Here is a 57671-nt window from a genome sequence, read left to right on the forward strand (position 1 = left end):
ACCATGCGCGTCCTGTTCGCATGCATCCCCTGGCGCACCCACTTCCAGCAGACAGTGCCGCTGGCCTGGGCGCTGCAGGCGGCGGGGCACGAGGTGCGGGTCGCCAGCGGCCCCGAGCTGGCCGACGCCATGGCCGCATCGGGCCTGACGGCGGTGTGCGTCGGTTCCGACGAACCAGTGGTGGACAAGCTCGATGCGCTGCTGGACGAAGAGGTGCTCAAGAAGGTCGAGGAGCTCCAGGAGCGCGGCGATCTGCTGGTCGACCTGTCCGAGAACCGGGAGGAGGAACTCACCTGGGAACGCCTGCGCTGGGGATACCGGATGACCCGCAGGACCCAGGCGGCCATGAACGACGCGATGGTCGAGGAGCTGGTCGAGTACGGCCGCTGGTGGCAGCCGGATCTGGTGGTCTGGGACTGGATGAGCTCGGCGGGCGCGATCGCGGCCACCGCGCTCGGTGTTCCGCATGCGCGCATCGGGACCGAGCTCGACGTGGTGGGCCGGATGCGGCGGCACTATCTGCGGGTGCGGGCGCAGCAGCCGGCGGCGGACCGTGAGGATCCGCTGGGGGACTGGCTGCGCGAGTGGGCGGACAAGTACGGCGCGGAGTTCGGCGAGGAGATGGTGACGGGGCAGGTGCAGATCGAGCAGATGCTGGGCTCGATGCGGCTGGAGTCGGACGTCCCCCACCTTCCGATGCGCTTCCTGCCCTACCACGGCCCGTCGAGCGTCCCACGATGGGCCCGCCAGGACCCGTCCAAGCCCCGCGTCCTGACCACCTTCGGGCTGAGTCTGGAGCAGTCGGACCGCCACCAGGCGCTGCCCATGGAGCAGGTGCAGGGCATGCTGGATGCGGTGGCCGACCTGGACATCGAGCTGGTGGTGACGCTGCCCGAGCGCTTCCGCAAGGAGCTGGTGCGGGTTTCCGGCCATACCCGGCTGGTGGAGTTCGTGCCGTTGAACGCGGTGATCGGCTCGTGTGCGGCGGTGATCCATCACGGAGGTGTGCCGGCGTTCATGGAGGCGGTCGCCCACGGCGTGCCGCAACTGATCCTCGGCCGCGCCGTCCCCGACATGGGCGAGCGCGGTCCGCGGCTGGAGCGCGCCGGGGCGGGTCTGTGGATTCCGGGAGATACGCCGCAGGAATTCGACGGGGACCGGATCCGGGCCGCGCTGGTGCGGCTGCTGGACGAGCCGGGCTTCAGGGAGGGCGCCGGGCGGCTGCGCGAGGAGTTCCTCGCCCAGCCCTCACCCAGCGACGTCGTCCGGGAACTGGAACGCCTCGCCGACCCGAAGCCGCGCGCGCAGTAGCGTCAGGAGAGCGCGAAATTCCCGTTGTCCCGCAGGATCTCTCGCTGCATGCCCTGCAGCGCCGCGCCGGGCTCGATACCCAGCTGCTCCCGCAGAGTCCGGCGGGCCCGTTGGTAGACGAGCAGGGCGTCACCCCGGCATTCACTGCGGTGCAGCGCCAGCATGAGCTGCCGGTGGAACGCCTCCCGCAGGGGGTGTTCCGTACTGAGCAGATAGAGATCCCCGACGAGTTCGCGATGCTGCCCCAGGGCGATGCGCGCCTCCATCAGGCCTTCCCTGCACTCCAGTTGGGCCTCCTCCAGCCAGGTGTCGAGCCCCTGAAGGATCGGGCCGCGTGCCATGTCGGTGGGCAACGGCCCCCGGCACAGGGCGAGTGCCGCCTCGAAGCTGCGCACCGAGGTCTCGTGGTCGCCGTTCCTGAGCCGGGCCCGGCCCTCCTTCATCAGACGGGTGAAGTCGTGGAGGTCGAGCTGGTCCGCCCCCGGCACCAGCACATACCCCGACGGCCTGGTCTGGACGGGGCTGTGCTGTGCTCCGGGGTGCCTGAGCAGCTTGCGGATCTGGGAGACATAGACGTACAGGCTCGAGGTGGCACTGCGCGGCGGCTCGTCCCCCCAGATCTCGGTGATCAGCTGGTCCGTGCTGACGACCTGATCGCAGCGGACGGCGAGAGTTGCCAGCAGAACCTGCATCTTCGGCGCCGAGATGATCTCGATGCTCTTCCCGCGGGTGAGGCGGACCGGTCCCAGTATCTCGTACCGCATGCTGTGAACTCCCTTTTGATGGAATGATGTTTGCCCGTTCCGCCGGCGCTTGGGGATGGAATGGCAGCCGGCACATCACTTCGAGACCGGGGTGCGCGGAGTTGTAAGGTGGGCCGCAGTTTGGATTTGCCCGAACGTACCTCAGATTGGTGACAGGGGAATCGGCTTCTATCCTTGGCCGGCGTCCTGTTGACGGGACAGCTGATTGCTGTCGCGACGCAGTTCTCGTCTCTTTCTGAGAGCAAGGGCGAACGGCGTTCCTGAGATGTCCACAGATTTGTGACCAGCCGCCGATTATCACGCTCCCAGCTCCCACCCGCACCAGCGGTGAGCTGTCGCGTCCGCGCAAGATGAACAGGAGTGCCAGATCATGATCCCTTTGTCTTTCGCTCAGCGGCGTCTGTGGTTCATCGACAAGTTCGAGGGCCCATCCGCGACCTACAACGTGCCCGTTCTCGTCGAACTCACGGGCGAGTTGGACGTCGAGGCGCTGAGGGCGGCAGTGGCCGCCGTGGTGATGCGCCACGAGAGCTTGCGGACCCTGATCGTGGAGGACTCCGAAGGCGTTCCCGCCCAGCAGGTGGTGCCCGCCGATGAGGTCCGCCTGGACATCCCGCTGGTCGAGATCGCACCGGAACGGGTGGACGAGGCGATCCGGAGCGCCGCGCTCGCCACGTTCGTCCTGTCCCAGGACATCCCCGTGCGGGCCACCCTGTTCCGCACGGGTGCCAGGGAGCACCGGCTGCTGCTGCTGATCCACCACATCGCCGGCGACGGCGAGTCGATCCCCCCGCTCACCCGCGACCTGGGCGCCGCCTATACGGCGCAGCTGCACGGCGAGGACCCACGCTGGCCCGAACTCCCCGTCCAGTACGCCGACTACACGATGTGGCAGCGCGAACTGCTCGGTGACGAACGCGACCCCGACAGCGTGGTCTCCACCCAGCTCGACTACTGGCGCCGGGAGCTGCAGGGGGCACCACAGCCCCTGCGCCTGCCCACGGACCGGCCGCGCCCGCAGGCAGCCAGCCACCGTGGTGATGTCGTCGAGGGCACGGTCGACGAGACGGTGCTTGCCGAGGCCGAGGACCTGGCCAAACGCACCGGGTCGTCGGTCGCGATGGTGTTCCAGGCGGCCCTTGCCGTCCTGTTGCACCAGCACGGCGCGGGCGAGGACATTGCGATGGGCTCCACCGTCGCCGGCCGCCGGGACGCGGACCTCGCGGAACTGGTGGGGTTCTTCGTCAACACCTGGGTGCTGCGCACGAATCTGACGGGCAGTCCGACCTTCGAAGACGTTCTCCTGCAGGTGCAGGACAAGGCGCTGGCGGCCTACGACAACCAGGACGCACCGTTCGAGCTCCTGGTGGAGGCGCTCAACCCGGAGCGGTCCAACGCCTACCACCCGCTGTTCCAGGTGATGTTCACCTGGTCCACCGGCGCTCGCCTCGAGATCGAGCACCTCGACGGGCTGCGGGGCAGGGTCGCTCCGCTGTGGACGTCGATGGCCAAGTTCGACCTGGAGTTCAGCTTCTTCAACGAGCCGGGCACGCCCGGACTGTCGATCTTCCTGGAGTATGCGACCGACCTCTTCGACCGGTCCACGGCCCAGGCTTTCGTGGACCGCCTCCTGCGCACCGTGGAGCACATGGTCCGTGCCCCCTCGCGCCCCGTCGCGACGGCACAGGTGCTCACGGCCGCGGAGCGCGAGCTGGTTCTCCGGGCGTTCAACGACACCGCCGCCCGGACCCCCGCACTGACCGCCGACGCACTGATCGAACGGCAGGCCGCCGCCACTCCCGGGGCAACCGCCTTGGTCGACGGCGACATCAGCCTCACCTACGCGGAACTGGACGCGCGGGCCGAGAAGGTGGCGCGGGAGCTGGCCGTGCGCGGGGTCGGCCCGGAGACGCTGGTGGGCCTGGCACTGCCGCGCTCCGCGACGCTGATCGTGTGCCTGCTGGGCATCTGGAAAGCCGGCGCCGCGTATCTGCCCATCGACCCCAGGTACCCCAGCACACGCCTGGAGTCGATCCTGTCCGAGGCGGACCCTCAGCTGCTGCTGACCGACACCGCCACCGACACCGTGCTCCCGGCATCGCGGCACCCCCGACTGCTCGTCGAGGACATCGACTTCACCGCGGCGACTCCGTCCGTCCCCAGCACTGCGACCCGGCCCGCCAACGTGGCGTACGTGATGTACACCTCGGGTTCGACCGGCAGGCCCAAGGGCGTGATGATCACCCATGAGGACGTGGTCAACGGGGTGCTGCGGCTGGCCGACGTGGTCGGCATCGACGCCGGCACCCGAGTCCTGGCGGGCACATCCATCAACTTCGACGTGTCCGTCTTCGAGACCGTCACCACGCTGGCCAGGGGCGGCGTCCTCGAGGTGGTGCGCGACGTGCTCGTCATCGGCGAGCGCGACGGCTGGTCCGGCGGCGTCATCAGCACCGTCCCCTCCGTATTCGCCGAGCTCCTGGACCGCCTGGGCGGCAAGATCCGAGCCGACGCGGTCGTCTTCGCCGGCGAGGCACTGCCGGCCTCTCTCGTGGCGCGGGTCCGGGAGGCGATCCCGGGCGTGCGTGTGGTCAACGCCTACGGTCAGACCGAGTCGTTCTACGCCACCGCCTTCACCGCCGGCGCCGAGGGGGTCGCCACAGCCAGCGCACCCATCGGCACCCCACTGGGCAATATGCGCACCTACGTCCTCGGGCCGGGCCTGGAGCCGGTGGCCCCGGGCGTGGTGGGAGAGCTCTACGTGGCGGGCCGGGTGGCGCGCGGCTACCTCGGCAGGGCCACCCTGACGGCGGAGCGCTTCGTGGCCGACCCCCACGGCCCAGCCGGCGCACGCATGTACCGCACCGGCGACCTGGCCCGCTGGGGCGCCGACGGCTGTCTGGAGTACGTCGGCCGGGACGACGCACAGGTCAAGCTGCACGGGGTCCGCATCGAGCCGGGTGAGGTGGAGGCGGCCCTGACCGCTCACCCAGGAGTGGCGCAGGCCCTGGTGGTCACCCGCCGGCACGAAGGGCGCACGGTGCTCGTCGGCTACGTGGTGCCGACGGACCGGTGGGACTCGGGGCACGCCGCGGTCAACAGCCTCGGTGACCTCGACATCGACCTGACCGCCACGGTCTCCTCCCGCGATCTGCGCAGGTTCGTCTCCGGCAGACTGCCGGAGTTCATGGTGCCGTCGGTGTTCGTGATCCTCGACCGGCTGCCGCTGGCCCTCAACGGCAAGGTGGACCACCGGGCCCTGCCACAACCGGAGTTCGCCGGCTCCGTCTACCGGGCCCCGAGCACCCCGGCGGAACTGGTGCTCGCCGGTGTCTTCGCCGAGGTGATCGGCCTCGACCAGGTCGGAGTGGACGACGACTTCTTCGCCGTCGGCGGCGACAGCATCCGCTCCATCCAGGTCGTCTCCCGGGCCAGGACCCAGGGCATCCAAGTGACGCCCCGTCAGATCTTTGAGTGCCGCACCGTTGCGGAACTCGCCCGCACAGCCGCCCGCGAACGGCAAACCGAGCCCGCGCTGAAGGAACTGCCCGGCGACGGCGTCGGATTCATCCCACTGATGCCCATCGGCCACTACCTGAAAGAACTCGGCGGAGACACCGACCGGTTCACCATGGCGATGACCGTCGACCTTCCGGCCGCAATCGACCGCACGGGTCTGATCGCGACCCTGTCGGCCGCCTTCGACCGCCACGACATCCTGCGCTCCCGGCTGATCACCGGCGAGCGCACCGGGCTCGAGGTGGCCGAACCGCACAGCGCCGACGTGGAAGCGCTCATCCACCGCGTGGTGACCGACGGCGCCTGGAACGACGCATGGCGAGCGCAGGCCTCCCACGAGCTCGAGGCCGCAGCGGCCCGACTGGATGCCGCGGGCGGCGTGATGGCCCAGTTCGTCTGGTTCGACACGGGCACCGACAACCCCGGACGCCTCAGCATCGTGCTGCACCACTTCGCCGTGGACGGCGTCTCCTGGCGCATCCTGCTGCCCGACCTCGCCGACGCCTGGCGGCAGATCCGCGAAGGCCACGCCCCGCAGCTGCCCGCAGTGGGTACCTCGATGCGCCGCTGGGCCCATGCGCTCACCGACACCGCACCCGCCACCCGCGCCAAGGAGCTCGACCTGTGGAGCCGGACCCTGTCCGGATCCGATCCCGAGCTGGGCGACAGGCCCTTCGACGCCACCGTCGACACCATGGCCACCGTCCAGCGCGTCCAACTGGAGCTCTCGCCCCAGGCCACCGAGAACCTGCTCACCGCGCTGCCCGCCGCCTTCCGCTGCGGAGTGAACGACGGACTGCTGACCGCCTTCACCCTCGCCGTCGCCGCCTGGCGCAGAAAGCGCCACAGCACAGAACCCTCGGTGCTGATCCGCCTGGAAGGCCACGGCCGCGAGCAGGACATCATTCCCGGCGCCGACCTCTCGCGCACCATGGGCTGGTTCACCAGCATGTACCCGGTGCGCCTGAACGTCTCGGGCATCGACCTGGACCAGGCCCTCACCGGCGGCGACGCCGCCGCAGCCGCCCTCAAGGCCGTCAAGGAACAACTCCTCGCCGTCCCGGACAAGGGCGTCGGCTACGGCATGCTGCGCTACCTCGACGCCGAGTCCGCGGCCATCCTCGAACGGCACCGGCCCGGGCAGATCACCTTCAACTACCTGGGCCACTACGCAGGCTCCCACAACATGCCCGACAACCTGCGCGGCCTGGGCTTCACCCAGGCCGAGGACACCACCATGCTGGTGCCCCGGCTCCCCGCGGACATGCCCGCTCTTGCGGCCCTGGCCGTCACCGCGTACGTCACCGACACCGCACAGGGCCCACGCCTCGAAGCACACCTGGACCACCCCGCCGGGCTGCTGGCAGCACAGGACGTCCAAGAGCTCGCCGCCTTGTGGCAGACCGCCCTGGAAAGCCTTGCCCAGCACGCCGCGCAGGACGGCGAGGGCCGCCTCACCCCCTCCGACGTACCCCTCGTCACGGTCAGCCAGAGCGAGCTGGACATCTGGCAGGAACGCTTCCCGGCGCTGGCCGACGTATGGCCGTCGACCGCCATGCAGGAGGGCCTGCTCTTCCACACCGAGCTCGCCGGCGCCTCCTTCGACGCCTACCAGATGCAGTTCGTCCTCCACCTCGCGGGCGAGGTCGTACCGCACCGGCTGAAGGCGGCCGGACAGGCACTGCTGGAGCGCCACGCCAACTTGCGGACATCCTTCGTGACCGACAGCGCCGGCAACCGGGTCCAGATCGTGCAGACCGGCGTCGAAATGCCCTGGTACGAGTGCGATCTGAGCACCCTGCTGGCCGACGAACAACACACCCGCCGCAAGCACTTCCTCACCACCGAGCACGCCACCTCTTTCGACCCGGCCAAGGCGCCGCTCCTGCGGCTCTCCCTGATCAAGCTGAGCGCCGACCGGTGGAATCTGGTCTTTACCGCCCACCACGTCCTGTTCGACGGCTGGTCGGTCCCCCTCCTGATGCAGGACCTGCTGCGCCTGTACGGCTCCGGCGGCGACGGCTCCGCACTGGGCACCGCACCCGCCTACCGCGACTTCGTGGCCTGGCTCGCCCGCCGGGACCGCGACGAGTCCGCCCGCGCCTGGGCCCGGGAACTGGACGCCGTCGACGAGCCGACGCTGCTGATGCCGGACGCCCCGGCCGCAGGAGGCGAGTCCTCCGGCGTCGGACAGGTCGACGTACCCCTCACCACGGAGCACTCCATCCGCCTCGCCCGCCGCGCCAGCGAGCTCGGCCTGACACTCAACACCCTGGTCCAGGGCACATGGGGAGTGCTCCTGGCCGGACTGACCGGACAGCGCGACGTGCTCTTCGGCGCCACCGTCTCCGGCCGCCCGCCGCAGATCGAGGGCGTCGGCGAGATGGTCGGCATGTTCGTCAACACCGTGCCGGTGCGCATGGACTGCGCACCCGGCGACACGCTGCACAGCCTCCTGTCCACACTGCAGGACCGCCAGAGCGCGCTCCTGGACCACCACCATCACGGCCTGTTGGAGATGCAGCAGACCACCGGACTGCGCACACTCTTCGACACCCTGGTCGTCTTCGAGTCCTACCCGATCGACGGCGTGGCGCTCAGCGACGCCTACGAGGCCGCCGGCATCCGGGTCACCGGCCTCAGCCCCCTCAGCAGCACCCACTACCCGATCGTCGTCATGGCCTCCGCCGAACCGCACCTCAAGGTCGGCCTGCAGTACCAGCACCACCTCCTGACACCCGACCAGGCCAACCTCCTGGCCCGCCGCCTCGGACTCGTCCTCGGGCAACTGGCCGAGAACCCCGAGCTGCCCGTCAGCCAAGTGGAACTACTCGAGCCCGCCGAACGCGACCGCTTCCTCGTCGACATCAACCACACACAGGCCCACACCCCCGAACTGACCGCCCCCGGCCTGTTCGCACAGCAAGTGGCACGGACACCCAACGCTACCGCCGTGACCTGCGACGACGTCAGCCTCACCTACGCGGCGCTCAACGAGCGCGCCGACCGTCTCGCCGCCGCACTGACAGCTCGGGGCGTCGGGCCGGAGGCCGTCGTCGGCCTGGCACTGCCGCGCACGGCGGACCTGATCACCGGCATGCTCGCGATCTGGAAGGCCGCCGGAGCCTATCTGCCCATCGACCCGCACTACCCCGGCTCCCGCCTCGAGCACATCCTGCGCAGCGCCCGGCCCGGACTGATCCTCACCGACGCCGCCACCAGGGACCGCCTCCCCGACCACGGAGTCGCCACGCTGCTGCTCGACGACATCGACCTCGAAGCCGGTGACACGCCACAGCAGCCGGCCGCGACACCGCAGCCGGGCCACGCCGCCTACGTGATGTACACCTCCGGCTCCACCGGCACCCCCAAGGGCGTGGTGGTCACCCACGCCAACGTGGTCAACGGCGTGACGCAGCTCGCCGAGCGGATCGGGGTGGACGCGCACACCCGGATGTTCGCGGGCGCCTCCATCAACTTCGACGTGTCCGTCTTCGAGACCATGACGACACTGGCCCGCGGCGGAAGCGTCGAGCTCGCCAGGGACTCCCTGGTGCTCGCCGAACGCGAGACGGTGTCGGCGAACGTGATCAGCACCGTGCCGTCGGTCTGCGCCGAACTCGTCGACCGCATGCCCGCGCTCCCCGACCCGGTCACCCTCGTCCTGGCGGGCGAGAGCCTGCCGACCGCGCTCGTACGCCGCATCCGCCAGGCACTGCCCGATGCCCGCATCGTCAACGCCTACGGGCAGACCGAGTCGTTCTACGCCACCACCTTCACCGCCCCGACCGGACAGCCCGGGCAGGCCACCCAGAGCACCCCGATCGGCACGCCGATCGGAAACATGCGCACCTACATCCTCGGCCCCGCGCTCACTCCCGTACCGCCGGGCCGGGCAGGCGAGCTGTACGTCGGCGGGAACATCGCCCGCGGCTACCTCGGCCGCGCGGACCTGACCGCGGAGCGCTTCGTGGCGGACCCCTTCGGCCCCGCGGGCGCGCGCATGTACCGCACCGGTGACCTGGCCCGTTGGACCCCGGACGGGCAGTTGGAGTACCTCGGCCGCGACGACAGCCAAGTCAAGATCCGCGGCATCCGCGTCGAACCCGCCGAGGTCGAGCGCGCCCTGGCCGAACACCCCGACGTCGCCCAGGCCGTGGTCGTCGCCCGGGACCTCGCCGACACCCGGAACAAACAGCTCGTCGCCTACGTGGTCGCCGCAGAGCACCGCAGCGGCGATCTGACCGACGCGGTGCGCGGCTACCTCCAGGAGCGGATGCCCGCGCACCTGGTGCCGGCCGCCGTCGTCGCCGTCGACGCCATGCCGCTGTCCGCCAACGGCAAGCTGGACCGACAGGCACTGCCCGCACCCCACTTCGCCGCGGGCACCACGGGCAGAGGCCCGCGCACCGCTCAGGAAGAGCTGCTGTGCGAGCTGTTCGCCGAGGTCCTGCACGTGGACCGGGTCGGTATCGACGACGACTTCTTCGCCCTGGGCGGCCACTCGATCATGGCCACAAAGCTCGTCAACCGCATCCGGGTCGCACTGCGCAGCGAGGTGGAACTGCGCACCCTGTTCACCCACCCCACCGTGGCCGGCCTCGTCCCGCACCTGGACGGCTCGTCCGGCTCCCGGCCGCCGCTGGCCCCCGCGACCGACCGGCCCGACCGGCTCCCGCTGTCCTTCCCCCAGCGCAGGCTGTGGTTCCTGCACAAACTCGAGGGCTCCGCGGCCACCTACAACCTGCCGGTGGTCCTCCGACTCGACGGTGACCTCGACGTACGAGCGCTGGAGGAGGCGGTCAACGACGTCGTGACCCGGCACGAGATCCTGCGCACGGTCTACCGGGAGGTCGACGGCAAGCCCTACCAGCAGGTCCTCGCGCCCGAACACGCCCGAATCGCCCTCCCCGTACGCCCCGTCGAGGGCGAGGACGGTGTGGCCGCAGCCGTCGACGCTGCCGCCCGCCACCCCTTCGACCTCGCCGACGAGATCCCCTTCAAGCCGGTCCTGCTCGGCGCGGGACCGACCACGTACGTCCTGGCCCTGGTGGTCCACCACATCGCGGCGGACGGCTGGTCCGCGACACCGCTGGCCAAGGACCTCGCCACGGCCTACGCCGCCCGCACCCAGGGCGCGGCCCCCAACTGGACGCCGCTGCCGCTCCAGTACGCGGACTACGCCCTGTGGCAGCGCACGCTCCTGGGCGACGACACCGACCCGGACAGCCTGTTCAGCAGGCAGTACCGCTACTGGTCCCGCCAGTTGGCCAGGCTCCCCGAGACCGTCACGGTGCCCGGCGACCGGCCGCGCCCCGCGGAACTGGACCGCAGCGGAGCCTTGCTGCAGTTCACCATGGACGCCACGCTGCACGACGGCCTCGGCGCACTGGCCCACTCCACCCGCACCACCCCCTTCATGGTGCTGCAGGCCACCATGGCCGCGCTGCTGAGCCGGCTGGGAGTGGGCACGGACATCGCGCTCGGCAGCGGCATCGCCGGCCGGGTCGACGAGAACCTCAACGACCTGATCGGACTCTTCGTCAACGTCCAGGTGATGCGCACCGACACCTCGGGCGACCCGACCTTCGCCGAACTGCTCGACCGGACCCGCAGGACGAGCCTGGCCGCCTACACCCACCAGGACATTCCCTTCGACGCCCTCGTCGAAAAGCTCAACCCCCAGCGCTCCGCATCGGTCAACCCGCTCTTCCAGGTGGCCCTGATCCTGCAGAACACCGAGGACATCGACTTCGAACTGCCCGGACTGCGGGTCGTCAGCGAGGACGTGGGCACCGGAACCTCCCGCTACGACCTGACACTGAGCCTGAGCGAAACCTTCCACGACCGCACCGCACCGGCCGGCATCCACATCGCGGCCGAGTACTCCACCGTGCTGTTCGACGCCGCCACGATCGAAACGCTCATCGCCCGCTGGGAACGGCTCATCGCCGCCGCCGTCCACGACCCCTCGCAGCGCATCGGCGACGTCGACATCCTCACCGCCGAGGAACGCAGCGCCCTGCTCGCCGCCGAGCAGCAGACCGAGCAAACGGTGGCGGCGGCCACCTTCCCACAGCTCTTCCACAACCGGCTGGTACGGGCTCCGCAGGCCACCGCTGTGGAATCCGCCGACGCGTCATGGTCGTACGAGGAGCTGAACGCGCGGGCGAACCGGATCGCACACTGGCTGATCGCCCGGGGCATCGGCCCCGAGCAGTCGGTCGGCGTCGCCATGGCACGCAGCGCCGACCAAGTCGCCATCGCCCTCGGCATCTTCAAGGCCGGCGCCGCGTATCTGCCCGTCGACCCCGACTACCCGGCCGACCGCATCCTGTTCATGCTCCGCGACGCGGCCCCCTCCGTCCTGCTGACCACCACCGACCACATCGGGTTGCTCCCGGACCCGCAGAGCACCGAGGTCGTGGCCGTCGACAGCCCGGCGGTCCGGGCGGCCTGGCAGGACAGCCCGGCGGTGGACCCCGAGGTCGCCCTGGTTCCCGACCACCCCGCCTATGTCATCTTCACCTCCGGCTCGACCGGCCTGCCCAAGGGCGTCACCGTCACCCACGCGGGCCTCGCGGCCTTGAGCCGCACCACACGGGACCGCCTCGCACTGACCCCCGACTCCCGCGTCCTCCAGGTCGCCGCGCCCAGCTTCGACGCCGCCCTCTGGGAGCTCGTACAGACCCTCACCGTCGGCGCCACCCTCGTGGTGCCCCGTGAACAGCGCCTGGTCGGTGACACTCTGCTGCAGAACCTGGACGACCACGGCATCACACACGTCATGCTGCCCCCCAGCGTGCTCGCCGCCCTCCCCGCCGACGCCGCACGCACCCTGCCGCAACTGCGCACCGTCACCGTCGGCGGAGAAGCCTGCCCGCCGTCCCTGGTCGCCGCCTGGGCGCCGGGGCGCCGCTTCGTCAACGCCTACGGCCCCACCGAAACCACGATCTGCGGCGCCGTCAGCGCCCCGCTGGACACCAGCCACACGCCCATCGGCACCGCAGTCGACGGCAACCGGCTCAGGGTCCTCGACGACCGGCTCGTGCCGGTGGCACCCGGTGTCGCAGGCGAGCTCTACGTGGCCGGGCCCAGCCTGGCCCGCGGATACCTCCACCGCCGCGGACTCACCGCCGAGCGATTCGTCGCCGACCCCTACGGACCCCCCGGAACGCGGATGTACCGCACCGGCGACCTCGTGCGCCAGGGTACGGACGGGCAACTGGTCTACGTCGGCCGCAGCGACGACCAGGTCAAGATCAACGGTCTGCGCATCGAGCCCGCAGAGATCTCCGCGGTCCTGGAGCAGCACCCGCACGTCGCCCAGGCCGTCGTCATCGTCCGCGAAGGCAAGGACGGCGGACCACGCCTGGTGGGCTACGCGGTCCCCACACCTGCTGCCGACGGGCGGACAACGGACGCCGACGAACTGCGCACGCACCTGGCCGACCGGCTCCCGCAGTTCATGGTGCCCGCACAGCTCATACTGCTCGACAGCCTGCCGCTGACGCCCAACGGCAAGCTCGACAAGGCCGCGCTGCCCGAACCGCCGGCCGAGGAGAGCGCCTACCAGGCGCCGCGCACCGACGCCGAGAAGACCCTCGCCGCCATCTACGCCGACATCCTCCACCAGGACCGGGTCGGAATCGACGCCGACTTCTTCGCGATCGGCGGCGACAGCATCCGCTCCATCCAGGTCGTCTCCCGCGCCCGCGAACAGGGCATCAGGATCACACCGCGGCTGATGTTCAAACACCGCACCGTGGCCGAGCTCGCCGAAGCCGCCGCGGCCGGCGACCAGCGCGGACCGAACCGCCGCGAACCCGCGGGCGGCGGAGTCGGCTGGATGCCGCTGATGCCGGTGATGCGCCAGATGGCCGAAGTGGTGGGAAACCACGACGGATTCGCCATGTCGATGGCGGTGGAACTGCCGACCGGGATCGACAAGGCCGCCCTGGTGGCCGTACTGTCCGCGGTCGTCGACCACCACGACATGCTGCGCTCCCAGCTCCGTATCCGCGCCGGTGAGCCGGGCCTGGACGCCGCCGCGCCCGGCACCACCGACGTGGCCGCTCTGCTGCACCACAGCCCCTGCACCGGCGACTGGGACGACCCCGGCTGGCGGCAGAAGACCAAGGACGAGGTCACCGCGCTCACCCGCGAACTGGACGCGGCCGCCGGGCACATGGCCCGCATCCTGTGGTGCGACGCCGGACCGCACACCGCCGGACGCCTGGTCCTGATCCTGCACCACCTCGTCGTCGATGGCGTCTCCTGGCGCATCCTGCTGACCGACCTCGCCCAGGCATGGGACCAGCACCGACAGGGCCGCCCGGTGCGGCTCGCCCCGGTGCCCACCACCATGCGCCGCTGGTCCTACGGTCTGCTCGAAGCGGCCACCGCGCCCGAGCGGGTCAGCGAACTCGCCTACTGGCAGCAGGTACTGGAACGCCCCGAGCCGCTGCTCGGCTCCCGCGCCCTCGACCCGGCCCTCGACGTGCGCACCAGCGTGGAGACGGTGCGCATCGAGCTGGACCACCGCACCACCGAGGCGCTGCTGACCACACTGCCCGCCGCCTTCCACGGCGGTGTCGACGACGGCCTGCTCACCGCGCTCGCGCTGGCCCTGGCCACATGGTGCTGCCGGCGGGGGATCGACGAGACCGCACCGCTGATCCGGCTCGAAGGACACGGCCGCGAGGAAGGCGCGGTCCCCGGCACCGACACCACCAGCACGGTCGGCTGGTTCACCAGCGTCTACCCCGTCCGGCTCGACGTGGGCGGCATCGATCTCGACGAGGCGCTACGCGGCGGCCGCCCGGCGGGCCAGGCCGTGAAAACCGTCAAGGAACAGCTCCGCAAGATCCCCGACAAGGGCATCGGCTACGGCCTGCTGCGCCACCTCAACCCGCGCACCGCACAGGCCCTTTCGGCCCACGGCGACGGGCAGGTCCTCTTCAACTACCTGGGCCGCTTCGGCACGGCCGGTCAGACGCCGCAGGCCGGCGCCACGGGCTGGACGATCGCCCACGGCCTGGACGACCTGGCCCCGGAGCCGACCGCCCCGGCCCTGGCCGTCCTGGACGTCACCGCGTACGCCACCGAGACCCCGCAGGGCCCCCGGCTGAGCGCCGACATCGCCTTCCCCACCGGGGTGCTCACCCGGCAGGAGGCACGGCAGTTCGCGGACCTGTGGCGCACCGCCCTGGAGGCGCTGGCCCGCCACGCCCGCACACCACAGGCAGGCGGCCTGACACCGTCCGATGTGCCGCTGGCCCAAGTGCGCCAGCGGGACCTGGAGGAGTGGGAGCAGCGCCACCCGGGCGTGACCGACGTCTGGCCGCTCACCTCGATGCAGTCCGGCCTGCTCTTCCAAAGCCAGCTGGCGGGCGCCGAATCCGACGCCTACCAGGTGCAGCTGGTCTTCCACCTGGACGGCCCCGTGGAGCCCGAGCGGATGCGGGCGGCCGGCCAGGCCCTGCTGGACCGCTACGACAGTCTGCGCACCGCGTTCGTGGCCACCTCGGACGGCGACCCCGTGCAGCTGCTGCTCCAGCGGGTCGAACTGCCCTGGCAGACGCTGGACGTGAGCGAGCTGCCCGACCAGGAGCAAGCGGCGCACCTGCGGGAGCTGCTCGCCGCGGACCAGGCCACGCGCTTTGACCCCTCGGCGCCACCGATGCTGCGGCTGGCCCTCGTCAAGCGGGCGGCAGACCGGCATGCCTTGGTACTGACGGTCCACCACATCGTCTACGACGGCTGGTCGGCGCCCCTGGTGCTGCAGGATCTGCTGAGCCTCTACGCCACCGCCGGCGACGCCGCGTCACTGGAGCGCATACCCCCCTACCGGGACTTCCTCGACTGGCTCGCCCGCCAGGACCGCGAGGCGGCGGCACGAGCCTGGCAAGCGGAGCTGGACGGGGTGAACGAGCCGACACTGGTGGCTCCCCAGGCACGGCAGGACGCCGACGGCAGCCACCGCAGGACACCGGTCGACCTGCCCGAGGACACCGCACGCAGGCTGTCACAGCGCGCGGCGGAGCTCGGCATCACCCTCAACACCCTGGTGCAGGGGGCCTGGGCCCTGCTGCTCGCGGCACAGACCGGCCGCCAAGACGTGGTGTTCGGCGCGACCGTCTCCGGCAGGCCCCCGCAGGTGGCCGGCGTGGAAGCGATGGTCGGCCTGTTCATCAACACCCTTCCGGTGCGGGTGAGTCCACAGCCCCAGCAGAGCACCGCCGAGCTGCTGCGCGACCTCCAGGAGCGGCAGGCCGCGCTGATGGACCACCACCACCTCGGACTCGCCGAGATCCACCGGGCCACACAACTGGCCACCCTCTTCGACTCGGTAGTGGTCTTCGAGTCCTACCCGGCCGACGACGACGGCCTCGAGAAGACGCTGGGCGCGGCCGGGATCACCATCACCGCAATGGACTGGGAGGCGGCGGTCCACTACCCGCTCGCCCTGTTCGCCACCGCCGACCCCGACCTGCAGCTGATCCTGGGCTACCGGGACGACGCCTTCGACGCACAGACCGTCCAGCGCCTCGCCGCCCGGCTGACACGGATCCTGGAGGACCTCGCGGAAGACCCCGCCGCCGCGGTGGGCCGGATCGACGTGGTGACACCGGCCGAACGCCGGCAACTGCTGACCGGGTTCAACACCACCGCGGCCGAAGCCGCCCAGGAGAACGTGGCCGACCTGTTCGAACAGCGGGCCGCCCGGCACCCGCAGGCGGTCGCGGTGATGTGCGGCGACACCACCCTCACCTACCGGGACCTCGACGAACGGGCCAACCGGCTCGCACACGTCCTGGCGGCATCCGGAGTCGGCCCGGAGTCCCTGGTCGGCCTCGCCCTGCCGCGCTCACCCGAGCACATCATTGCCGTACTCGCCATCGCCAAGGCCGGCGGCGTCTATCTGCCGATCGACGCGGCCTACCCCGCCGAACGCATCGCCTTCATGCTGGGCGACGCGAACCCCGTGGTCCTGGTGACCGACCGGCGGACCTCCGCCGAGCTGCCGCACAGCACCTGCCCGCACCTCGTCATCGACGCGGAGGACACAGCCCGGCAGATCGCCGCCGCCCCGGCGCAGCCGTCCGGCGCGGCCGCCCGCGGGCACGCCGACCAACTGTGCTACGTGATGTACACCTCCGGCTCCACCGGCCGGCCCAAGGCGGTCGGCATCTCCCACCGGGCACTGGCGGTGCTGACGGCGGACCGGAGCCTGCACGACAGCCGCATCGAGCGGGTCCTCATGCACAACACCCAGGCATTCGACACCTTCACCTACGAGCTGTGGGTGCCCCTGCTGCGGGGCTGCGCCATCGTCGTCCTGCCGTCCGGGCGGCTGGACCCCTCCGGCCTCGCGGACGTGATCACCACACAGGGCGTCACCGGCCTCATCATGACGGCAGGCCAGTTCATGGCCATAGCCGACGAGGCACCCGGCGCCTTCGACGGGGCCCGCGAGGTGTGGACCGTCGGCGACGTGGTCACCCCGGCCGCCGTGGCCCGGGTGCGGCGCGCCTGCGCCGGCCTGACCGTGGTCAACGGATACGGCCCGACCGAGACCACCGCGGCCACCTCCGTGCACATCGTCACCGGCGCGGACGAGCCGGGCGACGTCGTACCGATCGGCCGGCCGATGGACAACACCCGGCTCTACGTCCTGGACGCGGCGCTGCGCCCGGTGCCCGTAGGCGTCTACGGCGAGCTGTACGTCGCCGGCGAGCGGCTGGCCCGCGGCTATCTGGGCCGGCACGGCCTGACCGCGGAACGCTTCGTGCCCTGCCCCTTCGGCAGCCCCGGCGAGCGCATGTACCGCACCGGCGACACCGCGGCATGGACCCCGCAGGGCCGGCTGCTCTTCCGCGGCCGCGTCGACAACCAGGTCAAGGTCCGGGGCTTTCGCATCGAGCTCGGCGAGGTGGAGACGGTGCTCGCTGGCCACCCCCGGGTCGGGCAGGCGGTCGTGGTCGCGCGCGATCACCGCGGCACCGGCAAACGCCTGGTCGCCTACCTCACCTCGGCCCCCGGAGCAACACTCGACGTGGACGAGCTGCGCTCCTTCGCCGGACAGCGGCTGCCCGAGCACATGGTGCCGTCGGCCTTCGTGGTCCTGGACGCCTTCCCGCTGGCCGCGACCGGCAAGGTGGACCGCACGGCACTGCCCGCCCCGCAGTTCGCCAGCGAAGCCGCCTACCGGGCCCCCCGCAATGCGCAGGAGGAGCTGCTGGCGAGCGTGTTCGCGCAGATCCTGGGCCTGGAACGGATCGGGCTCGACGACAACTTCTTCACACTGGGCGGACACTCACTGCTCGCCACCCGCCTCATCAGCCGGATCCGCACGGTACTGAAGCTGGAGGTCCCGCTCCGCCTGGTGTTCCAGGCCCCCACCGTCGCACAGCTCGCGGCCCGCCTGTCCACAGGCCTGGAGACCACCGACGGCGGCGGACCGCTCGACGTGCTCCTGCCGCTGCGGACCGGCGGCAGCAAGCCTCCCCTGTGGTTCCTCCACCCCGGCTTCGGCCTGTGCTGGTCCTACCTGGGCCTAGCCGCCGGCTTCGAGGACCGCCCGGTGTACGGCATCCAGGCCCGGGGCTTCGACGGCACACCGCTGCCGCACACCTTCGCGGCGATGGTCGACGACTACGTCGAACAGATCCTCGCCGTCCAGCCGCACGGCCCCTTCCACCTGGCCGGGCATTCCATCGGCGGCACCCTCGCCCAGGCAGTCGGCGCCTCACTCCAGCACCGCGGACACCAGGTCGCCCTCGTCGCCCTGCTCGACGCCGTACCGGGCAACTGCTTCAAGCAGCTGTCGGAGGGACACCTCGTCCGCTCCGAGGCACGCGACCTGCTCGACGGCTACCTGCCGGGCGACGCCGCGGACGAGGAACGCAACGCCGTCCTCGACAACGGCTCGGCCATCATCGTCGAACACGCCCGCCTGGTCGCGGAGTTCGCACAGCCCACGTACCGCGGCACCACTCTGTTCTTCAACGCGACGCGCAGCCCTGAGGCACAGCCCGGTCTGTGGGACCCCTACCTCGAGGGACCGTTGCACACCTTCGACATCGACGTCACACACTTCGGCCTGACCGACCCCAAACCGGCGGCCGAGATCTCCACCGTCATCGACCGGTATCTCAAGGGTGAGGAGCCCGCATGAGCACGAACCCCTTCGACGACGACAACGGCATGTTCCACGTGCTGGTCAACGACGAGGAACAGCACTCCCTGTGGCCGGCGTTCGCCGATGTCCCCGCCGGCTGGCGGGTCGCCCTCGGCCCGGACCGGCGCCAGGACTGCCTGGCCTACATCGAAGAGCACTGGACCGATCTGCGTCCCAAGAGCCTGCGCGACGCCATGGCGGCCCAGAACTAGTGCCCCGCCCGCGCACCACGACGACGCGAGAAGAAGAGGAACTCAGATGACCCGACCTCCCCAGGACTGGGGTGTGAACCCGAACTACTTCTGGCTGTGGGGCCGTCGGCCGGATGCGCCCGTCACCATCGATGACGGCGGGGTGGTCCATGTCTACGGGCACGCCGAGTGCCTGGAGGTCTACGGCAACCCGCAGGCGTACTCGTCCAACGTGGAGGCCCTGCTGCTCGGGGAAGCACCCGAGGGCGAGGCCCTCAACGAGGGAGCGCTCAGCGCCGCGGACCCGCCCAAGCACACCAAGATGCGCAAGATAGTCAGCCGCGCCTTCACACCGAAGATGGTCGCCGACCTCGAACCGCGCATCGTCGAACTCGCCGGTGACCTCCTCGACGCGACACAGGGCCGCTCAGGCCTGGAACTCATCAGCGACCTGGCATACCCCCTGCCGGTCATCGTGATCGCCGACATGCTCGGCGTGCCGGCCGGCGACCGGGAGCTCTTCAAGCAGTGGGTGGACCAGATCCTGGCCGCGGCCGGCGATCTGACGGTGGAGAGCACGGGAAAGAGCCGCGAGGACGAGGACGTCGCGGCCGCCATGGGGCAGCTGCCCGAGCTCATGGACTACCTGCGCGCGCACGTCGCCGAGCGACGCACCAAGCCGCGCGAGGACCTGCTCACCAAGCTCGTCGAGGCGGAGATCGGGGGGGAGCGGCTGAGCGAGAACGCCGTGGTGACCTTCGCGCGGGAACTGCTCGTCGCCGGCCACCTCACCACCAGCGCCACGATCGGCAACATGCTGCTGTGCCTGGACAGCCACCCCGAGCAGATGGCGCGGATACGTACGAACCCGCGCCTGGACGCAGGGGTGGTCGAGGAGACGCTGCGGTTCTACGGTCCGCTCGCGGCCTCGGTGCGTGCCAGCGTCGCCGACACAGAGCTGGCGGGCGTCAAGGTGCCCAAGGGCCGCCTCGTGCGCCTGTGGCTCGGCGCCGCCAACAGGGACACACGCCAATTCACCGACCCTGACGTCTTCGACCCGGACCGCGACCCCAACCCGCACCTGGGCTTCGGCCGTGGCATCCACTTCTGCATCGGTGCGCCGCTGGCCCGGCTCGAGAGCCGGATCGCACTGCGGATGCTCCTGGAGCGCTACCCGAAGCTGCGCAGGGACATGGATCACGCCCCCGAATTCCTGGCACTGGACGACATTCTCGGTGTCTCGAAATTGCAGATGCTCACCGACTGAGTGGCGACCTGCGCACGCGGAGGAGAAGAAGTGCGATGCGAGTCCTGTTTGTAGTCTTTCCCTGGCGAACCCACTTCCAGCAGACCGTGCCGCTGGCCTGGGCGCTGCAGGCGGCGGGGCACGAGGTGCGGGTCGCCAGCGGCCCCGCGCTGACCGACGTCATCACCAGCTCGGGCCTGACGGACGTACCGGTCGGTCCTGACGAGCCGGTGTTCGAGCGCATCGAGCACGCGCAGGCCCAGTTGTACGAGCAACTGGTCGCCGAGCACGGTGAGCACAACGACATCCTGGTCGACCTGTCCGAGAACCGGGAGGAGGTACTGACCTGGGAACGCCTGCGCTGGGGATACCGGTTCCTGAGCGCGACCTACCGGGGCGCCAACGACGCGATGGTCGAGGAGCTGGTCGACTACGGCCGCTGGTGGCAGCCGGATCTGGTGGTCTGGGACTGGATGAGTCCGGCCGGCGCGATCGCGGCCACCGCGCTCGGTGTTCCCCATGCACGCATCCGCACCGAACTCGACGTGGAGGGCCGCCTGCGGCGGCACTATCTGCGGGTGCGGGCGCAGCAGCCGGCGGCGGACCGTGAGGATCCGCTGGGGGACTGGCTGCGGCAGTGGGCGGACAAGTACGGCGCGGAGTTCGGCGAGGAGATGGTGACGGGGCAGGTGCAGATCGAGCAGATGCTGGGCTCGATGCGGCTGGAGTCGGACGTCCCCCACCTTCCGATGCGCTTCCTGCCCTACCACGGCCCGTCGAGCGTCCCACGATGGGCCCGCCAGGACCCGTCCAGGCCCCGCGTCCTGGCCACCTTCGGCATCAGCCTGGAAACGGATCCCTCGGCCGCGGCCTTCTCCGCGGAGCAGGTGCAGGGCATGCTCGATGCGGTGGCCGACCTGGACATCGAGCTGGTGCTGACGCTGCCCGAACGCTTCCACAAGGAACTGGTGCGGGTTCCCGGCCATACCCGGCTGGTGGAGTTCGTGCCGTTGAACGCGGTGATCGGCTCGTGTGCGGCGGTGATCCATCACGGAGGTGTGCCGGCGTTCATGGAGGCGGTCGCCCACGGCGTGCCACAGCTGATCGTCAGCCGCGCCATCCCCGACATGGGCGAGCGCGGTCCGCGGCTGGAGCGCGCCGGGGCGGGTCTGTGGATTCCGGGAGATACGCCGCAGGAATTCGACGGGGACCGGATCCGGGCCGCGCTGGTGCGGCTGCTGCAGGAGCCCGGCTTCAGGGAGGGCGCCGGGCGGCTGCGCGAGGAGTTCCTCGCCCAGCCCTCACCCAGCGACGTGGCCCGGGAACTGGAACGCCTCGCGGCGCGCTAACGCGGCGAGGCCGGACCGCTGCCGGGACGTCCAAGACGTCCCGGCAACGGCCCGGCCACCTCCGTTCACATGCGGCTACGGCAGCGGCAACGGCCCCGCCGCAGCGAGCAGTTCCGGGCCGAGCGCCTCGGCACTGCCGTAGCCCGTCAGCGTCAGTACCACATCGAGCTCGGCCAGCAGGCACCGCAACACATGGCGTACGCCCGCACGCCCGTCCAAGGCCAGGCCGTACAGATACGGCCTGCCGTACAGCACCGCGTCAGCGCCCAGGGCCAGCGCCTTGACGACGTCGCTGCCGGTACGGACACCGGAGTCCAGCAGCACGGTGACGCCGTCCCCGACAGCCGCGCGCACGGCAGACAGACAGTCGAGAGCGCCGGCCGCACCGTCCAGCTGGCGCCCCCCGTGATTGGAGACGATCACGCCGTCCGCGCCGCTTGCCACCGCACGCCGCGCGTCGTCCGGGTGCAGCACGCCCTTGACGAGAACGGGCAGGTCGGTCAGGCCGCGCAGCCACGCCAGCCGCTCCCAGGTCAGCGCGAGGTGACCGGTGACACCCGCCCAGTGCCTGACGACCTCCTTGGTGCCGGCATTCGGCGGCAGCGCCGCCCGGAACACCGGATCGCTGGTGTAGTGGGCGAGCCCCACCCCGCGCAGCATCGGCAGAAAGCCGTGGTCGAGGTCCGCGGGCCGGTAGCCGATGGAAGGATTGTCGACCGTGACGACCAGTGCCGTGTATCCGCTCGCCTCGGCCCGGCGCACCAAGGATGCGGTCAGTGCGTCGTCCGTGGGCCAGTAGAGCTGGAACCACCGGGGACCCGGCCCGGCCGCGGCCGCCACCTCCTCCAGGCTGTGCGAGGCGTACGAGGACAGGACGAACGGCACCCCCGCATCCGCCGCTCCCCGGACGGTGGCGAGTTCGCCCTCGGGGTGCACCGTGGTGTGCGCGGAGATCGGCGCCAGCAGGACCGGCGTGGGCAGGCGCTCGCCGAGCACGGAGACCGACAAGTCGCGCCGCGTGATGCCGCGCAGCGCGCGCGGCACCAATCGCCACCGGTCGAAGGCCTCCCGGTTCGCGCGGCCGGTCAGCCCGGTGCCCGCGTTACCGGCCACGAAGGCGAACGTCGCCGGATCGAGCACCACACGGGCCGCTTCTTCCAACGCCTCGAAATTGGTGGTGACTTGGCCGGCACGGCCGTCGGGACCCGCCAGATAGATGTCCCGCAACAGGTCGCCGGGGGCGGCGGTCCGCATGGTCATGACGTCGAGGTCTCCTTCTCGGTGGCGGTATCGGGCGCTCTGCCCGACAACAGCTCCTGGTGCAGAAAGTCGGCCAGTTCACGTGGCGTCGGCCAGTCGAAGACGAAGGTGGCCGGGAGCCGGTGCCCGGTCGCCGCCGTGATGCGGTTGCGCAGCTCCACCGCCGCAAGTGAGTCCACCCCCACGTGGTCGAACGGCAGAGCCGGGTCGACGGCGTCGGCCGAGGTGTGGCCGAGCACGTCGGCGATCACTCCGCGCAGCCGCTCCAGGATCGCGTCGCCGTCGGCGTCCGCCGGCCACACGGCCCCCTCCGGGCGTCGCGCCCGCGCCGCATCGCCCTCCTGGCCCTCCTGCTCCCAGGCGCCGACTTGGGACAGCGCGGTCGGGGCGGCGCCGTCCCAGCGTGCTGCGACCGCCACCGGGTGCCCGTCGCGGACCGCAGTATCGAGGAAGGCCAGGCCCTGCTCGACAGGCATTAGCAGGATGCCCAGGCGGGCCATGCGGGCGATCTGGGCCTCGGTCAGGGTGCTGCCCATGCCGCCCCCCACGTCCCACTGGCCCCACACCACGGCCACTCCCGGCCGGCCCGCCGCCTGCCGCTGCTCCATCAGGCCTTCCAGGAACGCGTTCGCGGCGGCGTACGCGCCCTGGCCCGCAGAGTTGAGCGTCCCGGCCACAGAGGAGAAGACAACGAACGCGGACAGGTCCAGCGCCGCGGTCAGTTCGTGCAGATGGAACGCCGCATCGACCTTCGGGCGCAGCGCCCGCTCCAGGCTGTCCGCGCTCAGCTCGGTCAGCAGACCGCCTTCGAGGACGCCCGCGGCGTGCACGACGCCGCCGATGCGTATGCCGGCCCCGGCGAGCTCGTCGAGCGCGGCGGCCAGCGCCTCGGGGTCGGCGGCGTCGCAGCGCACCGTGCGGACCTCGGCGCCGAGGTCCTGCAACTCTGCGACGGCGCGCGCCGACGCACCGGTGGGGGCGCTGCGGCCCATCAGCACGAGCTGGCGCACACCGTGACGCTCCACCAGATGCCGCGCGGTGATCCGGCCGAGCCAGCCGAGGCCGCCGGTGATCAGCACGGCCCTCGCACAGTCCCAGTAACTCTTGACGCCCGGCACCTCGACGGGGGCCAGTAGCGGCCGGTGGACGGTGCCCGAGCGCAGCGCGACCTGCGGTTCTCCCGTGGCCAGGGCGGCGGCGAAGGCCTTGCGGGAGGCATCGGTGCCGTCCTCGTCCAGCAGGACGAACCGGCCCGGGTGCTCGGCCTGCGCGGAGCGGATCAGCCCCCACACCGCCCGGTGGACGGGCTGCGGACCGGGGGCGGACGCGCCTGCCCCGTCGACGGTGACGGCGCCGCGGGTGGTGATCACCAGCCGGGTGTCCGTCCCTTGCCCGGCCGCAAGGATCTGCCGGGCCGCGTGCAGAACCTCCATCAGCGCCTCGCGGGCAGCCGCAGGCGCATCCCCCTCGGGGGCGGGGCACGGCAGCACGACCATCCTGGGAGCAGGCCCGTTCGAGGCAAGTGCCTCGGCGAGGCTCGGCCAATGCTCCTGCGGTGCGGTGTCGGGCAGTTCGGGCAGCGCAACCCAGCGCGGCACCAGCAGACCCTCAAGTGCCCCCGCGCCGACAGGGCCGGGGCCGCCGGCCGCAGCCGGCCCCAGCGTGAGCGAGCCGACCGAGACCACCGGGCGCCCGTCGAGGCCGGTCAGCTCGAGCGCGAAGGCGTCCGGCCCGGACGATGTCAGACGAACCCGTGCCCGGTCCTCGGCGGTGACGGCGTGGACGCGCACATCGGTCCATGTCTTCACGACCCTGCCCGGGCCGGCGACGCCGTCGGCTGCCAACGGGTGCAAGGCGGCGTCGAGCAGCACCGGGTGCAGCGCGTGGGTGCCGGCGACGGTCCCGGTGGGCAGCGCCACCTCGGCCAGGACATCAGCACCCGACCGCCACAGCGCGCGGACGCCGCGGAACGCCGGTCCGTAGTGCCACTCCCGCATCGCCGGCGCGCGGTAGAGCTCCTGCGGCGTCATACCGAGGGGCTCGGCGTCCTCGGGCAGACCGGTGCCGTGCGGGGCGGCGCCCGTGCCCGGCTCCTGACGCGCCACGGTGCCGTGGGCGTGCCGGGTCCAGGCCGAGGCACCGGAGTCATCCGCCCGGCGGGCGTGCACAGTGACCGAGCGCCTGCCGTCGGCGTCGGCGGCCGTCAGGAACACTTGCACGTCGACCTGTGCGCCCTCCGGCACCGCCACCGGAGCCTCGAGGGCGAGCCGCTCGACGGTGTCGTCGCCCAGCGTGCGGGCGGCGCTCACCACCATGTCCAGCACAGCGGTGCCCGGCAACTGCACCCGGCCGCTGACGTGGTGGTCGGCCAGCCACGGCAGTTCGGCGCGCGAGATCTGTCCGGTGAACAGGGTGCCCTGCGCCTGTGGCACATCCGTGGCGGCGGCCAGGACCGGGTGGTCGAGCCCGGTGAGCCCACCCGGCCGCACCTGCCGTGGTGTGTCCAGCCAGTAGCGACGACGCTGGAAGGGATAGGTCGGCAGCGGGACGCGGCGGGCACCGGTGTGGGCGAACACGGCCGCCCAGTCCACCTCGGCGCCGACCGTGTGAAGCCTGGCCACCGCGCTCAATAGGGCACTCTCCTGCGGCTGTTGACGCCGCTGTGCGGCGATGACCGTCGGCGCGCCGTCCTCGTCGAAGCAGGCGGTGGCCATCGCGGTGAGCTCGCCCGTCGGGCCGATCTCCAGGAACCGGTCGCAGCCGAGCTTCGCCAAGGACCGGACACCGTCCTGGAAACGGACCGTGCCCAGGGCGTGGCGCACCCAGTAGCCGGGGTCCATCAGCTCGTCCTTGCGCACCGGCTGCCCGGTCAGGTCCGACACCACCGTCAGCCGCGGCTCCCGGAACGTCAGCCGCTCGGCCACGGCGGCCAGCTCGGCACCGGCGGGCGCCATCAGAGGTGAGTGGAAGGCGCGGCTGACCTTGAGCCAGGTCGCCCGGCCTCCGGTGCTCTCGAACTCGGCCACCACGGCGGCGAGTTCGGCCCGGGCGCCGGACAGGACGGTGGCCCTTGGCCCGTTGACGGCCGCGACGGCGAGCCGGTCCGTATGCCCGGCGATCAGTGCGAGGGCGGTGTCCTCGTCGGTCCGCAGCGCGGCCATGGCACCGCCTTCAGGAAGCTGCTGCATGATCCGGCCGCGGGCCACGGCCAGTTCGGCCGCGTCGGCGAGGGAGAGCACGCCGGCGGCATGCGCGGCGGCGAGCGCGCCGACGGAATGCCCGATGACGGCTTCGGGCCGCACCCCGTAGTGCTCCAGGAGGCGGAAGAGGGCGACCTCGTAGGCGAAGAGCGCGGGCTGGGTGTACTGCGTGCGATGGATCAGCGCGGCCTCGGGCGAGTCCGCCGGCGCGAAGAGGATCGACCGCAGGGGCTGTTCGAGACGGGGGTCGAGTTCCGCGCAGGCGGCGTCGAAAGCCGTCGCGAACTCGGGGAAGGCGCGATACAACTCCCGGCCCATGCCCGGGAATTGTGCTCCTTGTCCGGCGAAGAGGAAGGCCGTGCGCCCTTCACTCGCCCGGCCGAGCGCGGCAGGGGCCGCACCCGGGGCGTCCGCCACGGCGCGCAGGCCCTCCAGCAGACTGTCCCGGTCCTGGGCCAGCACCACCGCGCGATGCATCCCGTGATGACGGGTGGTGGCCAGGCTGAAGCCGACGTCGACGGGGCCGGCAGCAAAGGCGTGCTCGGCGGTCAGCCCCTCGAGGACCTGGCGCGCCTGGGCACGCAGCGCCGCTTGACTGTGCCCGGACAGCGGGACGGGCACGACGGCCGCAGCGGCTGCCTCGGCCGTCGCCGCGCGGGCGCGGCTTTCGGCGACGGGTTCGGGGGCCTGCTCCAGGATGACGTGGGCGTTGCTGCCGCTGATGCCGAAGGAGGAGACCGCGGCCCGGCGCGGGCGCCCCAGGTCGGGCCAGGGCCGTGCCCGGGACAGCAGCGCCAGCGTCCCCGCCGACCAGTCGACATGCGGCGTCGGTTCGTCGACGTGCAGGGTGCGCGGCAGCAGTCCGTGCCGCATCGCCATGGTCATCTTGATGACGCCGGCGACCCCGGCGGCGGCCTGGGTGTGGCCGATGTTGGACTTGAGGGAGCCCAGGTGAAGCGGGCGTTCGGGGTCGCGCTCGCCGTAGGTGGCCTGCAGCGCCCGGGCCTCGATCGGATCGCCCAGAGCGGTGCCGGTGCCATGGGCCTCCACGGCGTCGACCTGGTCGGCGCTCAGACCGGCGGCGGCCAGCGCCTGGCGGATGACGAGTTCTTGAGCCCGGCCGCTGGGGGCCGTCAGACCCTGGCTCAGGCCGCTCTGCGTGACAGCGGAACCGCGTACGACGGCGAGCACGGGGTGACCGAGGCGGCGCGCGTCGGCGAGGCGCTCCAACAGCAGCAGCCCGACGCCCTCGGACCAGGCGGTGCCGTCCGCGGATGCGGAGAACGACTTGCAGCGGCCGTCCGCGGACAGCGCACGCTGCCGGCTGAACTCCACGAAGGACGCGGGCGTGGCCATGACGGTGGCGCCCCCCGCCAAGGCCAGCGAACACTCGCCGCGGCGCAGTGCGGCAGCGGCCAGATGCAGCGTCACCAGGGACGACGAGCACGCGGTGTCCACGGTCAGGGCCGGCCCCTCGAACCCGAACGTGTGGGCGAGGCGGCCCGAGGCCACGCTGCCCGCGCTGCCGAGCCCGACATAGCCCTCGTACCCGGCAGGCGCCGGGGACAGCCTCGAGCCGTAGTCGTTGTACATGGCGCCGACGAAGACGCCTGTACGGCTGCCGCGCAGCGCCGCCGGGTCGAGCGCGGCACTCTCGAAGGCCTCCCACGCCGTCTCCAGCAGCAGCCGCTGCTGCGGGTCCATGGCGTGCGCCTCGCGCGGCGAGACCCGGAAGAACTCGGCGTCGAACTCCGCCGCGTCGTAGAGGAATCCGCCTTCTTCGACATACGAGGTGCCCTGCCGTTCCGGATCCGGATCGTAGAGCGCGGACAGGTCCCAGCCACGGTCGGTGGGGAACGGGCCGATCGCGTCGGTCTCGTCCGTCACCAGGCGCCACAGCTCCTGCGGGGAAGCGACCCCGCCGGGATAGCGGCAGGCCATGCCGACGATGGCGATCGGGCCGCTCTCGCGCTCGGCCCCGCTCGCTGCCTCGGCACGAAGCCGTTCGTTGTCCTTGAGCGCAGCCCGCAACGCGTCGACGACCTGGGCGGGGATTGGCTTCATCGGGGCTCTCCATCGCTTTCTTCCCTGGGACGGCCGTCGGCGACCGCCCCCAGGGCCAGGCGGACCAGTTCGGCGGCGTTCATTGCGTCTATGTCGCTGTCGCGTGGCTCAGGACCGCCGCCCTCATCCGCTCCCGGCGCCCCGACGAGTTCGGCGGTCAGGTGATCCGCGAGCGCGGCGGGGGTGGCGTGGTCGTACAGGAGCGTGGAGGGCAGCTGCAGCCCCGTCAGCACTACGAGCCGGTTGCGCAGTTCGAGCCCGGTCAGGGAGTCGAAGCCCAGGTCCGGGAAGAGGTCGTTGGCCAACACGTCGTCCACGGATGCGTAGTCCAGGACGATGCCGATCTCGGCGCGCACCGCCTCCAGGACGAGGTACGGCCGTTCGCCGGCCGGCGCATCGGCCAGCCGGCGGCGCAGTGCGGCGGCGGGGGCTTCCTCGTCTTCCTCGGGTGACACGGGGTTCGCGGGGTGCGTCGCACCGGCCGGGACGAGAGCCCGCAAAAGGGCCGGAAGAGCGTCTGCGTCCCTGCCTTCCAGGTCGATACGGGCGGGAACCAGGACCGCATCCGGCTCGGCGACCGCGGTGTCGAAGAGGGACAGTGCGTCCTCGAGGGGCAGGGGGAGCACACCGGACCGGTGCAGACGGCGCAGATCTGTCGCGCCGAGCTCCTTGCCCAGACCGTCCTCGCCCTCCCACAGCCCCCACGCCAGGGAGGTGGCGGCCAGACCCTCGGCGCGGCGCTGTCGTGCCAGCGCGTCGAGGAAGGCGTTGGCGGCGGCGTAGTTGCCCTGGCCCGCCGAGCCGAGCAGCCCGGACAGGGAGGAGAACAGCACGAAGGCGGACAGGTCCAGATGCCGGGTCAGCTCGTGCAGGTGGACGGCGGCGTCGGCCTTCGGCCGCAGTACGGCATCCAGCCGCTCCGGGGTCAACTGGTTCACGACGGTGTCGTCGAGGACTCCGGCCGCGTGCACCACCGCGGTGGGCGGCTGGTCGAGTCCGTCCAGGAGGGCGGCCACCGCGGCGCGATCCCCGACGTCACAGGCCGCGACGGTCACCGTCGCGCCGTGCCCCTCCAACTCGGCCACCAGGGCCGCGGCACCCGGTGCGCGCAGCCCGCGGCGCCCGGTGAGCACCAGATGCCGCACACCGTGACGTACCGCCAGATGCCGGGCCACATGACGCCCCAGCGTGCCCAGGCCACCGGTGATCAGGACCCGGCTGTGCGTGTCGAACGGAACACCGGCGGTACCCCGTGGCCGATGGGACAGCAGCCGCGGAACCAGCAATCTGCCGGTACGGACCGCGAGTTGGGGTTCGTCCGAGGCGGCGGCCCGCAGCAGTGCGCGCAGGGAGCCGGGGTAGCCGTCGGTGTCTATCAGCGTGAACCGCCCGGGGCGCTCCGACTGCGCGGCGCGGACCAGCCCCCAGACCGCGGCGCGCGCCGGATCCGGCTGCGGGTCGCCCGGCACGGTCACCGCGCCTCGGGTCAGCACGACGAGCCTGCTGCGCGAGAACCGGTCATCGCCCAGCCACTGCTGCACAAGAGCCAGGAAGTCGTGGAGCGCCTTTCCCCCGTCCGCGCCCTGGGGCGGCGTTGCCGCCTCGAGTGCCAGCACCACCTCGGGAACCGGCAGACCGTCGTCGGCGCAGCGCAGCAGATCGTCCAGGCCCGCATGGGCGCTCATCGTCGTTCCGGCGGCACGCGCGGCGCTGCGCATCGCGCCGGCGTCCGGACCTGCCGCAGCCCAGACACCGCCCAGGTGCGGGGCGCTCGGCGCCGGTTCGCTCCAGTGCAGGGTGAACAGCGAGGACTCGCTCGCCGGGGCAGCGGCGGGCGGTGTCCGCTCGCCCAGGGTGAGCGACGCGATGCTGAGCACCGGCGCGCCGGTGTCGTCGGCGACGAGCAGGGAGCAGGTATCGCCCCCGCTCCGTCGCAGGCGCACACGTAGCAGACGGCTGCTTTCCGGGCCGTTGTTGCCGTGCCATCGCAGGCCGCGCCAGGCGACAGGCACCAGATGCCGGGTGTCGTCGGTATCGGCGCAGGCGCCGATGAGCGCGGGCAGCGCGGGGTGCAGCAACGTGCCGTCACCGTCCCCTCCCGTGGCGGGCGCGATCTCCGCGTACAGACCGGTGGTGTCGGACCAGACGCGGCCAAGGGCCGAGAAGACGGAGGCTTCGACGGTGTGACCCCGTATCGCCAGACGGGAGTTGAGCGCGTCGAGCGGGAGCGTCGGCACCGCTTCGGGGGGCCAGGAGGCTAGGTGGTCCGGTGCCGTGTCCCCGGCGAGGCCCAGCGTGCCGGTGGCGAGGCGGCTCCACGTGGCGTGCGGGGCGTGTGCCGGCCGGGAGTGCAGCGCCAGGGTGCGGCTGCCGTCCTGTGCCGGGGCGCCGACGAGGAGCTGCACCGCGGTGGGCAGCCCGAGCGGCAGGGCCTGCTCCACGGTGAAGTCGGCCACGTGGCCCGCACCGGCATGCTGTGCGGCCTGCCCCAGCAGCTCGGCGACCTCGAGGCCGGAGGCGGCGAGACCCGGCATGCCCTGCGCGTCGAGGGTCGCGGTGAACACCGTGCCGCTGCCGTCGGCCAGTTCCACGCCCTCACCCAGCGCCGAGCGGGAGCCGTCGGCGGGGTGGGGCGCGGCCGGTGCGTCGAGCCAGTGCCGGGTCCGCTGGAAGGGGTAGGTGGGCAGGGGGGTGAGCCCGGCGCCGGGGTAGAGACGTGTGGTGTCGAAGCGGGTGTCGTGCAGGGCGAGAGAGGCGAGGGCGGCGGTCACGGTGTGAGCTTCGGGCCGGTGGGGGCCGATCGTGGTCAGGAGCCGGGCGTCGGTGTCGTCGTCGAGCGCCGCGCGCAGCAGCTCGGTCAGGACGGGCGCGGGGCCCAGTTCCACGAACGCGGTCGCCCCTTCGTCGCGCAGCGCGCGGATGCCGTCGTGGAAGCGGACGGTGTGACGCAGCTGGCGGACCCAGTAGTGGGGGTCGGTGAGTTGGCCCGGGGTGGCGAGGCGGCCGGTGAAGTTGGAGACCAGGGGGGTGTGCGGTTCGTGGTAGCTCAGGCGGGAGGCGATGGCGTGGAACTCGTCCAGGATCGCGTCCATGTCGGGGGAGTGGAAGGCGTGGCTGACGTGGAGGGGCGTGGTTCTGCGGCCCTTGGCCTGCCAGGTCCGGGCGAGCTCGGTGGCCGCCGGGGCGTCCCCGGTGACGACGACGGAGCGGGGCCCGTTGACGGCGGCGAGGTCGAGGCGTCCGGTGTGGGCGGCGAGGGCCGGGCGGATCTCGTCCTCGGTCGCCTCGATGGCGATCATGCGGCCGCCGGCGGGCGCCGACTGCATGAGGCGGGCACGGTGGGCCACCAGGGTGCAGGCGTCGGCGAGGTCGAGGACACCGGCGGCGTGAGCTGCGGCGATCTCGCCGACGGAGTGCCCCAGGAGGAGATCGGGGGCGGCGCCGTAGTGCCGCAGGAGCCGGTGCAGGGCCGTTTGCAGGGCGAACAGCGCGGGCTGGGCGAACAGAGTCTGGTGCAGCGTTGCGGCACCGCCCTCGTCGGCGGCGAACACGACCTCTTGGAGCGGGACGGGCAGATGCTCATCGAGGTGGCCGCAGACGGCGTCGAAGGCCTCCCGGAACACGGGGTAGGCCGCGTGGAGTTCGCGGCCCATGCCGGGGCGCTGGCTGCCCTGCCCGGTGAACAGGAAAGCGACGCGGGGCTCGGCCGACGTGCCTGCCGCCAAGCCGCCCTGCAGGACGTCGGGTGAGGGGGCGCCGGCGGCGAGGGCCCTGAGGGCCTCGCGGAACTCCGCGTCGGTGCGGGCGACGACGGCGGCCGTGTGGTCGTGCCGTGCACGCGCCCGGGCGAGCGTCAGACCGACGTCGTCGGGGGCGAGGTGGGGGTGCTCGGTGAGGTGGTGGTGGAGCTGGCTGGCCCGGGCACGGAGGGCTTGCGCAGTGTGGCCGGACAGCAACCACGGGGTGGGGGCGTCCAGAGAGCGCCGGGGCCGTACGGCGTCGTCGCCCCCGGTGCGGGGCGGCTCTTCGAGGATGAGGTGGGCGTTGGTGCCGCTGATGCCGAAGGAGGAGACCCCAGCCCGGCGCGGATGCCCCCGGTCGGGCCAGGGCCGGGCCTGTGACAGGAGCGCCAACGTGCCGTCCGACCAGTCGACATGCGGTGTGGGCCGGTGGGTGTGCAGGGTCCTGGGCAGGCGTCCATGACGTATGGCCATGGTCATTTTGATGATGCCGGCGATACCTGCGGCAGCCTGGGCGTGGCCGATGTTGGATTTGAGCGAGCCCACGTGCAGGGGAGCCTGCGGGTCACGGTGGCGGCCGTAGGTGTTCTGCAGGGCCTGGGCTTCGATGGGGTCGCCGAGGGCGGTACCGGTGCCGTGGGCCTCGACGACACAGACCTGGTCGGGGGTGAGGTCGGCAGCGGCCAGAGCCTGGCGGATGACCAGTTCCTGGGACGGGCCGTTGGGCGCGGTCAGGCCGTTGCTGGCGCCGTCCTGGTTGAGTGCTGAGCCGCGGATGACGGCAAGAACAGGATGGTTGTTACGCAGGGCGTCGGACAGACGCTCCAGCAGCAGGGTGCCGGCGCCTTCGCTCCAGGCGGTGCCGTCGGCGCCGGCGGAGAAGGGCTTGCAGCGCCCGTCGGGAGCCAGGCCACGCTGCCGGCTGAACTCGACGAAGGCGGTGGGACGGGACATGACCGCCACGCCGCTGCTGAGAGCGAGGTCGCATTCGCGGTTGCGCAGGGCCTGGACGGCGAGATGCGTGGTGACGAGCGAGGAGGAGCAGGCGGTGTCGACGGTGATCGCAGGGCCCTTGAGCCCGAGGGCGTAGGCGATACGTCCCGAGGCGACGCTCGGCGAGCTGCCCGTGAAGCCGTAGGCCTCTTCCCGGTCGGGGCGGTAGTCGCTGTACATCACGCCGCAGTAGGTGCCGGTGAGAGTGCCGTGAAGCGAGGCCGGGCTGATACCGGCGTGCTCGATGGCCTCCCAGCTGGTTTCCAGCAGAAGGCGCTGCTGGGGGTCCATGGCGGCAGCTTCCCGCGGGCTGATGTGGAAAAAGGCGGGGTCGAAGTCGGCGGCGTCGTAGAGAAATCCGCCGTGGGTGGTGTAGGTGGTGCCGACATGGTCCGGATCGGGGTGGTAGAGGTTGTCGAGGTCCCAGCCGCGGTCCTTGGGGAAGGGGCCGATGGCGTCGATCTCGTCGGTGACCAGACGCCACAGGTCCTCGGCAGAGGCCACGCCCCCGGGATACCGGCACGCCATCCCCACAATCGCAACCGGCTCACGCCGCTCACTCTCGACTTCGCGCAGGCGCTCGCGCATCTCGCGTGCGTCGGCGATGGCGCGCTTGAGGTACTCGCGGAGTTTTTCCTCGTCAGCCACGTGTTCTCAGTCTCCGGAAGGGGGGAATGTGCGGTCATGGCAAGGGCGCCGGCACGGCCGCGATCGGCGGGGCCGCTACCAGGAGACCTGTAGCCGGGACAGGCCGCGGATGCCCAGGCCGTCTTTCCAGACGACCGGCTCTTCGACCTCGGCCAGGCGCAGTGTCGGGAAGCGCCGCAGCAGATGTTCCAGGACGATGCGCACCTGCAGCCGCGCGAGCGGCGCGCCCAGACAGCGGTGCACTCCGTGACCGAAGGTCAGATGCGGGGTGCCACGGCCGGAGACGAAGTCCATCGACTCCGGCTTGGCGAACACCTCGGCGTCCCGGTTGCCGAACATCAGGGCCACCACGACGCCTTCGCCCGCCTGCACCGTGACCTCGCCCAGAGGTACCGGTTCGGTGGCCACACGCAGGAAAGTCAGCGGGGTGACCGGGTTGAGCCGGATCAGTTCCTCCACCGCCTTCCCGACCCGGTCGGGGTGCGCGACGAGCTCTTCGTACACGCCGCGGTCGGTCAGCAGCGACAGCGTCGCCAGACCGATCTGGCCGGTCGTCGTCTCGTACCCCGCCATCAAAAGCGTCAGGCCCAGGGTGAGCAGTTCGTTCGTGGACAGCTCGCCCCGGTCGTGCACGGCGATCAGATCGCTGAGCAGATCCTCGCCCGGTGCGCGCCGTTTGCGGTCCATCAAGTCCGTCATGTACTCGATGAGTTCGATCCGCCGACGGGCCTTCTCACGCGGGCTGCTGGCGTCGATGTCGAACAGGACCTCGACCCAGCCCCGGAAAAGAGGCGTGTCCTCCTCGGGGATGCCGAGCATGGAGCAGAGCACGAACAGCGGCAGCGGCCTGGCGAGATGGCCGATCAGGTCCGTGCCGGGTCCGAGGTCGGCGACCGTGTCGAGATGCCGGTCGGTCACCTGCGCAACGAAGTCGCTCATCCTGGCCATCCGGCCGGTGGAGAACGCTCCGCTGACCAGGCGTCGCAACCGGGCGTGCCGGCTGCCGTCCATACTCATCATGGAGTCCGCGGCGGGCTGCGCGTCGTTGAGCTTCGGAGCCTGGGGCCGCAGTGCCGCGGCCCGGCTGAATCTCGGGTCCGTCAGGACCGACCGCCCCAGGGAGTATCCGCGTACGAGCCACACCTCGCTGCCGGTCGGCGTGGCGATGCGCGCTATCTCCTCCGGACCCGGGCTCATCAATGCCGAAAGCGGGCCCCATTGGTCGATCAGAGGCTGACTCATCTCACACTCCTCGCTGTTCGCCGGCGGGCCGGAAGGAGCGGACTCGGCGGGCCACCTCGTCCAGCACCCCGACCTGCCGGTTGAAGGCGATCCTCACGTAGTTCGCGCCTCGCGCGGGGTCCGCGAACGAGGAAGCCCCGGGGACCACCAGAACGCCGGTGGCGTCGAGCAGTTCGAAAGTGAAGGCCCGGCCGTCCATGCGGCCGCCGGTGAGCGCACTGACGTCCGCCAGCAGGAAGCAGCCCCCCTCGGCGGGGGTGATCCTCATGCCCATGCCCGTGAAGATCTCCAGGGCCAGGTCGCGGCGCCGGGCCATCTCCTCGGCCGCCACTTTGAGGTCTGCCGAGGCGGCCGCGGCACCGACGGCCACCTGCAGCGGTGCCGCGGTGCCGTTCGTGGTGACCTCCTGCACATGCCGCAACGTCTTCGTACGCTCGGCATCCGCCCGCAGGAAGCCCAGCCGCCACCCACTGATCGCGTAGTCCTTGGAGAGCGAACCGACGACGATGCTGCGCTCGGCGAGCCCGGGAACCTCGGTGATGGAGGTGGAGAGGCGGCCGTCGAAGACGAAACTGCCGTACACCTCGTCGCAGATGACCGTCGTGTCCCAGGTCTGCGCCAACTCGGCTATCGAGCCGAGCTCCTGAGGGGTCAGCACCCGGCCGGTGGGGTTGCCGGGCGAGTTCAGCAGCACCGCGCGGGTACGCGGGCCGAAGGCCGCGGCCAGATCGGCCGGCTCCAGGCGCCAGTCGGGCTCGCGCAGCGCAACGGAGCGGGGCACGCCACCAGCCAGCGTGATCGCCGCCCGGAACTGCTCGTAGCCCGGGTCGAGCAGGACGACCTCGTCGCCGGGGTCGATGACGGCGAGCAGGGCGATGCACAGTGCCTCGGTGGCACCCACGGTGACGGTCACTTCGGTCCGCGGATCGGTCGGCGTCGGGAGGCCTTCGGCGATCCTTTCCCGCAGCGCCAGGTCGCCCGGCGGGAAGACATACTGGTTGCGCCCGGCGCCGAGCGCGTCGTGGGCTGCCTGGATGATGCCGGCGGCGGGCTCTGGATAACCGGGAGTTCCCAGCGCCATGTCGATGGCGCCGCGCTCGCGCGCAAGTTGGAACAGCTCGCCCAGGCTGTTGCCCTGCAGAGCCGCCGCCCTTGCCGAGATATGCGGCCGCTGGTTTGTGGATCGTGCCATTTCCCCCACCTCCTGCCTCTCACGAATGTCCAGGACGACGCCTGAGCAGCATTCGGGGATTGAAGTCCGACTATCCCAGACCGCAGACGCACCACGTCAACAGCCCGGGCTTCGCGCCAACGTTATGGGATCTCCGGAACACATGAACCCGGCTACCTGGTCCAAAGCAATTCCGGATACCCATGCGCCGATTCCGTGCAACGCTCTGCCGGAGGCCGAACATAACCTGCCCGCCGACCGGAGGCGAACCAAATAGACCGGCATCCGTATCCCGTTGGACCGGCGTCCGTATCCCGTCGACAGGACATCGCACAAGCCGTGGCCACCGTGTCCGCTGTCTTGTCGCCAGGACAGAACGCGTTTGCCCACGCAGGCCGGAGACGAACCTTGACCGGCGGGGGGAGAGCCTGCTTGCGTTACGTCAATGCTGGCACCCACAAGTCGCCCGCAAATCTCGAAATGCGTTTCGGTTTCCCTTTGCCAGCCGCTCGGGAAACCCTTCGCGCGTGAACTCCGCAACACCACCACCACAGGAAAGAAACGAGCGCGGTGCTGGGAACACAGGCCCGGCGAAAGGCGGGAGACCGACCGTGACCACCCTGACCGTCGAAGGCGCCGACCTCACCGATCCGCAGACTTTTCTGGCGCCCGCCGACGAACTTGCAAAGATGTGGCGCCGGTTCCGGACGGAGAGCCCCATCCACTGGCATGAGGTCCACGACCACGCCGTGCCGGGATTCTGGGTGCTCTCCCGATACCAGGACGTGCTGGACGTGTACCGTGACAAAACACATTTCACGTCCGAGCGCGGAAATGTACTCGCCACCCTTCTCGAAGGGGGCGATTCGGCCGCAGGCCGGATGCTAGCCGTGACGGACGGCCCACGCCACCGTGAACTGCGCAACGTGATGCTGAAGGCGTTCGCGCCACGGGTCCTCGATCCTGTCGTGGCAGGGGTGTACGAGCGCGCGGACCGGCTGGTGAGGCTGGCCGTCGCCAGAGGCGAATGCGACTTCGCCCAGGACGTCGCCGAACACATTCCGATGGCCACGGTCGCCGACCTGCTCGGCGTGCCCGCCAGCGACCGCGACTACCTGCTGACGCTGACCAAGGAGGCGCTCAGCACCGAAGAAGCGGACAGCTCCGCCGATGAGGCGCTGGTCGCCCGCAACGAACTGCTCTTCTACTTCGCCGACCTGGCCGCGGACCGCCGCGCGGCGCCACGCGACGACGTGGTGAGCGTCCTTGCGACCAGCACCGTCAACGGAGAACCCCTCACCGACCAGGAAATCATCTTCAACTGCTACAGCATCATCATCGGCGGCGACGAGACCAGCAGACTCTCCATGATCTGCGGCATGCACGAACTGATCGCGCACCCGCAGCAGTGGCAACGGCTCATCTCCGGTGACGTCACCGTCGAAAGCGCCGTCGAAGAAGTGCTGCGCTGGGTCAGCCCCGCAATGCACTTCGGCCGCCGGGCCCTGAAGGACGTCGAGGTCGCCGGCCGGCTCGTGCGCGCCGGGGACGTCGTCACACTGTGGAACAGCTCGGCCAACTACGACGAGGACGTCTTCGCCGACCCCACCACCTTCGACCTCGGACGCACCCCCAACAAGCACGTGGCGTTCGGCTACGGACCGCACTTCTGCCCCGGCGCCTTCCTGGGCCGCGCCGAGATCGCCGCCCTGCTCACCGCCCTGCGCACCCATGTCGCCGAAGCCGTACCGACCGGGCCGGCCAAGCCCATCCACTCCAACTTCCTGCACGGATACAGCAGTCTGCCGGTCGCCCTGAAGGCAGCCCGGTAGCACTCGATCCCATTCCACGTCCGAGCTCTGGAGCATTCGTGAACGTCCCACGAGGACCGTCTGCCGACGCGCAGCCCGCCGGTACGTGCCTTGCCCCGGCCACCTTCCCCGCGCTGTTCGAGGCGCAGGCCCGGCAAACGCCGCGATCAACGGCCCTCGAGTCGGCCGACCAGGCCTGGACGTACCAGGAGCTGAACGAGCACGCGAACCGGATCGCGCACTGGCTGATCGGCCGCGGCATCGGTCCTGAGCAGAGGGTCGCCGTGGCGATGCCGCGCTCGGCCGAACAACTGGCCGTACTCCTGGGCGTCATGAAGGCCGGCGCGGCCTACCTCCCCTGGGACCTGAGCCACCCGCCGCAACGGCTCGCATACATGGCCTCCGACGCGGCCCCGGCTCTTGTGCTGACCACGTTGGCCGCGTACGACCGGCTGCCCACGGGGACAAACACCGACGCGGTCGCGATGGACGCACCGCGCACCGCGGCGGCCCTGCAGACGGCACCGGCCTCGGACCCGGACGACGACGTTCGCCTCTCGCCGCTGGGCACCGCCGCCGCCGCCTACGTCATCTACACCTCGGGCTCGACCGGCCGGCCCAAAGGCGTGACCGTGACGCACTCCGGCCTCGCCGCGCTGCGCGCCGAAGCGGTGCGCCACGGCGACCTCGGCACCGACGCCGACGCCCGGGTACTGCACTTCGCGGCACTGACCTTCGACATGTCGGTATGGGACCTGGTGGCGGCACTGACCACCGGCGCGACGCTCGTGGTGCCCCGCCAGGAACGTCTGATCGGCGCGGAACTGGCCGAGGTCCTGGCGCACCGCGCGGTGACCCATGCCACGCTACCGCCCAGCGTGCTGGCCACACTGCCCCCGGGCAGCGCCCAAAGGCTGCGCAACCTGCGGGCCCTGGTCGTCGGCGGTGAGGCGCTGACTCCGGCACTCGCCGCCGAGTGGGCCCCCGGACGACGGCTGATCAACGCCTACGGCCCCACGGAAGCCACCGTATGGGCCACATTCAGCCCACTGCCCGACGACGGCACGGTGCCGATCGGCCGCGCGATGCAGGACACCCACGCCTACGTACTCGACGAACACCTCGCACCCCTCACCGACGGCCGCCGCGCCGGCGAGCTCTACCTTGCGGGACCGGGCCTGGCCCGCGGCTACCTCGGGCGCCCGGCACTGACCGCGACGCGGTTTTTGCCCATGCCGTTCGGCAGGCCGGGCGAGCGGATGTACCGCACCGGCGACATGGTCCAGATACGTGCCGACGGGCAGCTCGAGTATCTGGGACGTGCCGACGACCAGGTGAAGGTGCACGGCCAGCGGATCGAGACCGGCGAGGTGGAGGCGGCCCTCGCCACACATCCCAGGGTGCGCCAAGCGGCGGTGGTCGCCCACCAAGACACCCTGGGCAACCAGCTGGTCGGCTACGTGGTCCCGGCACCCGAAGAACCCCACCACGAAGGCCGACGCGCCGACGCAGCCGGACACATCGACCTGCGGCCGGGACTCGACCCGGCCCAACTGCGCGCGTACTTGGCCCGACGACTGCCCGAAGCCATGGTGCCTGGCGTGGTGACGGTCGTCGACGAGATGCCGCTGACCCCCAACGGCAAGACCGACAAGGCGGCACTGCCCCGACCCCGGCTGCACAGAGCCCCCTACCGCGCTCCCCAAAGCCGTGCCGAGGAGGTGCTCACCGACGCCTTCGCCAAAGCCCTCCGCACCGAGCGGATCGGCACCGACGACGACTTCTTCGCCCTCGGCGGCGACAGCATCCGGGCCCTGCAGATCGCCACACAGGCGCGAGCCCACGGCATGCCCATCGAACCCCGCCAGATCTTCGAACACCGCACCGTGGCAGCGCTCGCCGACGCCGCGCAGACCGCCGGCGGCTCCTTCGGCCCGGCGCCGGGCCGGCCCGAGACGGCCGACGCCAGATGGCTGCCACACCTGCCCGCGACACGGTTCCTCGACGACCTCGGCCCCGGGGCGGCCCGGCACGCACCGGCTCTCGTCGTCGAACTGCCCGCAGGCATGGACCGCACCTCACTGACCGACGCGCTACGCGCGGTGACCGACCATCACGAGGCGCTGCGAATCCGAGCGACGGATCCTCAGGACTGGGGAGCGACCGTGACCCCGCCGGGCTCGGTGGCCGTCGACGCCCTGATCCACCGCCTCGCCTTGCCGGGTACCGCAGGGCAGGAGGAGGAGTGGGAGCGACTGCTCGCCCACGAACTCGACACCGCGGCTGGCCGGTTGGACCCCGCGGCCGGCGAGGTGATGCGATGCGTCTGGTTCGACGCGGGCAGCACACGGCCGGGACGACTCCTGGTGGCCCTGCACCCGCTCGTCGCAGACGCCGAGTCCTGCCGCATCGTCGCATCCGACCTGACCAGCGCCGCACGGCAGATCCTCGACGGCACACCCCCACGACTCGCCCCCCTCGCGACCCCACTGCGCCACTACGCCCACACCCTGGCCACAGAGGCCCAACGGCCCGAACGTGTCGCCGAGTTGGGGCACTGGTGTGCCCTCGTCGCACCGCCCGACCCCGGTCTCGGCTCCGACCCCGCCACCCCGGCCGCGGCACCGGCCCGCGCACGGGTGACCTCCCGGCTCACCGTCCCGCCCGAGATCACCCAGACCCTGCTGACCACCCTCCCGGACACCCACCACTGCGACGCCGACGACGGCCTGCTCGCGGCATTCGCGATGGCCCTGGCCACACGGCGGGCCCGGCGCGGCGGCGCCGGCGCCCCACCACCGCTGGTCCGCGTGACACGGCAGGGCCGGGCCCGCGCCGCGCTGCCGGGCTTCGACCTGTCGCGCACCGTCGGCCCGCTCACCACGCCCACCCCCCTCCGACCGGACCTCTCCGGCATCGACCTGCCCGAGGCGTTCGCGGCGGGCCAGGCCGCCGACACCGTCATCGCGTCCGTCAAGCAGCAGCTGCGCGCCCTGCCCGACCAGGGCATCGGCTACGGCCTGCTGCGCCACCTGAACCCCAGAACCGCACCCGTGCTGGCGCAGTACGGCAGCGGCCGGATCTCCTTCACCCACACCGACCGCCTCCCACAGACGACAACCGCGTCCACGGCGGCCGGCACCACCGACCTCGCCGTCACCACCGCCGTCTGCGAAACCGCCCAAGGCCCTTGCCTGGAAGCCGAGTTCGATGCCCGCGAAGCGGCCCTGTCCGCCGCCGACATACGCGAACTGGCCGACCTGTGGCTCCAGGCACTCCAAGCACTCGCCCTGCGCACCACCCAGCCCGGAGCGGGCGGTCTGGCCCCGTCGGACGTGACCCTGACCGGACTCACGCAGGACGACATCGACACCTGGCAGCAGGCCCACCCTCACCTCTCCGACATCTGGCCCGTACCGCCGATGCCCCAGGGACTGCTCGTCCACTCCCTGATGGAACACGAATCGGGCACCGACGCGGACACCTACCAAGTGCAGTACACGCTGCACATCTCCGGACCCGTCGACCCCGCGCGACTGCGCCCGGCCGCCCAGGCACTGCTCGACCGCCACCCCGCACTGCGCACCTGCTGCACACCCGGACCCGACGGCGCCCTGGTCCAACTGGTCGCAGAAGGCGTCGAGTTGCCCTGGCAGCACCTTGACCTGAGCGGCATGGACGAGGCCCTGCGCACCAGAGCGTACGAACACGCCCTGGCCGCGGACCGCACGACCCGCCTCGACCTGGCCACACCGCCGATGCTGCGCATGACACTGCTCACGCTGGACGCGGCCCACCACGAGCTGGTCATCACGGCCCACCACGCAGCCGTCGACGGCTGGTGCCTGCCGGTGCTGCTACAGGACCTGCTGCACTTGTACGCCGACCCCGGCGCCGCGGCCTCGCTGCCGCCCGCCCGCAGCTACCGCGAGTACCTCGACTGGCGTAACCGGCAGGACACACAGGAATCCGCCCGCACCTGGGCGAAGGAACTCGCCGGGCTCACGGAGCCGACCAGACTCACGCCCACAGCCGACCCCGGCCGCGCCGAGGAGGGCGGCATCGGCCACATCGACGTACCGCTGCCCGCCGACGCCGCCCGCGCCCTCCCCGCCCGCGCCGCCGAGGCGGGGGTCACCCTCAACACCCTCGTGCAGGGAGCCTGGGCCCTCGCCCTCAGCCGTCTCACCGGCCGCCAGGACGTGGTGTTCGGCGCCGCGGTGGCCGCACGCCCCGCCACACTGCCCGGCGCGGACCGCATGGTCGGCGCATTCGTCAACACCATCCCCGTACGCGTCCCCTGCGACCCCGACGCGAGCATCGAGCAGATCCTGCGGGACCTGCAGCAACGCCAAGCGGCCCTGCTGGAACACCACCACTGCGACCTGGCCGAGATCCAACGCGCCACCGCCATGCCCGCACTGTTCGACACCCTCGTCGCCTTCGAGTCGTTCCCACTGGACCGCGAAGCCCTCGCCCAGGCCGCCGCAGAAGGCGGCGTCACCGTCACCGGCATCGGCCTGCACTCCCAGACCCACTTCCCGGTAAGCGTGTTCGCCTACCCCGACGGCACCCATCTGCGCCTGAACCTGCACTACCAGCAACGCCTGTTCAGCCCGGACCAGGCACAGCAGATCGCCGCGCTGTACGGCCAGATCCTCCAGGACATCGCCCTCGATGTGCGACTCCGCTCCAGGCAGACGGGCCCCGACGACCCCACCGCCCAGACCGTACCGACCACCCCCGCACAGCCCGAGCCGCCCCAGACCGCCGGCAGCGACCCGCACCGGGCCCACCGCCCACTGGAGCGAAACCTCGGCCAACGCATCCGGGCCTGCGCCCAGCAGCTGTCCCTGCCGCCCGCCGTCCTCTTCCACGCAGGCTGGGCACTGGTCTCCGCGGCACTCAACGGCAGCGACGACGCGGTATTCGCCGGCCTCCCGGGCCAAGGACCCACAAACGGCCCCCACGGCGGCACCCGCCCCCTCCACCTGGACCTTGCCGACCGCAGCGTGCACGACCTGGTGCACGCCATGGACCAGGCACTGCGCGCACCCGCGGACGGCTCCACGCTCCCGCCGGCCGACTCCGCCCTGCACTACCGTGACGGGCAACCGGCCGACACACCAACGCCCGAACCCGCAGCACATAACCCAAGCCCCTTCGCCCTCACCGTCACGATCGACGAGCACCGCGAAGGCTTCCACCTCCAGGCACACACCGACGACTCCCACGACCCCGCCGCCGTACTGGACTGTCTCGAGACCGCGATGGCCGGCCTGGCCGACAGCCTGCAGGGCACACCGGGCACACCGCTTGCCGCCCTACGGCTTCCCGTGCTCAGCGACACCGCGCACCGCCGGCTCCTGGACCAGGACACCCGCATACCGGCCGACACCGGCGAACCGACCTGCATCCACCGCTGGTTCGAGAACGTGGCAGCCGCCACCCCCGACGCGGTGGCCGTCGAATTCCAAGGCCGCCGCCTGTCCTACCGGGAACTGAACGCACAGGCCAACCGCCTGGCACGACACCTGCGCGACCTGGGAGTCGGGCCCGAGGCGCGGGTGGCGCTGCGCCTGGAGCGCACCGAGCAGCTGGTGATCGCCGTGCTTGCGGTGCTCAAGGCCGGAGGCGCGTATGTGCCCATCGACGCGGCCTCGCCCGCCGACCGGCTGGCCCTCGTTCTGCGCGACAGCACGCCGCGCCTGCTGCTGACCGACCTGCCGCTGCCCAAGGACGCGGTCCCCCCGGGAACACCCGTGGTCGATGTCCGCGCGGACGCACACCAGTGGGCCGCGCTCGACAACACCGACCTCACCGATACCGGCGTCGGCCCCGAACACGCCGCCTACGTGATCTACACCTCGGGATCAACCGGCGTACCCAAAGGCGTCCTGGTCGACCACCGCAGCGTGACCCGGCTGTTCACCTCCACACGCGACCTGTTCCGCTTCGACGCACGCGACGTATGGCTGCTGTTCCACTCGTTCACCTTCGACGTCTCGGTTTTCGAGATCTGGGGCGCGCTGCTGCACGGCGCCACCCTCGTGGTGGCACCGCACGACACCGCCCGCAACCCCAAGGACCTCTACACCCTGCTGCGCACCTCGCGGGTGACCGTGCTCAACGAGACACCCACCGCCTTCCAGCAACTCATCGCGGCCCAGGGCGAGGACGACGGGCCACACCACCTGCGCATGGTGGTGCTCGCCGGCGAGGCGCTGAACACGGCGCTGCTGACACCCTGGATGGCACGCCCGGCCAACCGCGGCACACAGCTCATCAATGCCTACGGTCCCACCGAGGCAACGGTCTACACCACCTGTCACTCGCTGACCGAGGCCGACACCCGCCGCACCACCAGCCTCATCGGCCGGCGCCTGACAGACGTTCGCACCTACGTCCTCGACCGGCAGCTCAAGCCCGCGCCCGTCGGCGCCACGGGCGAGCTGTACATCGGCGGAGCGGGGGCGGCCCGCGGCTACATGAACCGGCCAGGGCTCACCGCGCAGCGCTTTGTCCCCGACCCGTTCTGCGGCCGGCCGGGCGCGCGGATGTACCGATCCGGAGACCTGGTCCGCCGGCTCCCCGACGGCACGCTCCAATACCTGGGCCGCAACGACGACCAGGTCCAGATCCGGGGATTCCGGATCGAACCGGGCGAGATCGAAGCCGCCCTCGCCGAGCACCCGGCCGTGCAAGAAGCCCGGGTCGTGGTACGCGACCACGGCGACGGGGACAAACGCCTGGCCGCCTACCTCGTCCCCTCGGCCAAGCACGCCGCGGCGGTGCGCGAACTGCTGCGCCTGGAGAGCACCGACCCCGCCACGTACGCCACCATCGGCGAACTCCCCGACGGCACAGCCCTCTTCCAGCACGACCGGCACGAGACCGACCTCGCCTACGACGAGATCTTCGTCCGCCGGCAGCCCCTGCGCGGCGGCATCACCCTCAACAACGGCGACACCATCGTCGACATCGGCGCCGGCATCGGCCTCTTCACCCTGTTCGCCGCACACCGAAACCCCGACGGCCGGATCTACTCCTGCGAACCGACCCGGACCCGGCGCGACGCACTGCGCCGCAATGCCGCCCTGCACGGCCTGAACACCCTCGTCCACGACCACGGCCCGGGCCTCCTGCCGCAGATCATCGCCGAACAGGGCCCCGGCCACATCGACCTGGTGAGGATCGACGAGGACCACGCCGGCCACGACGCCCTGGAAGGCATGCGCCCACAGGACTGGCCCAAGATCCGGCAGCTGGCCGTCACCGCCCAAGACACCGACCACCGCCGCGAGAAGCTGACCCAACTGCTGACCGCCCACGGCTACGACGTCGAATGCGACCCCCACAGCCGACAGCTCACCGCCCGGCGCCCCGAAGACCGCACCACGCGACCGGCACCCGCCCCCGCCGCCGTGGAGCCCCGCAGACACTGGTCCTCCCGCAGCGCCCTGCTCGACGACGTACGCAGCCGACTGCGCACCGTGCTGCCCGAACACCTGCTGCCCGCCCTGTACGCCCTGATCGAAGAACTGCCGATGACACAGAGCGGCAAGCTGGACCGCACAGCACTACCGGAACCCGTGCCCGAACGCCGCGGCGGCACGCCTGCCCGCACACCACAGGAACAGCAACTGTGCGCCCTGATCGCGCAGGTGCTGCGCATCACCCAGGTCGGCATGGACGACAACTTCTTCGACCTGGGGGGCGATTCGCTGCTCGCCTCCCGGCTCACCAGCCTGATCGGCACAAAGCTCGGAGTCACGGTGCTCATCCGAGAGGTGTACACCGCCCGTGACATCGCCGCGCTGGCGGACCTGGTCCGCACCGCCCCACCGGCCCGCGGCCCACGCCTGCGCAGGAGGGGTGACTCCCCTGCGAACAAACCGAGGTAACGGAGGAAACGTGACGGATACGCAAGGCACCCCTCGTCAAGCGCGGGACCGGTCGGCACGGGGAGGGCCCCTTGGCACCCGGTAGCGGCCCACGGCTGCTCATCACCGGAGGCGCCGGCTTCATCGGCTCGGCGCTCGTACGGATGCTTTTGACACAGCGCCGCGATGTGGCGCAGGTGACCGTCCTCGACAAACTCACCTACGCGGGCAACCTGGCCAACCTCGACCCGGTCGCCGCCGACCGGCGCCTGCGGTTCGTCGAAGGCGACATCAACGACCCCCGCACGGTGGCCGAGGTGATGCGCGGTCAGGACGCCGTCGTACACCTCGCCGCCGAGTCCCACGTGGACCGCTCGATCGACTCCGCGTCCCGGTTCGCGACCACCAACGTCCTGGGCACCCAGACACTTCTCGATACGGCCCTGCAGACCGGCGTCGGCACCTTCGTGCACGTCTCGACCGACGAGGTCTACGGCTCCATCGCATCCGGCGCATGGCCGGAGAGCCACCCGGTGCTCCCGAACTCGCCCTACGCCGCGACCAAGGCGTCGGCCGACCTGCTGTGTCTCGCCTACGCCCGTACCCACGGCCTGGACGTCCGCATCACCCGATGCTCGAACAACTACGGCCCCTACCAGTTCCCGGAAAAGATCATTCCGCTGTTCGTCACCAACCTTCTGCAAGGACAGCAGGTGCCGCTCTACGGAGACGGCCGCAACGCCCGCGACTGGCTGCATGTCGAGGACCACTGCCGGGGCATCCTGCTGGCCCTCGAGCACGGCCGGCCCGGTGAGATCTACAACCTCGGCGGCGGTACCGAACTGAGCAACCACGAGCTGACGACCCGGATTCTGGGCCTGCTCGGCGCGGGCCCCGAAAGGATCGACTGGGTCGAGGACCGCAAGGGCCACGACCGCCGCTACTGCGTCGACTGGTCCAAGGCCGCCCGCGAACTGGGATACCGGCCGCACCACTCGCTCGACCAGGCCCTGCCCGCCACCGTCGCGTGGTACCGCGACCATCCGTCCTGGTGGGAGCCACTGCGCAAGACGACCGACGACGAACACACCGAAAGACAGCGACAGGAGGCGCACGGCTGATGCGCGGGATCATTCTTGCGGGCGGGTCCGGCACACGACTGCGCCCACTGACACAGGTGCTGTCCAAACAACTGCTGCCAGTCTTCGACAAACCGCTGATCTACTACCCGCTCTCGGTGCTCATGCTGGCCGGCGTCCGCGAGATCCTGGTGATCAGCATGCCGGGCCACATCGACCAGTACCGCAGCCTGCTCGGCGACGGTGAGAGACTCGGCATCGAACTGTCCTACCTCGAGCAGGACCAGCCGCGCGGCATAGCGGACGCGCTGGTCCTGGGCCGCGAGTTCGTCGGCGACGAACAGGTCGCGCTGATACTCGGTGACAACATCTTTCACGGCCATGACCTGGCCCGCGTCCTGCAGGAGCAGGTGGTAAAGCTCTCGGGGGCCACACTCTTCGGCCACTCGGTGGCCGACCCCCAGCGTTACGGCGTTGCCGTCTTCGACGACAGCGGACGGTTCGTGGACATCGAGGAGAAGCCGCAGCGGCCGCGTTCCACCATGGCCGTCACCGGCATGTATCTCTACGACAACGAAGCACTGGACTACGCACAGCAGCTTGTTCCCTCGCCCCGCGGCGAACTGGAGATCACCGACCTCAACCGCCGGTTCGTCACCGAAGGCCGGGCCCAACTCGTAGACCTGGGCCGGGGCACCATGTGGCTGGACGCAGGCACCCACGAGAGCCTGCTGGAGGCCGGCAACTACGTGCGCGTCCTCCAGCAGCGCCAAGGCGTCCAGATCGCCTGCATCGAGGAAGTGGCCTACCGCGTCGGCACGCTGGACCTGGCCGGACTCGAAGCCGCCATCGAAAGGGTGGGGGTCGCCTCCGACTACGGCGCGTATCTGCGGCAGGTGCAGGACGACCACCAGCGCAGAGCCACCGCCCACGAAGGCCTGTGACCCTCCGGCCTCCACTGCGCAGACCACTACCGAAGGCATCGAAGAAAGAGCTGTGCACATGACGACAGGACATGCCGGCGACCAGGACGGCCGCGACGAGCCCGTGGCGATCGTGGGAATGTCCTGTCGCTTGCCCCAGGCGGACCGGACAGCACAATTCTGGGAACTGCTGAGGCAAGGCCGCCATACGATCAACGAGATTCCGCAGGAGCGGCGCGCGGGGATCTCGGGCCCGGCCCGGTACGACGGCGGTACCCGGTTCGGGGCGTACCTGGACGCGGTCGCCGACTTCGACGCCGGATTCTTCGGCATCTCCGCACACGAAGCCGCGGCCATGGACCCGCAGCAGCGGCTGGTGCTGGAACTGGCCTGGGCCGCGCTGGAGGACGCCGGAACCGTCCCCGCCGACCTGGCCGGCTCGGCCGCCTCGGTGTTCGTGGGATCGCTGCGCGACGACTACACCGGCCTGGTGCTCAGCAGCGGCGACAGGGCCATCACCCAGCACACGAACACCGGCACGCACCGAGCGATCATCGCCAACCGGGTTTCGTACGCCCTGGACCTGCGCGGCCCCAGCATCGTCGTGGACACCGCGCAGTCATCGTCACTCGTCGCGGTCCACCTGGCCGCCCAGAGCGTGCGATCGGGCGAGTCCCCCCTCGCCATCGCGGCCGGCGTCAACCTCAACCTGCTCGCCGAGGGGGCACTGGGGGCACAGCGCTTCGGGGGCCTCTCACCGGACGGCCGGGCCTACGTCTTCGACGCCAGGGCCAACGGATACGTACGAGGCGAGGGCGCCGTCGCCCTGGTGCTCAAGCCGCTGCGCGCTGCCGTGGCCGACGGCGACGACGTGTACGCGGTGCTGCGCGGCAGCGCGGTCAACCACGACGGAGCGACCCCGGGCCTGACCGTGCCCGGCCCGCAGGCTCAGGAGCGAGTCCTCCGGGCCGCCTTGCGCAGCGCCGGCCTGAGCGCGGACCAGGTGCAGTACGTGGAACTGCACGGCACCGGCACCCCGGTCGGCGACCCGATCGAGGCGGCCGCGCTGGGTGCGGTCTTCTCCCAGCGGGCCGGCGGGGTGGGCGGGGAGGCGGACCCGCTGCTGGTGGGGTCGGTCAAGACCAACATCGGGCACCTCGAAGGAGCCGCCGGCATCGCCGGACTGCTCAAAACCGTGCTCGCCATCCGGCACCGGCGGCTTCCCGCGAGCCTCAACTTCGAGACCCCCAACCCGTCCATTGCGCTCGACGAACTCGGACTGAGGGTCAACACGGACCTGTCCGCATGGCCGCACCCCGACCGGCCGCTGATCGCCGGAGTCTCGTCGTTCGGCATGGGCGGCACCAACGCCCACGTGATCCTGGGCGAACCTCCGGCCGCAGAGCACGCGAACGCCGGGCACGCGAACGCCGAACCGGACACCCGGCCCGTGCCGATCCCCGTCTCGGGCCGGACCCCGGCCGCCTTGCAGGCGCATGCCGCCCTCCTCCGGGACCTCGACCACACCCCGCACGACCTGGGGTACTCCCTGGCGACGACCAGGACGGCATTCCGGCACCGGGCCGTCGTCCTCGCCGCCGGCGCACAAGACCTGCGCACCGGCCTCGACGCGGTGGCGAACGCGACACCCGCACCCCACGTGATCTCGCAGACCAGCGGCGAGGAAACACAGGACGCGGCACCGGCCGCCGGCGCCGATGCGACCAACACGCCCAACGGGGAACTGGCCAATCTGGCAACCGAGTTCGTCCGCGGCGCCGACGTCGACTGGGCAGCGGCCTACGCGGACGTCCGGGCCAGACGAGTGCGGCTGCCCGGCTACCCGTTCCAGAGGCAGCGGCACTGGAACGGCGAACACAGACCCTCACGGCCCAGCCTCAACACCACCGGCGCAGTGGACACCGCCGCCCTGGTCACCCAGCAGGTCGCGCGCGTCCTGGGGTCGGATGACCTCGAGGGCGCGGACCTGCACACCACCTTCCGCGATCTCGGGTTCTCGTCGCTGATGACGGTGGACCTCCTCGACAAGCTGTCCTCGGCCGCCGGCACACCCCTGCCCAACAGCCTGCTCTTCGACCACCCCACGCCCCACAAGCTGATCGCCCACCTCACCGAGAGCGGCATCGAGCTGGACACCGAGCGGCATACGCACACGGCCGGGCCGGCCACCCGGACAGATCCCGCCACGGGCCGCGACGACGAGACGATCGCAATCGTCGCAATGGCCTGCCGCTACCCGGGCGGCATCGAATCGCCCGCAGACCTGTGGCGCGTGGTCTCCGAGGAACGGGACGTGATCGGTTCGTTCCCGACCGACCGGGGCTGGCAGCCCGGCGACGGCTACACCCCGGTCGGCGGATTCCTCGAGGGCGCCGCAGAGTTCGACCCGGCGTTCTTCGGGATCTCACCCAGGGAAGCGCTGGCCATGGACCCCCAGCAGCGGCTGCTGCTGCACACCTCATGGGAAGCGCTGCAACGGGCCGGAATCGACCCGAAGTCCCTGGAGGGCACCCACACCGGCGTGTTCGTCGGCGGCACCGCATCCGACTACGGCCCCCGGATGCACGAAGCGGGCGACGACGTCAAAGGCCATGTGCTGACCGGAACCACGACCAGCGTCCTGTCGGGCCGGATCGCCTACCAACTGGGCTGTGTCGGGCCGACCCTCACCGTGGACACGGCCTGCTCGTCGTCGCTGGTCGCACTGCATCTGGCGGTCCGGGCACTGCGCAGCGGCGAGGCATCGGCGGCACTCGCCGGCGGGGTGACCGTGATGGCCACACCAGGCATGTTCGAGGAGTTCTCCCGCCAGCACGGACTGGCCGCCGACGGCCGCTGCAAGCCGTTCTCGGCAGCCGCCGACGGCACAGGATGGGCCGAGGGCGTCGGCATGCTGGTGCTGGAGCGGCTCTCGGACGCCCGGCGAAACGGTCACCCGGTGCTCGCCGTGATCCGGGGCAGCGCGATCAACTCGGACGGCTCCTCCAACGGGCTGACCGCACCCAGCGGCCTGTCCCAGCAACGGCTGATCCACGCCGCGCTGGCCGATGCCGGCCTGACCGCATCCGACGTGGATCTCCTGGAGGCACACGGCACCGGCACCGCGCTCGGCGACCCGATCGAAGCCGACGCGATCCTCGCCACCTACGGGCAGGACCGCGACACCCCGCTGTACCTGGGTTCACTGAAGTCCAACATCGGTCACACCCAGGCGGCGGCCGGCATCGCAGGCGTCATCAAGGCGGTGCAGGCCATGCAGCACGAGGTGCTGCCCCGCACCCTGCACGCCGATGTCCCCACCTCCAGGGTCGACTGGACATCCGGACAGATCGAGCTGCTGACCCAGGCCCGGCAATGGCAGCGCGCCGACCGGCCGCTGCGCGCGGCGGTGTCCGCGTTCGGCATCAGCGGCACCAACGCCCATGTCGTCCTCGAACAGGGCGAGAAGACCCCGACCGCGATGGTGTTCACCGGCCAGGGCGCGCAGCGGCCCGGAATGGGGCAGGAACTGTACGCGCAGTTCCCGGTGTTCGCGCGCGCCCTCGACACGGTGTGCGCCGCGTTCGACCCGCACCTGGACCGGCCACTGAAGCAACTGATGTTCAATGCCGGCGCCGGCACCGAATCCGAGCTGCACCAGACCCGCTACACCCAGCCGGCACTGTTCGCCTTCGAGGTAGCTCTGGCCGAGCTGGCCGCCGCTCACGGCCTCGTCGCCGATCTGCTCGCCGGGCACTCCGTCGGCGAACTGGCCGCCGCCTACGTGGCCGGGGTGTTCTCCCTGCCGGACGCGGCGAAACTGGTGGCCGCCCGGGGCCGGCTGATGCAGCAGGCCCGCTCCGGCGGCGCGATGATCGCCGTGGAGGCCACCGAGGCAGAGATCACCGAGACCCTGGTCGACGGAGCAGTGGTGGCCGCGGTCAACGGCCCGGCCTCGGTGGTCGTAGCCGGGGACACCGACGCCACCGAGGCAGTGGCCGCCGGCTGGCAAGGGCGCGGCCGCAGGGTCACACGGCTGACCGTCAGCCACGCCTTCCACTCGCCCCACATGGACGAGGTCCTCGACGCGTTCAGGGCGGTGACCACATCGATCGAATACCGGCCACCGCGGTTCCCGGTGATCTCCACGGTGACCGGCCGCCCGCTGCCCGCCGACGTCAGCGGATACGCCGAGCACTGGGTCACCCAGATCCGCCACACCGTACGGTTCCACGACGCCGTCCTCGCCCTGCGCGAGGCCGGTGCCGGGGTGTTCGTCGAAGCCGGGCCATCGGCCGCGCTGACCCCGCTGATCAGGTCCGCGGGAATCACCCGAGTCGCCCCTCTCGGCAGGGCCACCGGCCCCGAGCCGGACGTCTTCGCCTCGGGTCTGGCCAGAGCCCGGGGCGAGGAACCCACCCATCCCTTCCGACGCGACCGGTACTGGCTGCCGCCGACCCCGGCGCGCAACACCGCCGGCCACCCGCTGCTCGACTCCGTGGTGGAACTGGTGGACCGCAACGAAGTCGTCCTCGCGGGCAGCCTCTCGTCCGCCGAACAGCCCTGGCTCCTCGGACATCACATCAACGGCCTGCCTCTTCTGCCCGCAACGGCGTTCCTGGAAATCGCCCTGTTCGCCGGGGAGCAGGTGGGACTGCCTCAGGTCGCCGACCTCACCCTGCACAGCCCGCTCGAGCTTCCCGCCTCCGGCCCCGTCCAACTCCAAGTCACCGTCAACGACAGCAAGTTGGAAATCCACTCGCGGCGCGAGGGGGAGCAGGAATGGACCCGGCACGCGACGGGCCTGCTGCTCGCCGCCACTGCCGATCCCGATGCCGCCGACCGGCTGGAGTGGCCCTCAGCCGCGGACCCGGTGCCGACCGACGACGCCTACGAACGTCTCGCCGCACGCGGCTACGACTACACCGGCGCCTTCCGCGCACTGCACCAGGTGCGCCGGGTGGGTGACGCCGTCCACGCCGAGATCCGGCTGCCGGACGCACACCTTGGGACACCCGCCGGCTTCCTGCTGTACCCGGCGCTGCTGGACGCGGCGCTGCACCCGATCGTGCTCGAACTGCTCGACACAGCGCAGGGGAGGCCGCTCCCCTTCGCCTGGAGCGGGGTCCGCCTGCACGGCGCCACCATCACCGGCACCCGGCTGCACGCCCGGCTCACCCCCGCCGACGCCGACGACACCTACCAACTGCTGCTCGCCGACGCGACGGGCACCGTGGTGGCAACCGTCGACGGCCTCACCTTCCGGGCATCGGCCCCCGACAGCGCCGACAGCCCTCCGCTGTACGAACTGGCCTGGCAGCAGGCGGGCACCCTCCCGGGCGGTACGGACACGCTGCGGGCCACCACCGTCGAGGTGACCTCGGCCGGCGAACCGGCGGCCGCGGCCGCCCGATACCTCGACACGATCCAAGAGTGGGTGGCCGCCGAACACGACCGGGACGAACGCCTGGTCCTGGTGACCCGCAACGCGGTGGCCGTCGCAGCGGGCGAGCCCGTCACCGATCCGGCCGCGGCCGCGGTGTGGGGCCTGGCGCGAACCGCCCAGAGCGAACACCCCGACCACATCGTCATGGTGGACTTGGCCGACTCCACCGGCACGGCCGGCCCGGAGCATACGGCGACCGCGATCGACGCAGCGCTGCGGACGGGGGAGTCGCAGATCGCCGTACGCGACGGCCAGCTCCTGGTGCCCCGGCTGACCCGGGCCGCCGACATCGGCGCCGCCCCGCCCAGTGCGGGGTGGAACGCCGGCGGCACGGTCCTGATCACCGGCGGCACGGGCGGCCTCGGCGCACTGATCGCCAGGCACCTCTACCACCGGCACGGGCTGCGGCACCTGCTGCTGGCCAGCCGCCGCGGACCGGACGCACCCGGGGCCGCCGAACTGACGGCGGAGCTGCACGGCGCGCGCGTGGTCGCCGTGGATGTGACGGACCGGGCGGCACTGACCGAGCTGATCGACGACATACCGGCCGACGCCCCCCTGACCGCAGTGATCCACACCGCCGGTGTGCTCGACGACGCGACACTCACCGCCCTGACCGAGGAACGGATCGCCACCGTCATGGCGGCCAAAGCCGATGCCGCACGGCACCTGCACGAGCTGACCGCCAACCGGGAACTGGACCAGTTCGTCCTGTTCTCCTCCATATCCGGCCTGCTCGGCACCGCCGGCCAGGGCAACTACGCCGCAGCCAACGCCTACCTGGACGCCCTGGCCGCACACCGCCGCGCCCTCGGGCTCCCCGCTACGTCACTGGCCTGGGGCCTGTGGCAGGAAGGCATGGGACGCTCCCTCGACGAGTCCGGCACCGACCGCTGGATCCGGTCGGGCGTGGCGCCGCTGACCTCCGAGCAAGGGCTCACACTCTTCGACCGAGCGGTGACGGCAGACACCGCGCTGCCGGTCCCCGCGGCCCTGCAGCCGGCCCCTCTCACCGACACCGGAACAGGTGCCGTCCCGGCCGTTCTGCGGGGCCTGGTCAGGCGGCGCCGGAGCCCGGCGAACAACCGGCAGGCCGCGCCGGCCCGGCCTGCCGCACACGCACTGGCGGAGGACCAAGCCCGCGACCTCGTCCGGACGGTCGCGGCCGACGTGCTCGCACTGACCGACCCCAACACGCTCGAGATGAGCAAGCCGTTCAACGAGCAGGGATTCGACTCGCTGGCCGGCGTCGATCTGCGCAACCGGCTGATCGCGGCCACCGGACGCCGGCTCCCCGCCACCCTCGTCTTCGACCACCCCACCCCCCAGGCACTGGCCGCGTTCCTGGCCCAGGACACCGAGCAAGCCCGCGACGCGAGACGCACGGCAGCCACGACCAACCACACCGACGAACCGCTCGCGATCGTCGGCATGGCCTGCCGTTACCCCGGCGGGGTCGCCTCACCGCAGGACCTCTGGCAGCTGGTCGCCGACGGCCGCGACGCCACCTCGCACTTCCCCGTGAACCGCGGCTGGCCCGGCGACCTCCACCACCCCGACCCCGACCACCCCGGCACCTCCACCACCGACCGGGGCGGATTCCTGCATGACGCCGACCTCTTCGACGCCGAATTCTTCGGCCTCTCACCGCGCGAGGCAGCGGCCGCCGATCCGCAGCAGCGCCAACTCCTCGAGACCACCTGGGAGGCGCTGGAGAACGCAGGCCTGAGACCACAGACCCTCCGCGGCAGCCGGACCGGCGTGTTCGTAGGCGTCATGTACAGCGACTACGGGTCCCGCCCCGACCTGCCGGCCAACGAGGCAGAGGGATACCTCTACAGCGGCAGCGCGGGCAGCATCGCCTCGGGCCGGCTCGCCTACACCTTCGGATTCGAGGGACCGACCCTCACCGTGGACACCGCCTGCTCCTCGTCACTGGTCGCGGTGCACCTGGCCGCGAACGCACTGCGGCGAGGCGAGTGCGACCTCGCGGTGGCGGGCGGCGCGACGGTGATGTCCACACCGACCCCGTTCGTGGAGTTCTCACGCCTGCGCGGTCTGTCCGCCGACGGCCGGTGCAAGGCGTTCTCCGACGACGCCGACGGCACCGCGTGGTCCGAGGGAGCCGGCATGGTGCTCCTGGAGAGACTGTCGGACGCCAGACGCAACGGACACCGGGTGCTCGCCGTCCTGCGCGGCTCGGCGGTCAACTCCGACGGCGCCTCGAACGGGCTGACCGCGCCGCACGGCCCGTCCCAGGAACGGGTCATCCAGGCCGCGCTCGACTCCGCCGAACTGCACCCTGCCGACATCGACCTGGTGGAGGCACACGGCACCGGTACCAGGCTCGGTGACCCGATCGAGGCACAGGCCGTGATCGCCGCATACGGACGTGACCGAGCGAACCCGCTGCTGCTGGGCTCGCTGAAGTCGAACATCGGGCACGCCCAGGCGGCCGCTGGCATCGGCGGCATCATCAAGGTGGTCCAGGCCATGCGGCACGGCATCGCTCCGGCCACGCTGCACGTCAACACCCCCTCCCGGCATGTCGACTGGTCCACCAGCAACGTCGAACTGCTCACCGAGGCCCGCCCGTGGCCGCGCGCGGAACATCCCCGCCGCGCCGGCGTGTCCTCCTTCGGCTTCGGCGGCACCAACGCCCACGTGATCATCGAAGAGGCCGAGGCCGAGGCCGAATCGACCCCGACCGCCAAGAACCCCACCGCACCGACGCCACCCCCCATCCCCTGGGTGTTGTCGGCCCGCTCCGAGGAAGCCCTCGCCGACCAGGCACAGCGGGTCACCCCCCTGTCCACCACGGACCATGCGTACACCCTGGCCACCCGCTCCCCGATGCCGTACCGCATCGCGGCGACATCCGCGCAAGCCCTCCGGCACGCGACCCCGGTCAAAACAGCCGGCGGCAAACTGGCCTTCGCCTTCACCGGACAAGGCGCACAGCGCACCGGCATGGGACGCGAACTGGCCGCCACCTACCCGGCGTTCGCGACAGCCTTCGACGAGGTGTGCACGCACTTCGACCCCGCGCTGAGCGCGACGATCCGCACAGCGATCACCACGGGAGACGGCCTCGACGAAACCGGCACGGCCCAACCCGCGCTCTTCGCCGTCGAGGTGGCCCTGTTCCGTCTGATGGAGTCCTGGGGAGTCCACCCCGACCTCGTACTCGGTCACTCCATCGGCGAGCTGGCCGCCGCACACGCCGCCGGAGTGCTCTCACTGCCCGACGCCGCCAGGCTGGTCGCCGCCCGCGGCAGCCTCATGCAGGCCCTGCCCCCCGGCGGGACGATGGTCGCCGTCGCGGCGAACGCAGCCGAACTCGACGAGCGCGACCTGCCCGACAACGTGGCACTCGCCGCGGTCAACGGTCCCACCTCGATCGTGCTGTCCGGCCCCGACACCGCGCTGCTGCCCTTCGTACAGTCGCGGTTCACCAGCAAGGCAGTACGCACCAAACGGCTCCCGGTCAGCCATGCCTTCCACTCCCCGCTGATGGACCCGATGCTGGACGACTTCCAAGCAGTCGCCCGAAACCTCACCTACAACGCCCCGACGATCCCCGTGATCTCCACGGTCACCGGAGCGCACTGCGACGCATGGACCGACCCCGAGTACTGGGTCCACCAGATCCGGGCAACCGTCCGGTTCCACGAGGCGATGCGCACCGCACAGGACCAGGACGTGCGCACACTGGTCGAAGTAGGCCCCGATGCGGTACTCACCGGCATGATCGCCGCCGGCCTCCCGGCCGACGAGGACGACACCTTGACCGCCGTACCCATGACACGAGCCGGCAAGCCCGAAGCGGACACCGCCGTGACGGCCCTCGGCACCCTGTTCACCCGAGGAACCGACATCGACTGGAGCGCGGTGCTCCCGGGCGCCCGGCACACCGACGTGCCGACCTACGCCTTCCAGCGCAAGCGGTTCTGGCTGACGCCGTCCCCACAGCCCCGCCTGACCGGCGTTGGACTGCGCTCCGCGCAGCACCCGATCCTGGGCGCCGTCGTCGACCTCGCCACCGGCGAGAACACCACTGTCTCGACCGGCCGGCTGTCACTGTCCACCCACCCCTGGCTGGCCGACCACCGAGTACAGGGCGCCGCGATCGTGCCCGGCACCGCACTGCTCGAACTGGCCGCGTCAGCAGGCCCGTTGGAGCAGTTCACCCTCACCGAACCAGTGATCGTGCCGGACACCGGGGCACTCACCCTCCAGATGGTCGTCGACGGCAACGACATCACGCTCTTCTCACGCAACGAGGACGACGACAACGACCCCCACTGGACCACACACGCCGTCGGAACCCTCGACACCCGAGCACCACGGCCCGCCCCCGACCCTGAGCCGTGGCCGCACGACATGACACAGATCGACCTCACCAAAATGTATGACCGGGTCACCGAGCACGGCTACCACTACGGACCCGCCTTCCAGGGACTGCGACACCTGCAACGGCACGGAGACGAACTGTTCGCCGAGTGCCAGGCGTCGACGGACCTGCCCGCTCCCACCGCGGGGTTCCTCGTGCACCCGGCCCTGCTGGACGCCGCCCTGCACGCGCTGCTCCCCGACGTCGCCGACCCTCGTCCCGCAGCACTGCCCTTCGCCTGGTCCGGAGTACGTT

The 57671-nt window shown here is 71.3% G+C and carries 16 protein-coding genes (1 of these 16 only partly in view); 10 read left to right on the forward strand and 6 right to left on the reverse strand.

Translation table 11 applies throughout. The features are described 5' to 3' along the window. The first annotated feature begins 3 nt into the window (after positions 1–3). Entirely contained in the window at positions 4–1311 is a 1308-nt protein-coding gene (locus tag ACFV1J_RS21410; protein WP_385860442.1) for an activator-dependent family glycosyltransferase, read from the forward strand. Between the two features lie 2 nt (positions 1312–1313). Here the strand turns inward: ACFV1J_RS21410 and ACFV1J_RS21415 are convergent, their stop codons facing one another. Further along, on the reverse strand, positions 1314–2075 hold the full coding sequence (locus tag ACFV1J_RS21415; RefSeq protein WP_385860444.1) for a BTAD domain-containing putative transcriptional regulator: 762 nt from the start codon (positions 2073–2075) through the stop codon (positions 1314–1316). A gap of 370 nt (positions 2076–2445) precedes the next feature. On the opposite strand from ACFV1J_RS21415, the gene ACFV1J_RS21420 reads away from it, so the two are divergent. From ACFV1J_RS21420 to ACFV1J_RS21435, 4 genes are read left to right on the forward strand one after another with little or no spacing between them, the layout of a single operon-like run. Further along, positions 2446–18774 (forward strand): amino acid adenylation domain-containing protein, encoded by a 16329-nt coding sequence (locus ACFV1J_RS21420; protein WP_385860446.1) that lies wholly within the window; start codon positions 2446–2448, stop codon positions 18772–18774. After that, positions 18771–18989 carry an MbtH family protein gene (locus tag ACFV1J_RS21425; RefSeq protein WP_385860448.1) on the forward strand — a complete coding sequence of 73 codons (219 nt, stop codon included), beginning with the start codon at positions 18771–18773 and terminating at the stop codon, positions 18987–18989. Before ACFV1J_RS21420 ends, ACFV1J_RS21425 begins: the two co-directional genes overlap by 4 nt. 46 nt (positions 18990–19035) lie before the next feature. Beyond that, positions 19036–20235, forward strand: coding sequence for a cytochrome P450 (locus ACFV1J_RS21430; RefSeq protein WP_385860450.1), 1200 nt, complete (start codon positions 19036–19038; stop codon positions 20233–20235). A 35-nt stretch (positions 20236–20270) separates the two neighbouring features. Then, a complete protein-coding gene (locus ACFV1J_RS21435) occupies positions 20271–21563 on the forward strand; it encodes an activator-dependent family glycosyltransferase (RefSeq protein ID WP_385860452.1) in 1293 nt (430 codons plus the stop codon). 75 nt (positions 21564–21638) lie between these two features. On the opposite strand, the gene ACFV1J_RS21440 is transcribed toward ACFV1J_RS21435, so the two are convergent. The 5 genes from ACFV1J_RS21440 to ACFV1J_RS21460 all read right to left on the reverse strand — a co-directional run bounded on the left by ACFV1J_RS21440 (position 21639) and on the right by ACFV1J_RS21460 (position 35902). Next, a complete protein-coding gene (locus tag ACFV1J_RS21440) occupies positions 21639–22823 on the reverse strand; it encodes an alpha-hydroxy-acid oxidizing protein (RefSeq protein ID WP_385860454.1) in 1185 nt (394 codons plus the stop codon). Continuing rightward, a complete protein-coding gene (locus ACFV1J_RS21445) occupies positions 22820–28054 on the reverse strand; it encodes an SDR family NAD(P)-dependent oxidoreductase (RefSeq protein WP_385860501.1) in 5235 nt (1744 codons plus the stop codon). The genes ACFV1J_RS21440 and ACFV1J_RS21445 overlap by 4 nt, the downstream gene beginning before the upstream one ends. A 29-nt stretch (positions 28055–28083) precedes the next feature. Next, positions 28084–33468, reverse strand: coding sequence for an SDR family NAD(P)-dependent oxidoreductase (locus ACFV1J_RS21450; RefSeq protein ID WP_385860456.1), 5385 nt, complete (start codon positions 33466–33468; stop codon positions 28084–28086). A gap of 75 nt (positions 33469–33543) precedes the next feature. Then, on the reverse strand, positions 33544–34710 hold the full coding sequence (locus ACFV1J_RS21455; RefSeq protein ID WP_385860459.1) for a cytochrome P450: 1167 nt from the start codon (positions 34708–34710) through the stop codon (positions 33544–33546). A 1-nt stretch (position 34711) separates the two neighbouring features. Next, the gene (locus tag ACFV1J_RS21460; RefSeq protein ID WP_385860461.1) at positions 34712–35902 is read right to left on the reverse strand and encodes a pyridoxal phosphate-dependent aminotransferase; all 1191 of its coding nucleotides are present in this window, start codon (positions 35900–35902) and stop codon (positions 34712–34714) included. Positions 35903–36492: 590 nt separating this feature from the next. Here ACFV1J_RS21460 and ACFV1J_RS21465 point away from each other — a divergent pair. The 5 genes from ACFV1J_RS21465 to ACFV1J_RS21485 all read left to right on the forward strand — a co-directional run. Next, entirely contained in the window at positions 36493–37713 is a 1221-nt protein-coding gene (locus ACFV1J_RS21465; protein WP_385860463.1) for a cytochrome P450, read from the forward strand. Between the two features lie 38 nt (positions 37714–37751). Then, complete coding sequence (locus tag ACFV1J_RS21470; RefSeq protein ID WP_385860466.1) at positions 37752–45596, forward strand: amino acid adenylation domain-containing protein; 7845 nt, start codon at positions 37752–37754, stop codon at positions 45594–45596. A 71-nt stretch (positions 45597–45667) separates the two neighbouring features. Further along, on the forward strand, positions 45668–46696 hold the full coding sequence (gene rfbB / locus ACFV1J_RS21475; RefSeq protein WP_385860468.1) for a dTDP-glucose 4,6-dehydratase: 1029 nt from the start codon (positions 45668–45670) through the stop codon (positions 46694–46696). After that, positions 46696–47598: a glucose-1-phosphate thymidylyltransferase RfbA gene (gene rfbA / locus ACFV1J_RS21480; protein ID WP_385860470.1), complete on the forward strand. Its 903-nt coding sequence runs from the start codon at positions 46696–46698 to the stop codon at positions 47596–47598. The genes rfbB and rfbA overlap by 1 nt, the downstream gene beginning before the upstream one ends. Before the next feature lie 58 nt (positions 47599–47656). Further along, positions 47657–57671, forward strand: partial view of an SDR family NAD(P)-dependent oxidoreductase gene (locus ACFV1J_RS21485; protein WP_385860472.1) — the 5' portion only. The gene runs 1901 nt beyond the window's last position; the window shows 10015 of its 11916 coding nt (coding positions 1–10015); the start codon lies at positions 47657–47659; its stop codon lies beyond the right edge, outside the window.

Origin of the sequence: Streptomyces sp. NPDC059649, assembly GCF_042734445.1 — a bacterium.
In the GTDB taxonomy this organism is placed as follows: domain Bacteria; phylum Actinomycetota; class Actinomycetes; order Streptomycetales; family Streptomycetaceae; genus Streptomyces.

Bases quoted from the DNA above. Each gene is read 5' to 3' on its own strand.
- ACFV1J_RS21410 (WP_385860442.1), top strand. From the start codon at position 4: ATGCGCGTCCTGTTCGCATGCATCCCCTGGCGCACCCACTTCCAGCAG.
- ACFV1J_RS21415 (WP_385860444.1), bottom strand. From the start codon at position 2,075: ATGCGGTACGAGATACTGGGACCGGTCCGCCTCACCCGCGGGAAGAGC.
- ACFV1J_RS21420 (WP_385860446.1), top strand. From the start codon at position 2,446: ATGATCCCTTTGTCTTTCGCTCAGCGGCGTCTGTGGTTCATCGACAAG.
- ACFV1J_RS21425 (WP_385860448.1), top strand. From the start codon at position 18,771: ATGAGCACGAACCCCTTCGACGACGACAACGGCATGTTCCACGTGCTG.
- ACFV1J_RS21430 (WP_385860450.1), top strand. From the start codon at position 19,036: ATGACCCGACCTCCCCAGGACTGGGGTGTGAACCCGAACTACTTCTGG.
- ACFV1J_RS21435 (WP_385860452.1), top strand. From the start codon at position 20,271: ATGCGAGTCCTGTTTGTAGTCTTTCCCTGGCGAACCCACTTCCAGCAG.
- ACFV1J_RS21440 (WP_385860454.1), bottom strand. From the start codon at position 22,823: ATGACCATGCGGACCGCCGCCCCCGGCGACCTGTTGCGGGACATCTAT.
- ACFV1J_RS21455 (WP_385860459.1), bottom strand. From the start codon at position 34,710: ATGAGTCAGCCTCTGATCGACCAATGGGGCCCGCTTTCGGCATTGATG.
- ACFV1J_RS21460 (WP_385860461.1), bottom strand. From the start codon at position 35,902: ATGGCACGATCCACAAACCAGCGGCCGCATATCTCGGCAAGGGCGGCG.
- rfbA (WP_385860470.1), top strand. From the start codon at position 46,696: ATGCGCGGGATCATTCTTGCGGGCGGGTCCGGCACACGACTGCGCCCA.